The following is a 53,192-nucleotide window of genomic DNA, read 5'->3' on the forward strand; positions in this document are numbered from 1 at the left end:
CTCAGCTTTTTGTGTCTGCGCCCTTATCCGCGCCAGCGGTGGGTGGCGCCCCGCCCCCCGCCCCCCCCCCCCCCCCCCCCCCCCCCGCCCCGCCCCCCCCCCCCGCTTCTCTGTCGGCCTGTGCGCAGCTTAGCGCATGATCATGCGCTGTTTCTCGCGATTTTGCGCATAGCTGGCCTTGTCATAGGGGGCCTGCGCCTCAAGCTGCTCCTTGGTGAAGTTCGTGTAGAGATAGCGCTTGCCGTTCTTGTCGGTCATGAATTTCAGGTTGTCCATGCCGACCGCCACCTCCTTCTCGCCGATGCCAAGGAAGCCGCCGACGTCGATGATGACTGCGTCGACCTTCTTGTCGCCGCCCAGCACGATATCGCCGATCTCGCCGACGTTGACATCGTTGGCGCCGTAAACGGTTGTTCCAACCAGATCCTCGGCCCGGATTTCGCCTATCGGCATTTCAGTCAGTGTCGACTTGTCGATCGACCCGGTCTTGGTCTGGTCTGCCGTCGTTGCGGGCGCTGGGGCATTTTGAGCCGTCTTACTGGCCTGATCAGTGTTGTTGGTCGTCGCAGTGTTATCGGTCGTGGCAGTGTTGCTGGCCGTCACAGTAGGCGTGACGACGGCTGGCGCATTAGCCGCGGCATCGTTCGACGCTGTGGTCGCCGGGGCCGGATCATAGGGCTTGCGGTCGAAATCCGGCTGCGCCGTCAGCTCTTCCTTGGTGGTTTGGGCAACCAGCCAGCGATCGCCGTTCCTCTCGGCCCACTGCGCCTTGTCGAAATCATAGGCGACGTTCTTTTCACCTATGCCGAGGAAGCCGCCGACACCGATGACCAGCGATTGCGCCTTGGCTTCCTTGTTGATGACGATGTCGTTTACGTCGCCGATGTTCTGGGCGTCGTCGCCGGTACCGTTGTAGACGGTCTCGCCGATGATATTGGTGGCAAGATTGCCTTCCGCACGCTTCACGACCGGAGCGGGGTTGTTACCGGCCGGCGCCGCCGGGGCGTTCTGCGCCGTATCGGTGGAGGTCGACGGAGCGGCAGGAGCCGTAGCCGTGGTGTCTGTCGCCGCAGGCGCCGGATCATAGGGCTTGCGGTCGAAATCCGGATGAGCCGTCAGCTCATCCTTCGTCGTTTGCGCTATCAGCCAGCGATCGCCATTTCTTTCGGCCCATTGCATCTTGCTGAAGTCGAAGGCGACGTTCTTGGTCCCAATGCCGAGGAACCCGCCGACGCCGATGACGATGGATTTTACCTGGCCGCGTTCGTCGAAGACGACATCGGTGACCTTGCCGATATTCTCTGCATTGTCGCCGGTGCCGTTATAAACCGACTCGCCGATGATATTGGTGACAAGACTGCCCTCGGCGCGTTGCACCGGAGCGGCTGGAGCGGAATTCTCTACGGCGGGTGCTTGCGCCGGCGCCGGGGTCGTCGCCGATTGCGCAAATGCACCCGTCGCAATCAATGTTGCGACTGCTGTCGTGGTTAAAAGGGTGCGGATCATCTTAGTGTCTCCTCGTCGGTGATTTCGTGCACGCCGTACCCGCATAGCGTCGCTGCGGGCGCAGCGTCTTCTGCATGTTCACAACGTTGTGACCACACTGTTGTTCCGAAAAAAGCCGTGGCGCACCCGGTGCCATGTCGAAGGTTCTCGGATTCGCCACGCTGGTCGAAAGGAACATTTTCTCGGCCGCCCCGTTCCACTCCCGGCTGGGACCCCGTCCCGGCCGGATAGGTGTTGGAAAAATGGAGCGGCCATGCGGTTTGCAGCGGTGCTGAACAAGGACGGCGGCACCCTGCGCACCATCGATCTTGAGGCCTTCGCCGGCCGGATCCGCGGTACGCTTGAGGCTGCTGGTCACTCGATCGATATCGACATCGCCGCCGGCAAGGATATCGTCGCCACGCTGGACGACATAGCTTCCAGGCGCGGCATCGACGTCGTGCTGGCGGGCGGCGGCGACGGCACCATCTCGGCCGCGGCAGCCCGTTTGATGAATGGGGAGAAGGCGCTTGCAATTCTGCCGGCTGGCACAATGAATCTTTTTGCGCGCGGCCTCGGCATTCCGCAGACCCTTGATGCGGCACTGAAATCGTTTGCCGACGGCGAGGTGATGGCAATTGACATTGCAACAGCCAACGGCCGGCCTTTCGTACATCAATTCTCGATCGGCATGCACGCCAGGATGGTGCAACTGCGACAGAAGATGGAATTCGGCTCGCGGCTGGGGAAGATGCGTGCCTCGGTGCGGGCCGCTTGGGCAACGATCAACAACCCGCCGGCCATGAACGTAACGCTGACGGTCGGTGAGGCCGAGATCAGAACGCGGATCACCGGCATCGGCATCACCAACAATCTGTTCGGCGAGGGCCACCTGCCCTATGCCGATAATCCGGCAGGCGGCGTGCTGGGCATCTATGTCACCGTGGCAAGGCGGCGCGGCGAGTTGATCAGGTTCCTCTTTGACGTCGCCCGTGGGAAATGGCGCGGCAACGAGCATGTCGAAATCCATCAGGCAAACCGCGCCGTTTTGAAAATCCATTCGACGAACAGGAAAGTTCAGGCCGTCATGGACGGCGAACTGGTAAAGCTCGATCGCGAGACGACCATCGAAATCCATCCGCGCGCGTTGAATGTTCTCGTCCCGGCGCGCGCTGTCGAGGCAAAGGTTGCCTGACGTGGGATGCGTGATGTGGGGTTGCGTGATGCAAACTGGCGCGAGCGATGGAGAGAACCTAGCCGCTGGGCGTGTTGCCCTGTTCGGTCTTCGGCGTCTCGATCATCCAGCCGTAGATTTCGGCGACGCCCCAGGCGATAAAAGTCAGCAACAGCGCGGCGATCAGGATACGAAGGACATGCCGACCCCGCCGCCCTTGACGGGCTTTGTTTTCAGGAATGGTTTTTGGCATTGTCTGGCTCCATATTTGGCGCCGGCAGGCGTAACTGGCGGGGCGTTGGCTGGTAACGGTCCCCCGCCGCGAAAGTTCCGGCTCTGCAAGGCAGCAGACGGGCCGGTTGGTCTGACCAATCAGCGGAGCCGGCCACCGGGGGCATAGTGGACGACAATAGCCAGAACACGCCGGGCCTGCCGGCCGATATTCGCCGTGTGGTGGGCGCTGCGGACCGCCTTGCCGTGCTGCACGGCCTCGACACGCTGGACGGGGCTGCCGACCCTGATTTCGATCGTATCGGCGGTCTTGCCGCTTCGGCTATGCAAACGTCTGTCGCACTGATCACGCTGGTCGATGCCGAGCGGCAGTGGTTCAAGTCCTGTATCGGCCTCGACGAGACCGAAACCGCAACCGAGACATCGTTCTGCGCCTATACCATCGCAGCCGGCAACGTGCCGATGGTGGTGGCCGACGCGGCGGCGGATCCGCGGTTCAAAGCCAATCCGCTGGTCACCGGCGAGCATCATATCCGCTTTTACGCAGGCGTGCCCATCGTAATCGACGGCGCGCTGATCGGCACGCTGTGCGTGCTCGACCGGAAGCCGCACGCACGTCCCTCCTCTGTCCAGCTCGACCAGCTGTCGGCGCTGGCCGGCCTTGCCGCCAGCCTGTTCACGCTGAAGGATGCAACCCGCAGTGCGGCGATTGCCAAGGCAGCACTGGTTCGAGAGGAAAAGCGGCGCGCTATCGCGCTCGACGCGGCTTCGCTTGCCAGCTGGGCATGGGATATCCGCAGCGATATGATCGACTGCGATGTCCTGCTGTCCGAATTGTTCAACCTGCCGAAGTCGAACAGGCTGAGGGCGCGCGACATCCTGACCGCCATCGACCCGCGCGACGTTCACCAGACCGAAACACGCTTTCGCGACGCGTTGACCGGCAGCGACGATTATTTTGGCGAATACCGTGTCAAAGGCCTCGATCCGCCGCGATGGATCGCAACGCGCGGCCGCGTCATAGAGCGCGACGGCGAGGGCAAGCCAACGCTGATCTTCGGCGTCAACTACGATATTACCGAACGCAAGCTTGGCGACGAACGTCAACGGCTGTTGCTGCGCGAGCTCAATCACCGCGTCAAGAACACTTTGGCAACCGTACAGGCGCTGGCGACGCAGACCGTTCGCCATGCCCGCCAGCCAAGCGAATTCCTCGAAGCCTTCAGCGCCAGGCTGCAGGCACTGGGCGTTGCGCACAGCCTGCTGTCGGACCGCGAGTGGCGCGGCATCGGCATCCGCGAGCTGGTGGAGATCGAGCTAAAGCCGTTCCAAGCCGCCGGACAATCGCGCATGGCGATCTCCGGCGCCGATGTCCTGCTGTCACCCGACCAGGCAGTCGGGCTCGGGCTGATCCTGCATGAACTGGCAAGCAACGCACTGCAATACGGGTCGCTCTCGGTTTCCTCCGGAAAGGTCGATCTCGATTGGAGGGTACAAGGCAGGAAGGGCGCACGGCGTCTGTTGCTGGCCTGGCGTGAAAGCGGCGGCCCGCGGGTTGCGCCGCCCAAACGCCATGGCTTCGGCTCGATCCTGATCCGCCGCAGCCTGGCCAAGGTCATTTCCAGCGAGGTGACCCATGAATTCCGGCCGGAAGGCGTGGTCGCCGAAATATCGATTCCGCTCGAAGATTTGTGACGCCAGCATTTTGCGACCGGCGCCAGAATCGTTTGCCCCGAACTATCCCTCCGAACTATTCCCGTTTGCCGATATCCGGATCATCGGAGCCGCGCTTCACGTTCTCGCGGTAGATAGCGTAGGCAGCGAGTGCTATCGCCGGGCCGAGAATCGCGCCCAGTCCGGCCTTCCCCGGGCCACCTTTGCCCTTGAGCAGCGCCGGCAGCACGGCGAGTACCGCAGTGATGCCGATAGCCTTCATGTCGGCGTTGCGTCGCTTCGCGCGGCGCCTGGCGCGCGAGCCGGCCGACATCCGGTAGACGAGCAGGATGAGACCGGCGATTGCCAGAAAGCCGATCCCGAAGCTCAGGGAAGCTGCCATCGGCCCATAGCGGGCCGCCGTCCAGATATAGGCCGCCCCGACGAGGAAGCCGAGGCCGCACAGCGCCGCGAGCGCTGCGATCGAATAGACAATCGCAGCGACGCGTGCGCGTTGCACCGCCGCAATGGTTTCGCCCGAGGCGAGGCCCGAGATCAGCGATGCAAGCATTCCCATGCGTGCAGAACTAACGGCGCGCGAGAAGAGCGAAGAGGAATCCGACGCCTGCGGCGATCGCCAGCGAAGTCACCGGTTTTTCGCGCATATGCGCTATCATCTGCGCCTCGATGTCCCTGGCGTTGCTGCGCAGGCTGTCGAAGGCTGCCTCGCCCTGGGTTCGCAACTGCTCGACGCTTTCGGCGGCGGCTCGCCGTGCTGCCCCGTAGCCATGTTCGCCAGTTTTGGCCAACAGCTTGGTAAGTTGGTCGATGTCGGCCTTCAATTGTGCGATGTCGGCCTCAATATCGGAATTCGTGCGGGCTTCGTTCGCGGCCTTTCCTGCGGCAGTCGCCATTGCTTCACTCTCCATGCTTTTGCTCGGTCGAAACGCCCGACAGACCCCAAGGTTCCGGCACGAACCTCTTCTAACCCTATCTCCGGCAGCGCGCGTTGCAAATGCCTTGCACGGGCCGAGGCCGACGCATCCGCGCCGGCACATCTTTTTTAAATGACAGCATGCCAAATACCGATCATGACTTCCCCCGTTTCACGTTAGAGACGCATTTAAGGAGATATTGCTGCGTGCGCCCATCGCTTGACGGTTTGCGGATTCTTATCCTGGAAGATGAGTTCCTGATTGCCATGGATATCGAGCAGCTTTGCCGCGACTACGGCGCGCTCGATGTGGTCATCGCCCGTGATCTGACTGAGATCGAACAGCAAGACGTTGCCGCGCAATTCGATGTGGCCATCGTCGACCTCATGCTGAGCGGCGTTTCGACGCTCCAATTTGCTTCGCGGCTGCGTGAAGCGGGCATCCCGTTCGTCTTCGCCTCGGGCTATTCAGATACCGACGAGATCAAGAAATCCTTTCCCGGCGTCAGGCTGGTCACCAAGCCCTATTCGGGAGACGATCTCGTCGAGGCAGTGGTAACGGCCTGCAGGCGCACGCCTCTTCGCTGAGGCGCGGAGCGGTTCGAACACGCCGGCGCTTCACGCAGCCGTCGACCCGGTTACCTGAGCCGAAATTGCGTCCGGGCCATACTCGTCTTCACCGGAGATCTTCAGGATTTCCTGCAGCCGTGTGCGGGCGCGGCTGACGCGGCTCTTGATCGTTCCGACGGCGCAGCCGCAGATCTCGGCTGCTTCCTCGTAGGAGAAGCCCGACGCGCCGATGAGGATAATGGCTTCGCGCTGGTCTTCTGGCAGCAATTCGAGCGCGCCGCGAAAGTCTTCGAGGTCAAGCTGGCCGTGCTGGGCCGGGTGAACGGCAAGCCTGGCCGTCATGACGCCATCGCTGTCCTGCACCTCGCGGCCGCGCTTGCGCATCTGCGAATAGAATTCGTTGCGCAAGATCGTGAACAGCCATGCCTTCAGGTTGGTGCCGGGCTGGAAGCTTTCATGCTTGTCCCAGGCCTTGACCAATGTTTCCTGCACCAGGTCGTCGGCCTTGTCGGCGTTTTGCGTCAGCGACACGGCAAAAGCCCGCAGGCTCGGGATCGAGCCGAGCAAGTCGGTCTTAAAGCCCTGGGAGACGGCCGCCATGCCTCAGTCCTTCTTTTGTACAGGTTCGGCCTTTTCCAACTGGCTGAGCAGTTGGGCGAAGCGATCCGGCACATTGTCGGAGACCAGCTCGTCATAGTATTGTTTGAGTTTACGGCCGATTTCCGAGTTCGGCCCAAGCGGGTCGCGGGAAGCAGCCCGGCGCCCGTTGCCAACGCCACCCATGGTAGCTTTCGTCATGTTCTTCATTTCGCCCTTTTGTCCCAGCCTTAAGCCGCCCTTCAACACATAACGCAATGCAAGCGGCAGCCTCGTCTGGTTGCCCAACCCGCCCTTAAACGCCAGCCTCACATATTAGTTCCGCACGATTGGAACCTTTTTCAAGGAGCCAGCGTTTCAATTGCTGGGCTTGCAAACCGTTTTTAGCTGTAACATGCAATCACGTCATATGAGGGAGACGTCCACTATGAGCCTATCAGCAACCATCGCTCCGCACCTGCCGTTCCTGCGCCGCTTCTCGCGCGCCGTATCCGGATCGCAAGAGAGCGGCGACGCGCTGGTCGCCGCAATGCTCGAGGCCATCATTGCCGATGTCGACATCTTTCCGGACGCATCGAACGACCGCATCGCGCTCTACAAGGTCTTTGCCAAGCTCTTCACCTCGGTGGCCATTCGCGTTCCGCAGGAGCATGCCCAGTCGGCATGGGAACAGCGCGCCGCGGCCAATCTGAATGCAATTGCGCCTCGTCCCCGCCAAGCCTTTCTGCTGGTGGCGGTCGAAGGCTTCAGCGAAGACGAGGCGGCGGAGATTCTCGACGTCGACGAACAGGAATTCTCCGAACTCCTCGCGCAGGCGAGCAACGAGATCTCCCGTCAGGTGGCAACCGACGTGCTGATCATCGAGGATGAGCCGCTGATCGCCATGGATATCGAGGAAATGGTCGAAAGCCTCGGCCACCGCGTCGTCGGAACGGCGCGCACCCACGCCGAGGCGGTGGCGATGTTCGGCAAGGCGCGGCCAAAGATGGTGCTTGCCGATATCCAGCTTGCCGACGGAAGTTCGGGCATAGCGGCCGTGAATGAGATCCTGTCGTCGACCTCGGTACCGGTGATCTTCATCACCGCCTTTCCCGAGCGCCTGCTCACCGGCGAGCGGCCGGAACCGGCTTTCCTGGTTACCAAGCCGTTCAATCCGGACATGGTCAAGGCTCTTATCAGCCAGGCCCTGTTCTTTGACCGGCACGCGAAAGCCGCGGCATGAAACAGCCGGCGGCCGAACTGCGGCCGCCGGGATAGCCATTCCCTTGGATCAGATGGGGCGTGACGCCGGCTCAACTCACTGGCAACCAACTGGGGCAACCAACTGGACCTTTCCACACACCGCGGCAATTCGGGCCCTGAAGATTTTCAGCATCGTCTTTTTCGGAAAATGGTGGAACAAACGGAGGCGAATCACGTTTTCACCGCAGCATTGGAAGGAGATCGATCATGCTTTACTGGGCGCTCGTATTTCTCGTCGTGGCGATCATCGCCGGTGCGCTTGGTTTCGGCGGCATCGCTGGCACCTCGGCCGGCATAGCGCAGATATTGTTCTTCATCTTTCTCGCCTTCCTGATCATATCGCTTATTGCCGGCCTGATCAGACGAGCGTGAATGCCAAGCGGCCATTCAAGCGAACACTGGAAGCCGCACCCCTCAAACGGTTTCCAGCCACCGCCGGGCAGTGTCCTCCAACGGGATGCCGCTCGGCGGACCGCTTTTTAAGGCTTGATACGAAGCTCCTCCTTTTGGAACCCATTTTTCCGCGAACCGTTCAGCCCGACATGGGTTGAGCAAATTGACCGATGCGTTCCAGAGTCGGAAAAATGAAAGACCGCGGCCAGAGTGATGAGATCATCGCTTTGCATCCTGCCGAAAGCGGGATGCAGCTTGGCCGGGCCCTTCTCCATGCACTGCACAATGCCGGGATTTCCGTCCTATACCAGGATCGCGAGATGAAGACGGTGTGGGCGCGCAACATGCGCGCGCCCTGGACTTCCGATGCCTCCGACAACAACGGCATCTTGCCGCCGGCGCAGGCGGAGCGTATCGGCGCCGCCAAGCACGACGTCATCGCATCCGGCAATCCTCAACATCTTGAACTCAGCGTGCCGGCCGATGACGGCGCCCGCTGGTTTCAGGTGTGGATAGACGCCGACCGCAGCGAGACCGGCGCGGTGCAGGGCGTCGTGACCACCATGGTCGAAACAACCGAGCAGAAACGCCGGGAGCAGACGTTGAAGGCGCTGCTGCGCGAAGTCAGTCATCGCTCCAAGAACCTTTTGGCCATCATCCAGAGCATCGCCACCCAGACGGGCCGTTATTCCGGCAGCATTGACGATTTCCTGACGCGCTTCCGGGGCCGATTGCAGTCGCTGGCCTCCTCGCAGGATTTGGTTACGTCATCCAACTGGCGGGGAGCGGCGCTGCGCGAGCTGGTTTCCGGTCAGGTCGGCAGGTACGGCGCGGATCCCTTGCACAGCCTACGCTTCCGCGGCGCAAATCCATATCTCAACCCCAATGCCGCCTTGCACATCGGCTTGGCCATGCATGAGCTCGCCGTCAATTCGGTCAGCTATGGCGCGCTGTCGCGCAGCGACGGTTTCGTCGAGGTGACGGCCGATCTGACGGCAGCTTCCGCTGGCGAGCCTGCGCTGTCGCTGACATGGGCCGAAGTGATCGGAGCCAACGACAATCAGCGCAGTGAGAAGCGTTTTGGCAGCGTCGCGCTCGAACGCGTCGTGCCCACTTCATTGAATGGAACGGCGACACTTGAGATCACCGGGAACCGCCTCGAATACCGCCTTGTCGTTCCTCACGGCAATTTCGAGACGGATTAACGAGCGGCGGTCGCCGCGCGAAGGCTTGCTGCGCATCGCCATCTTTAACCGACTGTTCACCATAAAGTCCGATCCTGTCCGAACGTGCCGATCCACCGGATTGAGTTTGGCACAAAATGAAGGGAATGGGCCTTGACGGCTGCCGACTTGAACAGACTGGAACAGGCCGCTCGCGTCTCGATGGGCGGTTTTCAGGATCCCGACGCGTCCGCAGCGCCCGCGCCTCGTGCTTCGCCCCTCCGCTTCGCCGCCGTCGCGCTTATTGCCGCGATCGTCCTGACCGCCGCGTCCCAACTGATCTGAATCGAACTCGCCTCTGCTTGATCGCTTTGAAACCACTGCCCGAGTGCTCGGCCGTGCCCGTTCGCGGTCACCGACCTGCAGGGCCAGGCCCAACATGCCGTCGCCAGATGCCTTGCCGTCGATCCGGCGAGACCGACTATGACAGGATCGTCTGGAACGTGCGTCCCAGCGGCACGCTCGATGCGTCCTTGGAGATTTCCGGGTTCGTGGTAGCATCGAACGGCGCACGCCCCGAAAAAGACTATCTTAATCAACAATGAAATCGTGCGGGCAAAGGCCGTACTTTCATGCTAAATGGCGGCTGGAGCTTATTAAAGTGAGGACAAAAGTGAGGATGACTCCATGCGGAAGATGATTATTGCCATGGTTGCCGTGGTTGCGGTCAGCGGCTGCACCACCACGGAAGAGAACGTGGGTATCGGCACTGTGGGCGGCGCGCTCATTGGTGGCGCTGTCGGCGGCGGCAAGGGCGCTTTGATCGGCGCCGGCGCTGGTGCGATTGGCGGTCTGCTCGTTCGCCGTCTGCAAAATGGCTACTGCCAATACAGAGATCGTCACGGCCGGATTTACACAGCTCGCTGCAACTAGTTTCGAGCTCCAGGCGAACAGCAAACGCGGAGGCAGGCCACCTGTCTCCGCGTTTGCCCTTTAAAGCGCTGTTGCGACGCGGCCCACGAGACGGCGTTTCAGGCCGGCAGCGGAACCCTGATTTCCACGTTCAAGCCATCTTCGCGAAAATCGCGCCTGATTGTGCCACGCAATTCGCGCGTGACGTTGAGATCGATCAGTCTGGTGCCAAAACCGCTCTTTGCCGGTGTCTCGAGCTTCTTCTGACCGGCCTCGCGCCAGTTGAGAGCCAATGTCCGGGTGCCGCTACGGGCTTCGAGCGACCAGTCGACCTTCAGCGCACCGACTGAATTGCCGGCTTCGCCATGCTTCAGCGCATTCGTCGCGAGTTCGTGAAAGACGAGGCCGAGTGCCTGCGTCGTCTTTTCATCGAGAAGAACCTGCGGTCCCGACAGCAGCCCTTCAGGAAGCTCACTGCCGAACACCTGGCCTAGCTCGATGCGCAGCAGGTCGCCGAGATCGGCTTTCTGCCAGCGTGAGCGCGTCAGCATGTCCTGGGAAGCCGCCATCGCCTGCAGCCGGGCCGAGAAAGAAGCCGAGAATTCCTGGACGTCGGTGGTGTGCGATGCTGTCTGGCGCGCGATTGCCAGCACCCGCGTGATCGAGTTCTTGATGCGATGCTTCATCTCCTGCAGCATCAGGTCTTTTTCCAGCAGGCTCTTTTCGGTCGTTTCGTGAAGCAGCGAGACCGCCTCATAGGCCCGCTCCTGATAGCGGGCCACCAGCGCGATGGCGCCCGCAAGCAGCAGTCCGAACAATCCGAGCATCACCGGGATGGCGCGCGAGGAAGGTTGCGAGAAAGCACTTGTCGGCCTGAACAGGACGACCCACGGCCGGCCGGCGACGGTGATCTTGCGGGTGACCAGCAGCCTGTCGCCGAGGCTCGAAACTGGCGGCGTTTCCGATTGGAACAGCAGGTTGTCGCTGTCCACCGTGCCGTCATAGATCTCGGTGTTGACCGGCAGCAATGGTGCCCGGCTGAGCGCAGCCTGGAACACATCACGGGCGCGGAAGGCCGCATAAAGGAAGCCGGCAGTCGAGGATCTCGTCGCGTTCACGGCGTCCGGCGCGGTTTCGACATTGAGCCGGACGAAGACGAGGAACCCGGTAAAGGTCTGCGCGGCACCCGTATCCTTGCCGAACTGCACGAGCCCGCTGGCGTGCTGCTGGTCGTCGGCCATCGCCTTTTCGATCGCCTCGCGCCGCGCCGGCCCGGTGAACATGTCGTAGCCGATGCTGGATTTGTTGGACGGATCCAGCGGTTCGAACAGCACGATGGGCGTACGCCACGGTAAGTTCGTGTCGGGATAGATCGGATGGCTTGCGCCGTGATCGTGCAGGATGTCGCGCTCGACCGCCGCCTCGTTGCCAGTTTTCGCCAGGCGGACGAAACCGATGCCGCGCAGGCCGGCGAAATTATTGTCGATGTCGAGCGCGTTGAAGAAGGCCTTGAACTCGCCCTGCGAGATACCGCCATTGCGTGCGTCGAACAGCGCCCGGGTCGAACGCAGCAGCGACAGGTCCAGGTCGATGCGGCTTTCGATCCGGTTAAGCGCATCGTCTGCCGTCGCCTCGAATTTAATGCGGGCCGCCTCTTGGGTGGCAAAATAGGCAAAACCCGCCATCGTCAGGCTGATCAGCGCGACGGCGATAAAAGCGACGGTCGGAAAAAGCTTCTTCAATTGCTGATACGTCCCGTGGACGGTTCGGCATCTTTATGGGCAAGTCCTGACGCCAACACAATGGCGAGGCCAAAGCATGGTGACGGCTGGCACATTTTGGCGGCTTGTGATTAGCCGGCTAATTCTCGTTCATGCGGCGATCTTCAGCGCGCCCGGCCCCGGAATGGCGCCGGGTGGGCACTTGCCGAGGATGATCATGCCGAGCACCTCGTCCTGGGTGACGTCGGTTGTGCGCGCCGTTCCGACAACCCGACCGTTCTTCATGACGCAGACACGGTCGGCAAGCTCGAACACGTCGTGAATATCATGGCTGATCAGGAAGATGCCGATGCCGTCGGCCTTGAGCTGCCTGACCAGTTCGCCGACCTGCGCCGTCTCTTGCGGCCCGAGTGCCGCCGTCGGCTCGTCCATGATCAGGATGCGAGCATTGAACAGGATGGCGCGGGCGATCGCCACCGACTGCCGCTGGCCGCCCGATAGCTTTACCACCGGCTCCTTGAAGCGTTGGAAACGCGGATTGAGCCTGCCCATCACCTTGCGCGCCTCGGCCTCCATGGCGACGTCGTCGAGCGTACCCCAGCTGGTCATCAGCTCGCGGCCGAGAAACAGGTTGGCGGCCGCATCGACATTGTCGGCCAGCGCCAGCGTCTGGTAGATCGTCTCGATGCCGTACTTCTTGGCGTCGCGGGGATTGGAGATCGAAGCCTCCTCGCCGTTGACGAAAATCTGGCCCGCATCGCGCTTGTAGGCGCCGGACAGGATTTTTATCAACGTCGACTTGCCGGCACCGTTGTGACCGAGCAAAGCCATCACCTCGCCCGGGAAAAGGTCGACAGAGGCATCGTCGACGGCGCGAATGCCGCCGAAAGCGATGGAGATGTTGCGCATGTCGATCAGCGGCGTGGGAGCGGTTTTGTCTGCCATGCTCGTCCTTCCTCCCTATAGATCCTGCTTGAGCGTCAAGTTGTACGAAAACCGGTTTCCACCTTGCGGGATCATGCTCAGACCCGTTTGCGATAGACGGTATCGAGCCACACCGCGACCACCAGCACGGCTCCGACAACGATGCTCTGCAGCGGCGAATCGATGCCGAGCAGCACCATGCCGGACTGCAGCGACTGCATCAAAAGCGCGCCGAGCATGGCGCCGAGCACTGTGCCGGAGCCGCCGGCGAGCGACGTGCCGCCGATCACCGCCGCCGCGATGACCAGGAGCTCGTCCAGCGTGCCCAGCGCATTGGTCGACGAGTTCTGCCTGGCTGACGAGATCGCTGCGGCGATCGTCGCCAGCACGCCCATGATCATGAACACCTTCATGGTCACCCAGCGCGTGTTGATACCGGCAAGGTTGGCTGCTTCCGGATTGCCGCCGATGGCGAAGACATAGCGGCCGAAACGGGTACGCTTGGCGATGAAGGTCATGATCAGCCCTACGGCTACAGCCATCAGCACGGGTATGGCGATGCCATGGGCGATGAACAGCCCGCCTTCGGGAACGGTTATATTGTTGGCCGCCGCATATCTGTTCACGATGCCGACCGGCCAAGGATAGGAATTGGCAAGCCATATGGCGCCCATGATGACAAGGCAAGTGACGGCCCCGAGGAACGTCTCGGCCCAGATCGGGCGTAACGGGAAGCGGAACCGCTTGCGCTGCACCCGCCCGTTGAGCAGCATGAACACAACCGCCAGGCACGCGACAATTCCGACGATCCAGCTCCATCGCGCACCGATCGAACCCGTCGGTCCGCCGCCCATCAGCTGGAAAGTGGCATCTAGCGGCGCAATCGTCTGCCCACTGGCGACCCACCATGCGGCACCCCGCCAGACCAGAAGGCCGCCCAGCGTCACGATGAAGGCCGGCACCTCGAGATAAGCGATGATGTATCCCTGGAACGCTCCGATCAGAAGGCCAAGCGCCAGGCCGATGGCCAGCGCCAGGATCCAGATCCAGGGGTTGCCTAATTGCAGACCGACCATTCGCACCAGGAAATGCACCTGCGCAAAACCCATGACCACGCCGATCAGGCCTTCGGCGGAGCCGACCGACAGGTCGATATTGCGCATGACGATAACCAGCACCATTCCGGCGGCCATTATGGCCACGGCCGAAGTCTGCACCGACAGGTTCCAGAGATTGCGTGGCGTCAGGAAGGTCCGGCTGTCGAAGTCGAACGGATTGACGCCGAGCCGTACGCTGGAAATGACATGCAGGCCGACCCAGATGACCAGCAGCGCGCCGACCATGCCGAGCATGCGCGTGTCGAGTTCGGTTGCCTTGAGAAATCGGGCAACGATGCCGAGCTCGGATTCCCGTGCCCGGTCTGCCGTGCTGTCGACCGGCGTGTTGGACGTCGTGTCGGTCATGATGTTTCTCCCGCCGGGTTGCCGTCTGCCGCGGATGCCGGAAGCAGCCTAGAAGTTATCCGCCGGAAGCGGAAAAACAACTCTTGTTGAAAAAACGCCGCGGCGAGCGGCCGCGGCGTTCGGACTTCTCGGAAACGTCGGCTCAGTTGCAGACTGCAACAGCGCCAGCCGTCACGCCGGCGCAGACCTCTTCTTTCTTGATCCAGCCGGCGTCGATGACGACGTTGAGGTTGTCCTTGGTGATGGCGACCGGGGTCAGGAACAGCGACTTGACGGTATTGCCGCCGGGCGTGGTGAAATCCTTCACGCCGGCAATGTCGGTCATCTGCTTGCCGTCGGCCAGTTGCGAGGCGATCTCGGCGGCATTCTTGCCGAGCTCGCGCGCATCCTTCCACACCGACACGGTCTGTGTGCCGAGCGCGATGCGGTTCAGCGCGGCGTGGTCGCCGTCCTGGCCCGAAACCGGAACCGATCCGGCCAGCCCTTGCGCCGTCAGCGCGGCGACGACGCCGCCGGCAGTGCCGTCATTAGCGGCGACCACGGCATCGACCTTGTTGTCGTTGGCGGTCAGGAACTGTTCCATGTTCTTCTGAGCGTTGGCCGGCAGCCAGCCGTCCGTATAGGCCTCGCCGACATTCTTGATCTTGCCGCCGTCAATGGCCTCCTTCAGCACCTCCATCGAACCGGCAAACAGGAAATCGGCATTCGGATCGGAACCCGAACCCTTGATGAAGACGTAGTTGCCTTCCGGCTTCACCTTGAAGACTTCGCGGGCCTGCATGCGGCCGACTTCCTTGTTGTCGAAGGTCAGATAGAACACGTCCTTGTTCTCGATCAGCCGGTCATAGCCGACGACCGGGATGCCTTCGTCCAGTGCCTTCTGCACGGCCGGCCCGATGGCCGAGGCGTCCTGCGCCAGGATGATCAGTGCGCTGGCGCCCTGCGAGATCAGGCTCTCGACGTCGGTGAGCTGCTTGCCGGGGTTGGACTGTGCGTCGGCGGAAATATACTTGTCGCCTGCGGCCTCAATGGCCGCCTTCATTGCGGCCTCGTCGGTCTTCCAGCGCTCTTCCTGGAAGTTCGACCAGGAAACGCCGATGACCTTGTCTTTAGCCTGCGCCACCGACGCCAGCGCCAGCGTCATGGCGACACCCGCCAGAATGGCGGTCGTGAATTTCTTCATCATATCCTCCCTGCGCCGCGTACGGCGTGACCAATTGGCTCAAAGACCAGCTTAGAAGCTCTAATTTTTTCGAGCCTCGAAAAAATACTGGCCCGATCTCCGGCTGCTGTCAACATCGATTCTGATGGATTTTGATGACTCTGCGAGTTTTTTCGAGCGTCGGAATAAACGATGACAGCGCCACCTGCATCTGACACTATTTGCCTGCGTCCGACACTATTTGTCGGACATTACCGACGGCTTCCGGTTCATGAGCGGCCGCGGCAACCGGGAGGAAAGCAAAACAATGTCGGTCGGAATCCGCCATGACGATTTGCGCCGGCGCAACCGGGCGATGGTGATCTCGGCGGTGCGCCGGGCCGGCCAGCCATCGCGTACTGAGATCGCAGCTACTACCGGCCTCAGTCATTCGACCATATCGGCGATCTCTTCCGACCTGATACGGGAAGGCATCCTCGCCGAGAGCAAGGCAAGTGAGCCCGTTTCGTTGAAACGCGGTCGTCCGCAGGTCGGCCTCGCCCTCAACCCGGAAGCGGCGGCGGTGCTGACCGTGGTGTTGTCGCTGAATTTCCTGTCGGCCGCCATTATCGACTATACGGGACAGGTGGTCGCCGAGGAACAGCGCCGGCTGGACACGCTGACCATGCCGCGCGACGAGCTGATCCGTGAATGCATGGCCATCGTCCGGCGCCGGCTGCAGGATCCAGACCTTGACGTCCGCAGTGTCGCCCGCATCGCCCTGGCGATTCAGGGCATTACCGACTCCCCTGCACGCGCCATGCTGTGGTCGCCGATCACGCCGCAGACCGACATCGCCTTTGCCGACATGCTGGAGGACGAATTCGGCATCCCGGCAACGGTGGAGAACGACTGCAACATGATGGCGGTGGCTTTGCGCTGGCGCAATCCGGATCGCTATCGCGACGACTTCATCGCCATCCTGCTTTCGCATGGCATCGGCATGGGGCTGGTGCTGAAGGGCGAACTGTTCACCGGGACGCATTCCTCGGGTGGCGAATTTGGCCACATGATCCATCGTCCGGGCGGCGCGCTCTGCCGTTGCGGGCGGCGCGGCTGCATCGAGGCCTATGCCGGCAACTACGCCATCTGGCGCAACGCCAGGCAGATGAGCGAAGAAAGCGAACCGATCGCCGACGTCAGCGACGCCGACATGCGAGCACTGGCGGCCCGGGCGCGCGAGAAAGATGGGCCGGAACGCGAGGCCTACCGCAAGGCCGGCGAAGCGCTGGGTTTCGGTCTCGGCTCGCTGTTCGCGCTGATCGATCCGGCACCGGTCGCGATGGTCGGCGCCAGTGCCGCCGCCTTCGATCTGATCGAGCCGGCCTTGCGGAAGGCAATCGCCCAGACCGCCGGCGGCCAGCATTCGGACTCGATCTCCTTCGATACAGAGCCGAACGAATTGCCGCTGATCCGCGAAGGCTGCGCGATGCGGGCGCTAAGCTTCGTCGACCAGGAGATTTTCGCGCCGGGCGCGCAAATGAGGCCCAGCGTCAGAAAGAACGTAGCCTGACCAGGCGGGTCAATCTTCCCTGATCGCATAGCCGGCACCGCGGATGGTGCGGATGACATCCGGCATCCGGCCGTTGTTGACGGCTTTGCGCAGCCGCCCGACATGCACGTCGACGGTGCGTTCGTCGATGTAGATTGTCTCGCCCCAGACATTATCGAGTAACTGGCTGCGCGAGAAGACACGGCCCGGATGCCGCATCATGAACTCGAGCAGCCGGAATTCGGTCGGCCCGAGCCTGATTTCGCTCTTCTTGCGATAGACCCTGTGCGATTCGCGATCGAGCACGATGTCGCCGACCTTCAGCACGCTGGACAGCACTTCCGGCTTGGCGCGCCGCAGCAGCGCCTTGACCCTGGCCATGAATTCCGGTGTCGAAAACGGTTTGACCAGATAGTCGTCGGCGCCGGTCGAAAGCCCGCGCACCCGGTCGCTCTCCTCGCCGCGCGCGGTCAGCATGATGATCGGCAGCCGCTCGGTTTCGGGGCGCGCCCGCAACCGACGACAGAGCTCGATGCCGGAAACCGCTGGTATCATCCAGTCGAGCACCAAAAGGTCGGGCACATTCTCCTGCAAACGGATCTCGGCTTCGTCGCCGCGTGTCACCACCTCGACCTGGTAGCCTTCGGATTCGAGATTGTAGCGGAGCAGCACACCCAATGGCTCCTCGTCCTCCACCACCATTATGCGTGGTGCGATCATCGGCTGGGCACCCCCATCATGTCACCGGTGCGGACATTGTCGTTTCGTCCTGCTTCGGACGATTGACCGGCAATTGCTCGCCGGTCAGCACATAATACGCATTTTCGGCGATGTTGGTGACATGGTCGCCGATCCGCTCCAGATTCTTGGCGCAGAACAGCAGGTGCGTGCAAGCGGTGATGTTGCGCGGATCTTCCATCATGTAGGTCAACAGCTCGCGGAACACGGACGTGTATTTGACGTCGATGCGCTCGTCGGCGGCACGCAGCTTGGCCAACGCGGCCGCATCGCCTGCAGCATATTCCTCGATGACACCCTGCACCTGGATGAGAACCAGCTGCGCCATCGCGTCGATGGAATGCGACAGGTCCCGCGGCGTGGCGCTGAGGCCGACCGCACTCACGCGCTTGGCGATATTCTTGGCAAGGTCGCCGATGCGTTCGAGGTCGCCCGCCATGCGGATCGCTCCGACCACATGGCGAAGATCGTGGGCCATCGGCTGGCGTTTGGCGATCAGGGTGATGGCGCGGTCGTCCAGTTCGCGTTGACGCGCATCCATGATGGCGTCGTCGGAAACGACGCGTTGCGCCAGCACGTTGTCGGAATTCAACAGGGCCTTGGTCGCCCCGCCGACCATCGAACCGGCGAGGTCGGCCATGTCGCGGATCAGCTTGCTGATCTGCTCGAGATCCTCGTCGAAAGAAGCGACTGTGTGTTCGCCCATGGTCCTGTCCTCATATGCATGATCGGAACGGCTCAGCCGAAGCGGCCAGTGATGTAGTCCTGCGTGCGCTTCTCGCGGGGCGACGTGAAGATCTTCTCGGTCCGGTCGAACTCGACCAGTTCACCCAGATACATGAAGGCGGTCTGGCGCGACACGCGCGCCGCCTGCTGCATGTTGTGGGTGACGATGACGATCGTATAGTCGGCTTGCAATTCGTCGATCAGTTCCTCGATCTTGGCAGTCGACAGCGGGTCGAGGGCCGAAGCCGGTTCGTCGAGCAGAATGACTTCCGGCTTCACGGCCACGGTGCGGGCGATACAGAGCCGCTGCTGCTGGCCGCCGGACAGGCTCAAGCCGCTGGCGTTGAGCTTGTCCTTGACCTCGCTCCACAGCGCGGCGCGCTTCAACGCCTGTTCGACGCGGCCGTCCATCTCGGACTTGCCGAGGTTCTCGTAGAGCCTGACGCCGAAGGCGATGTTCTCGTAGATCGACATCGGGAACGGCGTCGGCTTCTGGAACACCATGCCGATCTTGGTCCTGAGGAGGTTGAGATCCTGCGACCGGTCGAGAATGTTCTTGCCGTCGAGCAGCACCTGGCCCTCGGCCGTCTGTTTTGGGTAGAGCTCATAGATGCGGTTGAACACACGCAGCAGCGTCGATTTCCCGCACCCCGAAGGGCCGATGAAGGCCGTGACACTGCGCTCAGGCAGTGACAGGCTGATGTCCTTCAGCGCCTTGCTCTGGCCGTAGTAGAAGTTGAGATTCTTGACCTCGATCTTCGTCTTCTCGACGACCGTTTCGGCCATCGTCATGTCTGGGGACAACATCTGTGTCATCTGTCCTCTCTGCGTCCGGTAAGGCTGCGGGCGAGGATGCTCAAGCCCAGAACCGTCAGGGTGATTATGAGTGCGCCGGTCCACGCCAGTTGCTGCCATTCCTCGTAAGGGCTGAGAGCGAACTGGAAGATGGTCACCGGCAGGCTGGCCATCGGCGCGTTGATATTGCTGCTCCAGAACTGGTTGTTGAGCGCGGTGAAGAGCAGCGGCGCCGTCTCGCCGGAAATGCGTGCTATCGCCAGCAATATGCCGGTGACGATGCCGGACAATGCGGCGCGGTAGGCGACCGAACGGATCACCACCCAGCGTGGCGCGCCGATCGCGGCACCGGCTTCACGCAACGCGTTCGGCACCAGGTTGAGCATGTCTTCAGTGGTGCGCACGACCACCGGAATGACCAGGATGGCAAGCGCAACGGCGCCGGCAATGGCCGAGAAATGTCCCATTGGCCGCACCATCAGCTCATAGACAAACAAGCCGATGATGATCGACGGCGCCGACAACAGGATGTCGTTGATGAAGCGGACGACGGTGGTGATGCGCGAAAAGCGTCCATACTCGGCCATGTAGGTTCCCGCCAGCACGCCGATCGGCGTGCCGACGACAACGGCGATGATCGTCATCAGCAGGCTGCCCGCGATGGCATTGAGCAGGCCGCCGGCCTCGCCCGGTGGTGGCGTCATCTCGGTGAAGACCGCGAGCGAAAGCCCGGCTGTGCCCTTATAGACCAGTGCGCCGAGAATGAGCGCCAGCCAGGCAAGCCCGATGCCGGCGGCGACGACGCAAAGCGCCATCATCACCGAATTCCTGGCTTTGCGGCGGCTGTGGAGCGATGAGGATGTCGACATCGGTCAGGCTCCCGTACGGGCGTCGATCCGCATCAACATATAGCGGGCGGCGGCAAGGATCAGGAAGGTGATAACGAAGAGGATCAGGCCGAGCGAAACCAGCGAGGAGGTGTAGAGGTCGCCGTCGGCCTCGGTGAATTCATTGGCGATGGTCGCCGAGATCGTCGTGCCCGGCGCGAACAGGGAGGCACTGATGCGGTGGGCGTTGCCGATGACGAAGGTCACCGCCATGGTCTCGCCGAGCGCCCGGCCCAGGCCAAGCATGACGCCGCCCATGATGCCGATGCGGGTATAGGGAATGACCACGCGCCGGGTCACTTCCCAGGTCGTGCAACCGATGCCATAGGCCGATTCCTTCAGCACCGCCGGCACCGTATCGAAGACGTCTTTGGTGATCGAGGTGATGAAGGGCAGCACCATGATGGCAAGGATCAGCGCCGAGGTCAGAAGGCCGATGCCGTAAGGAGGGCCGGCGAAAAGGCTGGATAGTCCCGGCACGCCGTGGAAGACGTTGATGATGAAGGGCTGTATCGCCGTCTGCAGGAACGGCGCGAACACGAACAGGCCCCAGATGCCGTAGATGATCGAAGGAATGCCGGCCAACAGCTCGACCGCTATGCCGATCGGGCGCCTGAGCGGGCGCGGGCAGAGCTCGGTGAGAAAGACTGCAATGCCGATGCCGATCGGAACCGCGATCAGGATGGCGATGGCCGCCGTGACCAGGGTGCCGTAGATCGGCGCCAGTGCGCCAAATTTTTCCGTGACCGGATTCCAGCTTTCAGTCGTCAGGAAAGAAAAACCGAACGACGACAGCGCCTGCCATGAGCCGGCAAACAGCGAGATCGCGACACCGCCGAGGATGACCAGCACAAGAATTGCGGAAGCGCGGGTGAGTCCGCGGAATAGGGCATCTGTGAGCGCGAAGCGCCGCACCGTAGCTTCCCTGGCCCGGGCTGCTGCAGATGATGGCATGGCATCGGAAGCGATGGTCATTGGGTCCTCGCGATTGAAGGCAACAGGGAGGGCGCCATCGACGCCCTCCCTGGAGGAGATTACATAGCCGAGTAGAGCGGCTTGCCGTCGTCGCCGACGACTTCCTTGGCCCACATGGCCTTGACGCTCTCAACCACCTTTTCGGGCATCGGAACGTAGTCCAGCTCGCCGGCCATCTCGTCGCCCTTGTCGTATGCCCAGGCGAAGAATTTGAGCGCTTCGCCGGTGGTCGCGGCATCATCCGGCTTCTTGTAGAGCAGGATCCACGTTGCCGCCGTCATCGGCCAGGACTCGGCGCCCGGCTCGTTGGCGAGGATGACACCATAGCCCGGCTGCGAGCTCCAGTCGGCATTGGCCGCTGCCGCCGAGAACGCCGCCGCGGTGGGCTCGACCTTCTTGCCGTCCTTGTTGATCATATCGGTGTGGGTGAGCTTGTTCTGCTTGGCGTAGGCATATTCGACATAACCGATCGCGCCGCCGGTCTGGGAAACGTTGTTGGCAACGCCCTCATTGCCCTTGGCGCCGATGCCGACCGGCCATTCCACGGCCTTGTCGACGCCGACCTTTTCTTTCCAGTCCGCGCTGACGTCGCCGAGGTAATAGGTGAAGTTGAACGTCGTGCCCGAACCATCGGAACGGTGAACGACCGCGATCGCCTGCGAAGGCAGCTTGACGTCCGGATTAAGCTTCTTGATCGCTTCGTCATCCCAGCTCGTGATCTTGCCGAGGAAGATGTCGGCCAGCGTCGGGCCGTCGAGAACCAACTCGCCCGGCTTGATGCCTTCGAGATTGACGACGGGAACGATGCCGCCCATCACCATCGGGAACTGAGCCAGTCCGGTCGCTTCAAGCTCGTCGCCCTTGAGCGGCGCATCCGAAGCGCCGAAGGTAACGGTCTTGGCTTTGATCTGCTTGATGCCGCCGCCGGAACCGATCGACTGGTAGTTAAGGCCAACGCCGGTGTCTTTCTTGTAGGTGTCGGCCCACTTCGCATAGATCGGGTAGGGGAAGGTGGCGCCGGCGCCGGAGATGTCCGCGGCGAGCGCGGCGGACAGGGTGAGAGTGGTCGTCGCCGCAGCCATTGCAATCGCAACGGCCGCCGAGCGGATGAAATGTCTCATGTGGCCTGCTCCTGTTCGGAATATGGTCTCTCGGCGCCATTCCTCCGGCGCCCGCTGAGGCCAATAGCCCCCGATTATTACAGTCGCATGACAGTTTCATGTCGCTCCGGTAACGGCGCCCAGCCGGGTTAAGAAGGAGCGGCCGCGGGCTTTGTCGGCATGGGCCGCGGTTTGCCGCTGGAATCAGCAGCTTGCGTGAATTCCGGCCGGCATCGTCTGCTCGGCGATCGTAGCCACCGGCTTTAAAAGAAAAAAGCCGGACGGGAGCGCGTTGCATGCAGCCAGAACGTGTCATGGCCGCGCCATCGCCCAAACAGGTCCGTTGGGGTAAATCTGACCCTGTTTCTTGCCGGCGGTCGCTGCTCCCGCCCGTAACTGGAGGAGCGGAACTTCGAATATCCCATTGTCGCCACTGAGCGCAGCTTTGGTATGGTGCGATCGCACCATGGCCTTACGCTGGAAGCGTTGACGAATCGCAAGGTTCTAACTCGCGCTGGACCTCCATCCGCGCCCGACCCGGCGCTCGATCTTCGAGCAACGCCTTCGACTGGAAGTGCGACGACTCTACTTCACGGTATCTACTCCCTTCGCCCTATTCCGCCGGTTGTCGGTTAGGCCGAAGCAGCGTTATAAGCTTGCAGGGGTATTGCTGATGTCTCGACGGATTCTGCCTGTCTTCCTGTGCCTGGCGCTGCCTCTGGGAAGCGGCTGCGCGCGCAGCTATGACGGCACCGTCATCATTCCCAAGCCGCTCGATGTTCGCCGTTTCTGGGACAGGCCTTCGCCGCAGGCGCAAGCCGAACAGTCGCAACTGGAGACCGACGTCTTTCCAGTGGCGCCGCAAACGCCGAAAAGGCCGGCGGTGCGCAGGAGCGCGGCTTCCGTTGCAACGCCTCGGAGGAGGATCACCAACAACCCGCCCATGCTGTCGCCGGAGCCGACGAAGCCGCTAACTTGCAAGAATGTCAGCGAGCCCGGCAAACGGGCCCGCATGGTCTGCGAATAACCAGCCGACGTCCGTCGATGCGTACGGCTCCAGGCCTTGAAGCGGCTATCCGGCCAGCCGTCTCGGAACATCGCCCGCCCTGGTCAGTCCGCCGGGAAAAAGGCCGGCCCGACCACTCTCACCGGCCGCGCGCCGATCGCTTTCTCGATCGACTGATGCTGGGCAATCCCTGGCACCTCGAAAACCGGCGTTTTTGCCCCTGCGAGAGCGGCACCGGCAGTTTCGATCCCGGATTCAGGAATTTCCGCGACGACGCCAAGATCCGGCTTTGCCGTCGGCAACGGAATGATGGCGTTGCTCATGTTGGCCGGTGTCACGGTTCGTGCCCTGAGCTCGGCGACGCGCCGGTAATAGCGCTTGACGTCGCAGGCCTTGAAGTTCGCGTCGTCGCGGTACCGGAACGCGGCAGGTAGCTCCACATAGGGTTTTCCCGACTCGAGCGCGACCATCTCCTCGGTCTCGCGAGTGGCGTCGCTCAGCGTATAGAGGTCGACGCCGGCATCGTCGCAGATGTAGCGACACTGATCGACCGTTTCCTTCAGATCGTCGCCCTTGGCGAACTGCGATTTTGGCGCGGGGAAGAAATATCCGTCCGACAAGCGAACGCAAAACAGCATCCGATTGCCGCCAATTGTTGTGCCTGCGGACTGGGCCTTGGGTGCCGTGCGTTGCTGCGCCGGCTGTTTCTTGGCAGCGGGGGCGGCGCAGCCCAGCGCGACAAACCTGGCCTTCAATCCGGACGTGTCCCTGCTCGAATTCGACAGTCTGGCGATCTGCCGTTGCACCTCCGCCTTGCTGCTGACCAGGTCGGCGCAGGGATTGAAGAAGAAGCCGGCCGTTCTCGCCGTGCATCTGCGTTGTCTCTCAAGCTTTTGAATCGCGGCGAGTTGCCGGCGCAGTTGGGCAAGCTCGGGGCTGGTCCCGCCGCTGCGCCCCGCCGAAAGCAATTGGCTCCTGATGGCACCGCAGCTATCCGCGTAGGAGAAGGATGTGCCGAGCGCAACGGCTATTGCCGACACCAGCATCAGAATCGTGAGGGGCCAGAAGCGTGTCATTGGAACGACCATTATCCTTGTTGCACCGAGAACAGGATTTCTTTGTCGACTATGGATAAGTACTAGCTAAATCAGTCTTTCCTAATTGGAGTAGATCAAATCGCCACCAGAGACTTTAGCTCTAGTGTATTAGATCCACTCGTGTAAATTCAATATTACATTTTTATTTCAAGATTGAGACGAACCGGCAGCAACGCCGGCGGACGCCCGCCACGGCGAAGTTTTGATGCGCGCGGCGGGTTCGGCATCGCGATCAATCCGGCGTTACCGGCCGGCCGTTGCTGAAACCTTAGCCCTGGGATCGGCGTTGAGCGGCCAAAGGAGGAGACCGCAAATGTCGATCCACTTCACTGTCGCGGACCTGACCAGGAATCTGTTCCATTCACTTGGGTTGGACCATGAACGCGCACCGAGGCCACTCGACCACGAGCAGAGGCTTTTGCTGGAGTGCTATCTCGCCGGCCAGATACCGGAATCGGCCTGGAGCGACTATGTCTTCGAGATGCCGGAACTGGCGCGACATGTCGAGGCCAGACGAAGGCGCCACTAAAGCGCATCGCGGTCGACCGGGCCTCATGCGACGCGCTTAGGTTCTTGTCTAATGCATGTCGTTGTCGCAAAACCGCTGCACACTTTTGCGCGACATGCACTAGATCCCGAAAAGTGGAATCCGGTTTTTGGAAAAGATCAAGGCGAAGCCTTCACTCGCGGTGCAGCCTGTTCTTGTTTGGGCGAGTTGAATTGCAGAGTGAACACCTTGCCCGGGATGCCTTCAGCCAGCGCCGGTGAAAAGCTCAACGGCAGGCAATGGTCCACGGCCGCGACCGCCGCGTCGACAAAAGCTTGGCGCGTCTTCTCCTCGCCGGCGACGCGGATGGCGGTCGGCTTGGGCCGGCCGATCAGCGTGCCATCGCGCCTGAAGCTGAAGCTCAGGGTGACGGTGGAATTCCCGGCATTCGCCGGCGGGGTCCAGCACGCCTGGATGGCAGCCCCGACCTCGGGCATGGTGTTGAGCGTCGCTGCTTTCGATTGACCGGCTGCACCCGCCAGCATGGCGCCTGCAATCACCATCATTCCAGCAATGCTTTTCATGGCAGGGCCTCTGTCCTTGAACCGCCCTCGAGGACGGGACGAACTTCGATGGTAGGGCCGACAGCGGCGATGACAAGATGGCGGCGACGCGTTTCATCAGCCATGCAGGCGTCGTGAAACGCCGTCTGGCGCAACTTCGACAGGGGCTGAAATAAGCAAAAGGCCGGCGCGCAGCCGACCTTTGCTTCCCATCCGCGCCAGTACATCCGTGGTCGCGGGCTGGAGGTGGATTCAGTAGAAAGGGTTTAGGTTAACAAAACCTTAAGCTCCCCACATCGTGCAAACAGGGGAGATTAAAAAAATCCCCAGTTCATTACGGGCTCCTGCAGACGTGCGGACGACCGCTATTGGCTTGTGCCTCAGGCGTTGGCCTGCGACCGCACATAGGCGATATAGCCGCGCACGTCGGCGGCCGGCTCGGCATAGGCCTTGCCGAGCTTCTTCTCGATCGCCGCCATATAGTCTTTTGCCCATTGGGGCAGCGCGTAGTCGATGACGGCGAGGAACTCGAGCGTCGCCGCCAAACGGATGTCGGCGATCGACGGGTTCTTGCCGCCGATGAACGGCTTGCCGTTCCTGAAGAAGCTGTGAAACACCTCCAGCGGCTCGGCTATCGCTTCTATAGCGGCCTTCTGGGCTTCCGACTTCTTGTCGGGATGAGCGTCGCTGTGGCCGACCTCGCCGGCATATTGCGGGAAATTCAGTACAGGATATGTGGCGCGCGCCACATAGGGGTAGAGCGTCCCGATCAGGTAGAACATGGCGCTGTCGATCATTGCCCGCTTGGCCGGCGCCTTGGGATATAATTTCTCCAGCCCGTGCTTGTTGGCGAGATACTGCATGATGGCGCAGCTTTCCCACAAGACACCTCTCGGCAGGCCCTTGTCCTCGATCATCGGCGTAAGATGGGCCGGGTTTCGCGCCATGTATTCGGGCGAGCGCGTGAGACCCCATACGTCGGTCTCGGAATGGTCGAGCCCGGCGGCGCGTGCAAACACTCGAACGCTCATATTGTTGACGCTGGGCTTCAGCATGCTGAGCGAGAGCGCGGGCTTTTTCGCCGGTTTCGCCTTGGCCTTCGGCGCCAGCTTCTCGGCGGAGACCTTGGCCGCCGGCTTTGCCACTTTCGCCGCTGACTTGGCGGCGGCTTTGGCCGCCGGCTTCGCTCCTGGCCTGGCTGCCTTGGCGGCGGGCTTTTTCGCACTCTTCGTTGCTGTCTTTGCCATTATGTCCTCCCTTTGTTTGGCGTGTCGTCAGTATGGATTTTTCGGTGCGCGATCCTCCGACAAGGTCGTGCGCGAGCGCTCGACAAGCGCCTGGATCGCATCGGCAAGGTGCACTTCGGCGATGTTGTAGTCGCCGCGCGCGACGCGGATCTTGTGCGCCTGCATCAGCACGTCGGCATGAGTGAAGCCCGCCGGCGGTTCGAAACGGTAGGAGGCGAGTTCGATCAGCAGGCCGAGCGGATCCTCGAAATAGATCGAGTCCATGAAGCCGCGATCCTTGACGCCGCTGTGCTTGATGGCGCGCTCGTCGAGCCGGGCAGCCGCCTGCAGAAAGGTGACGCGCGACACCGCGAAAGCGATATGATGGACGCAGCCCGTGTCGGTCGGCGTGCGCCGCTTGACCGGCGTGCGGCTTTCGTCGGTGAAGACGGTGATCAGCCGGCCGTCGCCCGGATCGAAATAGAGATGGCTTTCGCTTGGCTTGTCGAGGTTGGGCTGCTCGAAGATGAAAGGCATGCCAAGCACGCCCTCCCAGAAATCGATCGAGGTCTGACGCCCGGCGCCGACCAGCGTGATGTGATGGACGCCTTGCGATTGTAGTTTTTGCATCTGACTCCTCCCGGCCACGCCGTCTTGCCGCCGAACGGAAGTTCGGATGCCCGGTCGCGCTTGGATCGGCGCCCGGCATGTGACCGCGCCCGGCCTCGCTCGCCTGCGCTCCGCATTCCGCATCCTGCAGGAGTGCGGCCGGAGCTTTGATGAACGGATGCTAATTCAATCCGAGGCGTTGCGCCAGAAGCGCTGAGTTTCAAGAACTCCACGCAGGCGCCAAGAGCGGCACCGGGATCGCGGACGCCTTCGCCGAGCTCGCTGAAACGATCCGTCGCCGGCAGCTGTAATGGTGCGGCGGCCCGCAGGTCGCTGGGTTTCCCGAGCGGCCGGTTTGGCGACGGCAGGTCAAAGGGGCCTCGTTGACGCATGCCGCGCCTGGTTCGGATTACGGGCATCCGCGGCCCTTAGATGAAAATCACATATTCTTCATCGGCACGTCGGGATCGACATGTCCCCCATCGGCAGTGATCTTCAGCCTTGAGAGGTAGTGCTCCCATCCCCTTCGGTGGCTGTCACGCTCCTTTGCGTTCGGCAGTCCGCTGTGCGTGAAGCGGATCAGTGTCCCCGCATCCCTCGCGATCAGGTCGATCTCGACATGACTGGAGCCGGGCGGCACGGTCTCGTTGTCTTCCCAGCCAAAACTGTAGGCAAGACGGTGGACCGGGATCACCTCGGTGAACTCACCGCGCGCCATATGGCGACCACCGACATTGACGAGGAACAGACCGCCCGGCGTTGCATCCAAATTCGCTTCGGTCCCGATCCATCGCACGATCTGGTCCGGATCCGTCAAAAGCGCGAACACGGTCGCTTGTGGCGCGGCGACCTCAATCTCTGTGTAAACCGATTCCGCCATCGCTCACTCCAGGTCACATCCGCATCGAATACCGTGCTATTTAAGCGAATGTGGGGAGTTGCAAGAAGATGTTCGAGGCGTAAGCATAAGCCGGTGCCGAGTGACCTTCTACCGATGCTTCTCGCAAAGTCGCTTTCATTCCTTCTGGACGACGCCGCGCATATTGGCGACGGTGGGCGACTTCTATTGCAGCTCTCAACGCATTTGATGGAAGACGGCTTGCCGATCATCGCCGGCGCGCTGGCGCAGGATGCTCCCGACCCAATCATTTCACGCCGCATCTGGCTCTGGCGAGCGCCTGGGGGTGAAGTGGTCGAGGGTTTGGGGATAGGCGCCGACCGCCAGAATGCCGATCCCCGGCTCGTGCTGCGGGAGTGGCTTGGCACGACGCGGGCGATCGTGTTCGACGAGCGAGCGGGCGGTGTCGCACCGACTTTGGTGTGGGCGTTCGATCATACTCCGGATGAGGCGCAGTCAGAGCTGCTGCGGCAAATCTCCCGGTTTGCTGCGGCTCCGATGACCGCACTCGCAGAACGGTCCGCGAAACGCGCATTGCTCGAGGCATATTTGGGAAAGCGCAGTGCAGCACATGTGCTCAACGGTCATTCTCGTCGAGTAAAGGGAGAGACGATACGGGCTGCGCTTCTGTGCGCGGACCTTCGAGGTTTCACCGATCTATCCGAGGTTCATGATGCAGACGAGATCGTATTGGTACTTGATGCCTGGTTCGATTGCGTCGCCGGCGCGGTGCACGCATTTGGTGGTGAGGTTCTCAAGTTTATAGGTGATGGCGTCCTCGCGATTTTCCCGATTGGCGAGCGCGATGCAAATGCCGCATGTGACGCTGCGGTACGCGCCGTGAAGGCCACGCGCGCCGGGATAGATCATCTCAACCAAACTCGGCGCCGCAATGGCGGCCCTGAGCTCGGATATGGCATTGGCCTGCATGTCGGCGAGATACTCTGGGGGAATATCGGCACTGCCGGCAGGTTGGACTTCACCGCGATCGGCAAGGCTGTAAATCTTGTCAGCCGCATCGAAGGGCTGTGCAAGCCGTTGGGACGGACGGTGCTCGCGTCGACAGTGTTCGAGGCAGAAACTACCGAGCCGATGATCGCCATGGGCAGTCATCCGCTCGGAGGAATAGCAGGCGCGCAAACACTTTTCGGCTTGCCGGAATAGATCGAATGGTTGAGCGCGCCGTGGATGTGTTGTTCGCAGCACATCTTGGTATCGTGCGAAGCCATGACTGAGAGAAGTTCGAACGGCAAAGAAACTACGATACTGCAACTGGAGTATGGCGCGTTTAGAGCCCAGCCATGCGCGTCGCGCGCAGCTTCGCTGGCGGGTGCTAAGGGCCTTCCCGGCATCCACCCTTCGAGGGAGAGGCGCCTTCGCCGAGCTCGCCAAAACGATCCGCCGCCGGCAGCTGTAGCTCAGGTCGGCTCCAGGCAGTGCCGACCAGCGTGATGGACGCCTTGCGATTGTAGTTTCTGTATCTGGCTCCTCCCCGCGTGGCATCGACTCAGCGCGACGTTCTGCGCGCCGCTAACGCTGTGCCTCAAGACCCACGATGCAATGCTAATGCAATCGGCTCCGCTGCGCCGGAAGCGGCAATGAGCCAAACCCGCCGCGACCCAAGGCGATGGATCGGATTGATGGTTTGCCGAGAGTTTGGAGAGACTTGGTACGCCCAAGGGGAATCGAACCCCTGTTCCCGCCGTGAGAGGGCGGTGTCCTGACCGCTAGACGATGGGCGCGTTCAAGAACCGGCGATATAGGCTGACGGCTGGCAAAAAGCAACTAGGCTTAAGGCTGCCGATCGCGCCGGTGAAATATCCGCTGCAAGCCTAGCGTTTTGGCTCGATAAGGTCCCAGAGATTTCCATAAAGGTCGGCGAAAACCGCGACCGTGCCATAAGCCTCGTGGCGTGGAGCTTCGCGGAACTCGACGCCTTTTTCGAGCATCAGCGCATGGTCGCGGGCAAAATCGTCGGTTTCGAGGAACAAAAAGACCCGCCCGCCGGTCTGGTTGCCGACGGCGTGCCTTTGCGCTTCGCCGGATGCTTCGGCGAGAAGCAGCTGCGCGCCCTGCCCTTTGCGCGGCGTGATCGTGACCCAGCGTTTGCCGCCGCCGAGATCGACATCTTCGGTGAGGACAAAACCCAGCCGGTCGACATACCACGAGATCGCCTCGTCATAATTTGCGACGACAAGCGCGACCGTGGCAATGCTGCGGTGTTCGGCAAAACCGGTCATTTGTTCCTGATCGAAAAACGCCCGACGATGCGGCGCTCAGTGATGTCATAAACGAAGATGGCGCGGCTGCCGTCGGGCAGCTCGGCGTCGATCGACAGGTGATTGCCGGAGAGCGATTGGCTGATCACCCTGGCGCCGACCGGCAGCACGATGTCGCCGTTGACCGTTTCGCCGATCGGCACCTGGATGTCGCTGCTTAGCGGAGGGGCGGCAGGCGGCGCGTTGCGCGCTTTGTAGACAAGTGCTGCGATCACCACCATAAGGGCGAGGAACAGCAGGCCGAGATTGATGGCGACGAAGCGGACGAGCTTCCTCCGCACCTTTTCGACCTCGGGGTCGAGCGGCTTTTCCTCGTCTTCGTCGGCAAGCGGCCGGGCCATGGCAGCAGATTCCGGAACTGTTTTCGATGAGCGCTCATAACGAAGAGGTCAGACAATTAATAGGGGCCGGACCGATCGTCCTGGAGGCGGGCGCTGATGCGGCCGGCCAGCGGCTCGACCAATGGCTGGCGGCCAGGCTCGGCCCCGACATGTCGCGCAGCCGGGTACAGATGCTGATAAAGCAGGGCGCCGTCAGGATCGGCGGCAGGCCAGCCAGCGAAACGAAGCGCAAGATGGCACAAGGTGACAGCGTGTCGGTCGACATGCCGGAGCCGGAACCGGCGGAGCCGCAAGGCGAAGATATTGCGCTGGACGTCCTCTACGAGGACAGCGAGCTGATCGTCATCAACAAGCCGGCCGGGCTGGTCGTGCATCCCGGCGCCGGCAACTGGACCGGCACGCTGGTCAACGCGCTGATCCATCATTGCGGTGATAGCCTGTCGGGCATCGGCGGCGTGAGACGGCCGGGCATCGTCCACCGCCTCGACAAGGAGACCAGCGGCGTCATGGTCGTCGCCAAGACCGATCGCGCCCACAAGGCGTTGTCGGAGGCCTTTGCCGACCACGGCCTGACCGGCGATCTCGAGCGGGCGTATCTGGCGTTGGTCTGGGGCATACCGGCAAGGCCGACCGGGACGGTCGACGCGCCGCTCGGCCGCGCCGCCGACCGGGTACGCCGCGCCGTGGTGCCGCAAGGCCGCGACGATGCCCGCCACGCCGTCACGCATTTCACCGTCGTTGAGCGCTTTGGCGAGCAGCAGCAGGAATTCGCCACGGCGAGCCTGGTCGAATGCCGGCTGGAAACCGGTCGCACTCACCAGATACGCGTCCACATGGCCCATATCGGCCATCCGGTGATTGGCGACCCCGAATACGGCCAGGCTTTCCGCACCAAGGCCAATCGGTTGCCCGAGCCGCTAAGAAGCAAGGTAAAGGCGTTTCCGCGACAAGCTTTGCACGCCCGCCTCCTTGCATTTCGGCATCCGGATACCCATCTAACGATGAGGTTCGAAGCACCGATACCGTGGGACATGGAGGAACTCGTCGACGGCTTCCGCAAGCTCTGAACCAACCACCTGAAAACCTGACCGGCGTTGTTCACTTCAACGTGACACACTGTTTCGTGTTGAACAAATGCCTGTCTTTCTGGTTTTGTTCCTATATATGTCGGTTGGCGCGAATGTGCCTTTGGCATTCGCGCCACATGCCCGCCGCGTTTCGGGGGCATCACTCCAATAGAGAGGGGGCGCTATCATGGCCCAGTCATTACCCAGTATCGTTTCCGGCGAAGGCGGTCTCAGCCGCTACCTGGAAGAAATCCGCCGCTTTCCGATGCTTCAGCCGCAGGAAGAGTACATGCTCGCCAAGCGCTATGCCGAGCATGAGGACACCACGGCTGCGCACAAGCTCGTCACCAGCCACCTTCGGCTCGTCGCCAAGATCGCCATGGGCTATCGCGGCTATGGCCTGCCGATCGGTGAGGTGATCTCGGAAGGCAATGTCGGCCTGATGCAGGCCGTCAAGAAATTCGAACCGGAGCGCGGTTTCCGTCTCGCCACCTATGCGATGTGGTGGATCAAGGCCTCTATCCAGGAATACATCCTGCGCTCGTGGAGCCTGGTCAAGATGGGCACCACCGCCAACCAGAAGCGCCTGTTCTTCAACCTGCGCAAGGTGAAGGGCAAGATCCAGGCGCTCGACGAAGGCGATTTGAAGCCCGACCAGATCACCGAGATTGCCACCCGGCTGAACGTCTCGGAAGCGGAAGTCGTGTCGATGAACCGCCGTCTGTCGGGCGACGCCTCGCTCAATGCGCCCATCCGGGCCAGTGAAGGCGAGTCCGGCGAATGGCAGGACTGGCTGGTCGACGACCACGAAAGCCAGGAAGAGATGCTGATCGAGCAGGACGAGCTGGAAAACCGGCGCGGCATGCTGTCGGGCGCTCTTGCCGTGCTCAACGACCGCGAACGCCGCATCTTCGAGGCGCGCCGCCTCGCCGATGAGCCGTTGACGCTTGAAGAGCTGTCGGCCGAGTTCGATATCAGCCGCGAGCGCGTGCGCCAGATCGAGGTGCGCGCCTTCGAGAAGGTGCAGGACGCGGTCAAGGCCGCAGCCAAGCGCCAGACGCAGGCGCTGCGCACCATCGAGGCGCAGCCGGCGGCGTAAGGCCTTCCAAGGGAACAAATAACGGCGGCGTCAGGTAACTGGCGCCGCCGTTTCTTTTTAGAGGGTTGCCGGTTCCGCGGCGCCTTTTGCGGATGTCCGATCCGCCGTCGTAATTGCTCAGTAGTCTCGCCATGGCGTCCGCAGACGATCTCATCCACAGCGGTATTATCGCAATTTTCCCCAAGCCCTGAAAACCGCAACGCTGCAAGCTGTAGCGGCAATGTTCCGCGCCGACCGGGGCATTTCAAAACCCGGCGCTTGCGACAGGCGGGGGCGACAACGGGCGCCGGGGCCGCGCGGGGCAGTTGAGCCTATTGAAAACGAAAGGCAGTGTGACGATGACCATTTCTCCGTTCCTGGCCGCTCTCGGATCCGAAGGTCCGCCAGCCGACCGAGCGAAAGACATGGCCCTGTATGGATGGCTAATTGGAAGCTGGGAAATGGACTCGGTCCACTACCTCGACGACGGCGCAATCCAAAAATGGGATGGCGAATGCCATTTTGGCTGGGTGCTCGAAGGCCGCGCGATTCAGGACGTTTGGATCAGGCCCAAGCGCCCTGCGCCGTCGACGATGTATGGTACGACCTTGCGCATCTTCGACCCTGGGATCGATGGCTGGCATATCATATGGAACGACCCGCTCAACCAGGATCGCTCGCGCCAGATCGGCCGGGCCGAGGGTAAGGACATTGTCCAGCTCGGCAATGACTCGCGCGGTCTGCAAACTCGATGGCGTTTCACTGAGATCACTGCCACCAGCTTCCATTGGATCGGCGAGGAAAGATCTTCCGAGAGCGATCCTTGGCAAATCACGTATGAACATTTAGCCCGCCGAACAAAACCCTGACGCTGGACTGGCTGGCGTCTGCGCTGCTCCTCATCCGGCTGCCACCACCGTCTTCCCGCATGGACCTCTCGGATTCAAACATCGCAAAAATCGAATCAGGATCAATAACTTGGATGACCATCGCAGAACGATGAGGGCGGCGCCGAGTTTGAATGGCACTGTAATGCCAGCGACCCATCTCCTCACAGGCAATCGAGCGGAAATTTCAGATAGCGCCGCCCGTTGGATTCCGGTTCCGGCAGGCGTCCGCCATTCATATTGACCTGCAGCGCGTGCAGGATCAGCCGCGGCATCGGCAACGTCCTGTCGCGGGCTTGGCGGAGCGCGACGAAGTCGGCTTCCGTCTTGCAGCCGGCAACATGGATGTTGCCGGCTTTCTGCTCCGCGACCGTGCTTTCCCAGCGCGCTTCGCGATCGCCCGGCTGGTAGTCGTGACCGACGAACAGACGTGTCTCGTCCGGCAGCGCCAGGATGTCCTCGATCGAGTGCCAGAGCCGCTCGGCACTGCCGCCGGGAAAGTCTGTCCTGGCGGTCCCGCTGTCCGGTATGAACAGCGTGTCGTGGATGAAGGCGGCGTCGCCGATGACGTAAGTGATCGAGGCCAGTGTGTGGCCCGGCGAGAACAGCACTCTTGCCGGAAGGCGGCCGACCGAAAAAGTTGCGCCGTCGGCGAACAGCCTGTCCCATTGCGAACCGTCGGCGGGGAATTCCGGCCAGTTGTAGATCACCTTCCACAATTTCTGGACGTCGATGACCTTTTCGCCGATTGCCGTCGGCGCTCCGGTTCTCCCCCTCAGATAATGGGCGGCGGAGAAATGATCGGCATGCGGATGCGTGTCGAGGATCCACTCGACCTCCAGCCCGCTTTCCCTGACGAAGTCGAGCAGGGCGTCGGCATTTTTCGTTGCCGTTGTACCGGACCTTTCGTCGAAGTCGAGCACCGGATCGATGATGGCGCATTTGCGGGTCGCCATGTCGGCGACCACATACTGGACGGACCCGCTCGGCTTGTCATAGAAGCCGGTGACCTGCGACCTGGCCGATAATGCGTCCAATCCCAGCCCCCTTGATCCTCACCGTGGCAGGAATGACTTTCTCTGCCACGGCAAATGAAAGGCATGGTTGTCCGTCAACCAGGCGCCGTCAAGCACCCCATGCTCATACGGCCAAGAAAACCGAAAATTCTCCGTGCCGCCTCTGCCTGCTCAGGCGGAAGGCTGCTTGGTTTTCCTGAGATATGGCAGGATTGTCTCGTAGGCGCCGAAACGCTTGATGGCATCTTCATTCGAGACGGCAGCGGTGATGATGACGTCCTCGCCCTGCTTCCAGTTCGCCGGCGTCGCCACCTGGTGCTTGGCGGTCAGCTGCATGGAATCGATGGCGCGCAGGATTTCGTCGAAGTTGCGGCCGGTCGTCATCGGGTAGGTGAGAACCAGCTTGATCTTCTTGTCGGGCCCGATGACGTAGACCGAGCGCACCGTGGCATTGTCCGCCGGCGTGCGGCCTTCCGAGCTCTCGCCGGCACCCGCCGGCAGCATCTCGTAAAGCTTGGCGACCTTGAGATCCTTGTCGCCGATCAGCGGGTAGTTCACCGAATGGCCGGTCGCGGTCTTGATGTCGTTCTGCCACTTTTCATGGCTTTGGACGGGATCGACCGAGATGCCGATGATCTTGACGTTGCGCTTCCTGAACTCGCCTTCGAGCCCGGCCATCGTGCCGAGTTCGGTCGTGCAAACCGGCGTAAAGTTCTTCGGATGGCTGAACAATACTGCCCAGCCGTCGCCGATCCATTCATGGAAGCTGATCGGTCCTTGCGTGGTCTCAGCGGTGAAGTCCGGTGCGATATCGTTGATACGAAGGCTCATGGCGTGTCCCTACCCTGTGAGTGCAGATCGCAGCCGGCGTTGACCGGCGCTGCTTTTGCCTTTCTATCACTCCGGCGTCATCCTTCAAATGCCTGTTGCGCCGGCATCAAGGCCGGCGGCGAAATATTTTCATTGCTTCTCGGCAAATGCCGCAGGAATTTTCGCTGCGCTGGCTCAGGCCTTGTTCACTGCCAGCGTCGTCGCCAGGTCTTCCATGCGCTGGGCCAGCGCGCCGAGCGCCCCGGTCAGCGCGGAATCGTTCTTGTCGGCCTTGGTCAGTGCGTCGTCGCGCGTCTTGCGCAGCGTCAGCACTTCGCTTTCCATGCCCTTGACCCGCTTTTGCAGTTCCGAAAGCTCGTCCATGACCATGATGCCGGCCATCACGGTCAGCCGCTGGTCGCCAATCTCGCCAAAAGAATCCTTCAGATGCGAAACATAGCGGTCGAAGCGCTCGGCAAGATCGATCAGATGCTCTTCCTGGCCCTCGTCGCAGGCCATCCGATACTGCTTGCCGTCAATGGAAACCGTGACTTGTGCCATTAGCCTACCTGTCCAGTACCGCGCGGATGGTTTCCATGGCTGTCACCAGCCTTCGCGACACTTCCTTGTTGGCATCTTCCAGCCGTTCGGCGCGGGCCTCGGAATTGTCGAGTTCCTGCGCCAGCCGCGAGCGGTCGGCGTTCATCCGCTGCACTTCGGCCTCGGCTTCCGAATAGTCCCGCTCGTGCTCGAGCTTGGCCGCGACGGCGTTTTCCAGCCCTTCGATGGCCTTACCCAGCCTGGCAATGACTTCTTTGAGGGTCGTTTCCCCGGTCATGGCTTTCGTCCTGCGCCCTGCCCATCACCGAATCATCCACGTTCAGAACGCGTTATCCCTGAAACATTACGCGTCGTGTGAACCGCACGTCAATAAAGCTGTCGCGACTGTCCCCTGCTAACGCTAATGTAAGTCGCGCATGGCCATCACAAGACCGGCAAAAGCACACCGATTTGTTGACTAAAAGGCCGCGCCTGCTATGTGTCGCGCACCCTTTTCAAGGGCTTTCCCAAGGCCCAAACCCCCATTTTGGAGGAAGCATGACCTCGCGCGAACAACATGACCGGATGGCCAATGCGATCCGTTTTCTCGCCATGGACGCCGTCGAGAAGGCAAATTCCGGCCACCCCGGACTGCCCATGGGCTGCGCCGACATCGCCACGGTGCTGTTCACCCGCTTTCTCAAATACGATCCGAAAAACCCGCATTGGCCGGACCGCGACCGCTTTATCCTGTCGGCCGGCCACGGCTCGATGCTGCTTTACTCGCTGCTCTATCTGACCGGCTACGAAGACATCACCATCGACCAGATCAAGCAGTTCCGCCAATTGGGGTCGAGGACGGCGGGCCACCCGGAATACGGCCATGCCGCCGGCATCGAGACGACGACAGGCCCACTCGGCCAGGGCCTTGCCAATTCGGTCGGCTTCGCGCTCGGCGAGCGCATCATGAATGCCGCTTTCGGCAAAGATCTCGTCGACCACTACACCTATGTGCTGGCCGGCGACGGCTGCCTGATGGAAGGCGTATCCCAGGAAGCCATCGCGCTTGCCGGGCATCTGAAGCTGAACAAGCTGATCGTCTTCTGGGACAACAACAACATCTCGATCGATGGCCCGGTGTCGCTCGCCGATAACACCGATCAGGTCGCCCGCTTCCAGGCGTCCGGCTGGAATGCCAGCCATATCGACGGCCAGGACCCGGAAGCGATCGCCTATGCCATCGAAGCGGCCCGCCACTCCGACAAGCCGACGATGATCGCCTGCAAGACGACCATCGGCTTCGGCGCGCCGACCAAGGCCGGCACCAACAAGGCGCATGGCTCGCCGCTCGGCGCCGAGGAAATCGCTGGCGCCAGAAAATTCTTCGGCTGGGATTATCCGCCCTTCGAGGTTCCGGCCGATATCCTCGACGCATGGCGTACCGCCGGGCGGACCGGCGTCAAGGCGCGCACCGACTGGGAAAGCCGGCTTGCCAAGGCTGATGCCAAATTGCGCGCAGAGTTCGAACGCCGCATCAGTGGCACGCTGCCGGCCAACTTCGACGCCGTCATTGGCGATTACAAGAAGAAGCTCGTCGCCGACAAGCCGAAGGTCGCCACCCGTAAGTCATCGGAAATGGCGCTGGAGGTCATCAACGGCGCCGTGCCCGAAACCATCGGCGGCTCGGCCGATTTGACCGGCTCCAACAACACCAAGACTAGCCAGACCAAGAACATCACCGCCGACGATTACGGCCAGCGCTACGTTCATTACGGCGTTCGCGAGCACGGCATGGCAGCCGCGCTCAACGGGCTGACATTGCATGGCGGCATTATCGCCTACGGCGGCACTTTCATGTGCTTTTCCGATTATGCCCGTCCGGCGATGCGGCTTGCTTCGCTGATGGGCATCCGCTCGATCTTCGTCATGACCCATGATTCCATCGGCCTTGGCGAAGACGGCCCGACCCATCAGCCGGTCGAGCATCTGGCAGCACTTCGCGCCATTCCGAACCACAATGTCTTCCGCCCCGCCGACGCGGTGGAAACCGCGGAATGCTGGCAGTTGGCCATTGAGTCGGAAAAGACGCCTTCGACATTGGCGCTGACCCGGCAGAACCTGCCGACGGTACGCAACGACTTCGTTGCGGAAAACCTCTCCAGCCGCGGCGCCTATGAACTTGCCGCCGCCAGTGGCGAGGCGGCGGTGACGATCTTCGCTTCGGGCTCCGAGGTCGAGATCGCGCTGGCCGCCCGCGAGGCCTTGGAAAAGCACGGCCACGCGACCCGCGTCGTCTCGGTGCCGTGCTTCGAATTGTTCGACAAGCAGAGCGCCGACTATCGCAGCAGGACGATTGGCAATGCGCCGCTCAAGATTGCCATCGAAGCCGGCATCCGTCAGGGCTGGGATCACTTCATCGGCACCGACGGCATCTTTGTCGGCATGACCGGCTTCGGCGCCTCCGGCACCATCGAACAGCTCTACCCGCATTTCGGCATCACAGCCGAGGCAACGGTGAAGGCGGCGGAAGCCCGTCTGCATGGCAAATGAAAGTGAGCCCCGCCCGGCAAAGGCTGGCATAGCGGTTTTGCCGGGCGGTGGAGCACTAATCGATTTAAATCCACGCCTCGGCGGCTGGATTCTTTGCCCGTCCGCCGTTATGAAGCTGCGGACTTGATCTTCGGCCTCCAACTCCCAGGGAGAGAACAATGACCGTCAGAGTTGCCATCAACGGATTCGGCCGCATCGGCCGCAACATCCTGCGCGCCATCCATGAATCCGGCCGCAAGGATATCGACGTCGTCGCGGTCAACGATCTCGGCCCGGTCGAGACCAACGCCCATCTGCTGCGCTTCGACAGCGTGCATGGCCGCTTTCCGCATGAGGTGACGGTTGACGGCGACCAGATCATCGTCGGCAAGGAAAAATTCAAGGTCACCGCGATCAAGGATCCGACGCAACTGCCCTGGAAGGAGCTTGGCATCGACATCGCGCTCGAATGCACCGGCATCTTCACCGCCCGCGACAAGGCCGTCGCCCATCTGACCGCCGGTGCCAAGCGCGTTCTCGTCTCCGCTCCGGCAGAGGGCGCCGATCTCACCGTCGTCTATGGCATCAATCACGACAAGCTGACCAAGGACCACATCGTCATCTCGAACGCCTCCTGCACCACCAACTGCCTGGCGCCGCTGGCGGCCGTGCTGAATGAGGCGGTCGGCATCGAGAAGGGCATGATGACGACGATCCATTCCTACACCGGCGACCAGCCGACGCTGGACACCATGCACAAGGACCTCTACCGCGCCCGCGCCGCCGCGCTGTCGCAGATTCCGACCTCGACCGGTGCTGCCAAGGCCATCGGCCTGGTACTGCCCGAACTCAAGGGCAAGCTCGACGGCATCTCCATCCGGGTGCCGACCCCGAACGTCTCGCTCGTCGATTTCAAGTTCATCGCCAAGCGGCCGACCACCGTCCAGGAGATCAATGACGCGGTGATCGCCGCCTCGAACGGCAAGCTGAAGGGCATCCTCGCCGTTACCCGTCACCCCAATGTTTCGATCGACTTCAACCATGATCCGCATTCCTCGATCGTGGCGCTCGACCAGACCAAGGTCATGGACGGCAACTTCGTTTCGGTGCTGTCGTGGTACGACAATGAGTGGGGCTTTTCCAACCGCATGGGCGATACCGCCGTCGCCTTCGGCAAGACCATCGCCTGATCGCAGAGCCAGCTTCTCGACCTGGAGACGCCCGGCTCAGTCCGGGCGTTTTTCATTGCAGCACGAACCGCCGAGGCACGCTCCGCTGCTCGGGGGTGCCAAAACTTTCGACGATCGGCAGCGTGGGGCAAAAAGCCACGCTGCTGCCTTGCAGCGGCCATGTCTTCGCCCCACTCTCCCGTGATGCCGGAGCATATCGACTAGGGGCGACCAACGAATGGAGCATGGTATCTATCTTGTGACGCTCGTTGGCGCAGCACTTGTCGTTGCCGCCGCGTTTTCAAGCCTGATCGCCTTCCGTTTCGGCGCCCCTCTCCTGCTGCTGTTTCTCTGCATCGGCCTCGCCACCGGAACCGACGGTCTCGGCATCCATTTCGACAATGCCCGAGTTGCTTATTTTGCCGGCTCGTTGGCGCTGGCGGTCATCCTTTTCGATTCCGGCTTCGGCACGCCGCTCAACGCCTTGCGGCAGGCGGCCGGGCCGGCGCTGTCGCTGGCCACATTCGGCGTCCTTTTGACCACCGGGCTCTTCGGCGCCGCCGCCTATTATCTGCTCGACCTGACCTGGCTGGAATCCTTCCTGCTCGGTGCCGCCGTCGCCTCGACCGACGCCGCGGCGGTGTTCTTCCTGCTGCGCGCCGGCGAGATCAATTTGCGCGAGCGCGTGCGGTCCACGCTCGAGGTGGAATCCGGCACAAATGACCCGATCGCCATCTTCCTGACCATCACGCTGGTCGAGGTCATCGCCGCCAATACCCACCCCGAGGCCAAGGTGCTGGTCACCGATCTTGCCGTCGGCTTCCTTGTCAATATGGGGCTCGGCGCGGTCATCGGCATTCTCGGCGGCATGGCCATCGTGCGCCTTGTCGATCGCCTCAATCTCGATCACGGCCTGCTGCCGATCTTCGTGCTGACGCTGTCGCTTATGGTGTTCGCTGCCGCCGGTGCCGTCGGCGGCTCCGGCTTCCTGGCGGTCTATCTCGCAGGCCTGATTGCCGGCAATTCCGATATCCGGGCCGTCACCATCCTCAAGCGCTTCCAGGACGGCATGTCGTGGCTGGCGCAGATCATCATGTTCCTGATCCTCGGCCTGTTCGCGACGCCTTCGCAATTTCCGGCGATCCTGGTGCCGGCAGTGCTGCTCGGCCTGTTCCTGGTATTTGTGGCACGGCCAATCGCCGTCTGGCTCTGCCTGGTGCCGTTCCGTCTGCCACGCCCGGAAGTCGCCTTCGTCTCGTGGGTTGGCCTGCGTGGTGCCGTGTCGATCCTGCTTGCCATCACGCCGCTGCTCGGCGGTCTTGAGAACGGCCGCCTCATCTTCAACACTGCCTTCATCATCGTGCTGGTCTCGCTGATCATCCAGGGATGGACCGTCGGGCCGCTGGCGCGCCGTCTCGGCCTTATCGTGCCGGCCCGCCTGGGACCGCTCGACAAGGTCGAATTGGAACTGCCGGGCTCCGCCCATCATGAGCTTCTCGCCTACCGCGTGGCACCTGGCAGCCCGGTGGCGCGCGGCGAACGCATTCCGCGCTGGGCGCGGCCGTCGCTGGTGCTGCGCGACGGACGCTCGATGCGCTTCCAGGATATGGGCCGGCTCGCGGCCGGCGACCATGTCTACATCTTCGTGCCGGACCGCTATCCGCGCCTGCTCGACAAGCTGTTCGCCAGCCGTGCCGTGGTCGATCCCGAGGACGCGGATTTCTTCGGGGCCTTCGCCGTCGATCCGTCACGCCCCGCCGAGGAACTGGAGACCGCCTACGCGCCGGGCCTGACCGAAGCGGAACGCAAGCTCAGCATTGGCGACCTGGTCACTACGCGGCTCGGCGGCCACGCCGAATACGCCGACCGCGTGCTACTCGGTCCGATCGAGCTGATCGTCCGCGACGTCGACGACAAGGGCAGGATCACCGGCCTTGGCCTGTCCTTTGAGCCGACCGCGCCGGTGGCGCGCGTTCCGGTGTTCCTCAGCGCCGGCGAAATCCGCGACCGCATCGCCGCCTTCATCCGCAACCGGCGCAAGCCGGCCGAGGCGCAGGCGGTCGAGGCGGCGGCCGAGATGGGACCGGTTCCGCAGCCCGTAGTGGAAAAGACAACTGGCGAAGGCTGACCGCTGTCCACCCGAGCCGCGGAACCCTGCCGCGAGGCTGAAGAATGGCTCGGCAACTGGTGTGGCGGGTCCATGTGGTCCGACATCGCCGGAAATGATCCCGATCGGCCGGTTGCGAGGGCGTCCGGCCGATCAGTCGCCAATTCTCCGGCGCGCCATAGGGGCGCGCTTAATTGTTGCGGGCCGCTACGAACTGCGCGGCTTGTTTCAGAAGCGCAGCTTGCTCGCCAAAAGGTTCGAGCAACGCATGAGCCTGGTCAACGAGGCCATGGAGCTGGCCCCGCGCCCAGTCCGGTCCGTGCAGCGCGACCAGCGTCGCCTTGCCGGCCGCGGCATCCTTGCCGGTCGCCTTGCCCATCTGATGCGCGTCGGCGGTCAGGTCGAGCAGATCGTCGGCAAGCTGAAAGGCAAGCCCGATCGCCGAGCCGAACTCGGCCAGCCTTTCGCGGTCGCCCGACGGCGCGCCGGCAAGGATAGCGCCCGCTTCGCAGGCAAAGCGGATCAGCGCACCGGTTTTCATCGCCTGAAGCCGGATGATGCCGGCCTCGTCCGGCCGGCTTTGTTCGGCTTCGAGATCGAGCATCTGGCCGCCGACCATGCTTCCCGCCCCGGCGGCGCGGGCCAGTGCCAGCACCAGCGTTGCCCTGCGCTCGGCCGGCAGCATTGTCGCCTCGTCGGCAAGGATGTCGAAGGCAAGTGTCAGCAAGGCGTCGCCCGCAAGAATGGCGGTCGCCTCATCGAAAGCCCTGTGCACGGTCGGCTGGCCGCGGCGCAAATCGTCGTCGTCCATGGCCGGCAGATCGTCATGGATGAGCGAATAGCAGTGCACGCATTCGAGCGCCGCCGCGACGCGCAGCGCCGCCTCGCCGTCGGCTGAAAACAGTGCAGCACTTTCCATGACCAGGAAGGGACGCAGTCGTTTGCCGCCGTTCAGCACGCCATGTCGCATTGCCGCCATCAGGCGTTCGGGCCGCGCGACCTCGCCCGAAAGCGTCCGTCCGTCGAGCAACCGCCTCAGCAGCGCCTCGAGCGGAACTGCCCGGGCAATAAGTGCAGCTTCGAACGCCATTTGGTCGTCTTTCGTCATGGTCGGGAGCGGTAGCCGACACTCAGACGTTGCGCAAGAAGCCAAGCGCCATTATGCCGGGGGCAGGGAGTAGCGCGGACTGGGTGGCTTGGCGGAACCGATCGTCGATCACGAAACCGAAGGGTTGGACATGGCGAGACCGAGACGCGGCAGCCGCATCGGTCTTCAACGCTGGGTCCGGCGCGGCATCGCCGTCGCGGTCGTGCTGGCGCTGGTGCCGGTGGTGCTGACCTTCCTGTACCTGCCGACATTCGTGCATCCGGTGTCGACATTGATGCTGAAGGACCTGGCGACGTTTTCTGGCTACGATCGGCGCTGGGTTTCCATCGACGATGTCGCGCCGGTGCTGGCATATTCGGTCATCATGTCGGAGGACGGGCAATTCTGTTTCCATCGCGGCGTCGATCTGGGCGAGTTGCGCGGCGTCGTCGACGATGCGCTCGCCGGCGAGATGACACGTGGCGCCTCGACCATCACCATGCAGACGGTAAAGAATCTTTATCTATGGTCGCGGCCGTTGGGCTCGGTCCGTAAGGTCGTGGAACTGCCGCTGGCCGTCTATTTCGATGCGGTGCTGTCGAAACGGCGGATCATGGAGATCTACCTCAACATCGCCGAATGGGGACCGGGCATCTACGGCATCGAGGCCGCCGCCCAGCATCATTTCGGCGTCTCGGCAAAACAGCTGTCGCGGCGGCAGGCAGCGCTGCTTGCCGTCACCTTGCCGAATCCGATCGTGCGCAATCCGGCGAAGCCCGGGCCGGGACTGAGACGGCTTGCCGCGTTGATCGAACGGCGCGCCGGCCGCGCCGGCGCCTATGTCGGTTGCCTGCGATAGTGTCAAAAAAAAACACGGCGACGCTGGCCAAAACGCTGTCGGGCGTGTATAGGCACCCGACTTTCTCAGATTCCGGCCCCTGATGTGGCCCTTTCACGAGGGCCGCCGGGGCGTTTTGACCATGTAGTGGAGCATATCCATGGCCGTTCCGAAACGAAAAACCTCTCCGTCGAAGCGCGGCATGCGCCGTTCTGCCGACGCACTGAAGGCCCCGACCTATGTCGAGGACAAGAACTCCGGCGAGATGCGCCGTCCGCACCATATCGACCTGAAGACCGGCATGTATCGCGGTCGCCAGGTTCTGGAGCCGAAGGAAAGCTGATAGAGCTTTCGACGGTTTATTGGGTTGCGAAACGACCGGCCATTGGCCGGTCTTTTTGCGTTTGCGACAACTGATCTATCAGCCGGGCCTGACATTGTTGTTTCACGCCGTCTTTGTCCGTGTTTATCGGCCGCACGAAAATTCTTGACGGCGAACGCCGGGCGCACTCTACAAAGATCAGTCCAACCGGAGCCGCCACATGTTCGGTGCCATCCCGCTGCTGATCGTGCCTTTCATCCTCTACAATCTTGGGCTTCTGGGAATATTCGGCAGCGGCGACGATCCGTGGGCCACCGAAATGTTTTCGGTCCGGATGATGTCGGGTGGCGTGTTCTCGATGACCCTCGGCGACCTCATCGTGCTGATCGCACTGATCTTCTTGTTCGTCGAAGTGGTGAAGTCGACGCGCACGACAAATGCCTCGATCATGGACCATCTTTTGTCGACCTTCGTCTTTGTGGCCTATCTGGTCGAGTTCCTGCTGGTGAAGGGCGCCGCCCATTCCGTTTTCTTCACACTGATGGTCATAGCGCTGATCGACGTGCTGGCCGGCTTTTCGGTGTCGATGCGGTCGGCCACCCGCGACATCAATATGAGTTAAGGATCCCGACTCAGCCCGGGTCAGCGGTGAAGCCAGCCGCCTCGACGCCGGCGATGGCTGCCGTTTCATCATTGTCGGACGTGTCGCCGGAAATACCGATGGCGCCGATGATCGTGCCGGCGTTGTCGCGGATCAGCACGCCGCCGACGACCGGCAGGACGCGCCCGCCCGACACGTCGGAGACGCCGGCGATCAGATGCGGGCGCTCCTTGGCGAAAGCTTCCACCCGGCGCGAGCCCATGCCGATAGCGAGCGCGCCATAGGCCTTGCCGGCCGACATTTGCGGACGCAGGAAAGAGGCGCCGTCCTGACGCTGGAACGCGACCAGATGGGCGCCGGCGTCGAGCACCGAGACGCCAAGCGGCCTGAGCTTGAGCTCGGCACCCTTGGCAAAGGCGGCGGCGATGATTTCAAGGGCTTTGTCGAGCGTCAGTGCGGTCATGGCCGTCTCCTAAACGCGCCAGTTATCAACCGGCAGAACAGACTCCGAGTGAACTGTTTCGCGTGCGAAAGGAAGCATGCATTCTGGGAGCGCCGGCCTATTTCTTCTTGGCGCGAGGCTTCTTCACCGGGGCCGGAGGCGCATTGGCCAGGTCTTCCGCTTCCTTGGCGAGGCGCAGCGCCCGCAGCTTGTTGGTCTTGGCTTGGCGAGCGTCGCTCTCGGCGACATATTCCGCCATCGCCTTCTGGCGAACCGTGGCTGCCTCTTCCTGTTTCTTGAAACGCAAATCGGCCCGCGCACGGGCAGTGTCCTTAGAGTTCTCGACCAAGAGCGTTATCCAATCCGTAAATTATCTTCAGTCCCTTGATAGCAGAGCCAGCCCGCAATTGGGAAAATAAGTTGGTCATGGCGCCGGATCGCAGCCGACTCGCTCCGCCTTGCGGGCGACTACCGCATCGTATCCGGCCTGCAAAGTCGCGCGGACGGTGGGTCCAGATGGGGCGGGAGACGCACCCAGATGCTCGTGGCGCAACTCGTTCATGAACTTATCCCACATCGGCGGGCCGCCTTTTTCCAGAAGCTCGGCACGGATAGAGAGCTCTTCGCTGACCGGCAGCCAGACGCGGCCCCAGGCGCCGAGATGCGCCAGGATCGGCACCAGCGTAATCGCCATTTCGGTCAGGCTGTAGATCGCCTTTTGCTTGTGGGAGGGATCGTCCGCCTTGGTCAGCATGCCGAGCTCCATCAGCCGCTTCAGCCGGTCGGCGAGGATGTTGGAGGCGATGCCCTCCATCGAGCCGTTGAGCAGTTCGCGAAAGTGGCGTCTGCCGCCGAAGATGATGTCGCGAAGGATGATCAGGCTCCACCGGTCACCGAACACTTCGAGCGACAGGTTGATGGGGCATCCGGACCGACGATCGATGTTCATGCGAATCTCCAAAAACCGGTTGCACTATCGTATCGGTTTTAATATCGTGCAACTGATTGCAACTTGCAATCGGATTTGCAGCCCAAGGAGGAAAGTCATGAGAAACGCCGAACACCCCGAAATCGTATCCCAGACGTTCGGCGATCCGGCCCATCCGGCGGTGTTGTTGATCATGGGCGCGATGGCTTCCATGCTTTGGTGGCCCGAAGCGTTTTGCCGGAAGCTGGCCGGCGAGGGTCGCTTCGTGATCCGCTATGACAATCGCGATACCGGCCGTTCGACCAAATACGCGCCGGGCGAGCCGCCTTATACATTCGACGACATGGTGGACGATGCCGTCCGCGTCCTTGACGACCAGGGAATCCGAAAGGCGCACGTGGTCGGCATGTCGATGGGCGGTATGATCGCGCAGCTCGTTGCGTTGAAATACCCGCCGCGTGTCAATTCGCTGACGGTGATCAGCAGCTCGCCCCTGGGCATCGATACGTCGCATTTGCCCGGAACCACCGAGGCCTATAGGAAACATTCGGCCGAAGGCGCCAAGGTCGACTGGTCTGACCGTGGCCAAGCGGTCGATTTCATGGTCAAAAACGCGCGTGCGCTCGCCGGCACCGCGCATCCGTTCGATGAGGCGCGGACGAGAGCGTTCGTGGAACAGGACTACGACCGGTCCGGCGGCTTTCTCAGCGCGACCAATCACTTCATGCTCAAGGGCGGCGAAGATCGGAGCGGCGAGGACTGGACGGGGCGGCTGCACGAGATGAAGATTCCGCTCCTCGTTATCCACGGCACCGACGATCCGATCTTTCCAGCCGAGCATGGCGCCGCTCTTGCCGACGCGGTCGCCGGTGCAAGACTGGTCCGGATCGAGGGCGGCGGCCACGAGCTGCATCCCGACGATTGGGCCGCGATCATCGATGCGATCGTCGCCCACAGCCGGGCCACGTAGCAGCGGGCCGAACCTTGACACCGGATGCCCGCGAGACGAAGCACCAAAGATAGGAGCAAAAATGTCCCTGACGATGCATCTTCATCCGCTGGCCTCCTTCTGCTGGAAACCGCTGATCGCGCTCTATGAGAACGGCACGCCATTCACATCGGTCGTCGTCGATCTCGGCAACGAACAGTCGCGCGCGGCGTTCCTGAAATTGTGGCCGGCCGGCAAGATGCCGGTGCTGCGCGATGAGGCGCTGGACCGGACCGTGCCGGAATCGACGATCGTCATCGAATATCTCAACGCGTATTATCCCGGACCGGTCGAGCTGATCCCCGGCGATCTCAATCTCGCCCGTCAGACCCGGCTTGCCGACCGCTTCTATGACTTCTACGTCCAGGAACCGATGCAGAAGATCGTTGGCGACCGGCTGCGGCCGGAGGGCAAGACCGATCCGTTCGGCGTCGAGCAGGCCCGCGCCCAGCTGCGCAGCTCCTACGCCATCATTGAACAGGACATGCAGTCGAGGACATGGGCGGTGGGTGCGAGCTTCACCATGGCCGACTGCGCTGCCGCCCCCGCGCTGTTCTACGCCAACAAGGTCGAGCCGTTCGGAGACGAATATCCTGCGGTCAGGCGCTATCACGACCGGTTGCTGCAACGCCCCTCGGTTGCCCGTGTGATCGAGGAAGCGCAGCCGTATTTCAAGCTCTTCCCCTACAACAATGGCTAGAGTGGTTCATCGTTTCACGGAAACGCCGAACCGCTCTATCTCTTTGTTTTTGCGCAATTCCGTACGGAAAACCGTTTCACACTTTTCCTGGAATTGCTCTAGGCCCGATGCTGCATAGTTGCTCGACGCGCTGACGATGCCCCTCAGCTTCCGGGTGAACCGAGCTGCTCCGCATCCCAGAACTGGTCAAGCCAGATGTTGAGCTTCAGGAAGCCGGCATTGCTGACCGTATAGACGCGCCTGGTGCCTTCCGGCTTGGCGTTGACCAACCCCGCATCAAGCAGCACCTTCAGGTGCTGCGAAACGGCCGGGCGGGACACCGGCAAGCCGGATGCCAATTCGTTGACGGTCTTCGGTCCGCGCCGGAGCTCTTCCAAGAGATGGCGCCGGTTGGGATCGGCAATCGCCATGAAGGCGTCGGAAAGCATCATGCCTTATTTGTGGGGCAAAGCGCCTCGAATCTCAACTGTCGGCTTCAGCTTTTCTGCGCGGGTCGAGCCGCAACGCTTCCGGCGTCACCGAGCGATCGGCGGGCTGGGTCTTGAAGGCATCGCGGCCTTCGATCGGCACCGGCGCGCGACGGCTGATGCGCAGCAGCGTATAGCCAGCCAGGCTGAGATGCGCGAGCGCAGTGGCCAGGAACAGCCCCTCAGGGCGCATCCAGCCCATCAGGCCGGCGGCCACCAGCGGACCGATCATCGTGCCGAAGCCATAAAGCAGCAGCAGGCCGCCCGACACTTTGACGAAGTCCTCCGATCGCGCATGGTCATTGGCATGCGCCACCGCGATCGAATAGAGCGTGTAGGCGAAGGCGCCGTAGGCGGCGGTGCAGACGATGACGAAGACGCCGGAGCGCGGTTCGAACAGGAAGATGGCGATGGCAAACAGCGCAGCACCGAAGGCCGCGCCCGCCAGCACGAAACGACGGTCCGTCGTGTCGGAGAGCCGCCCGGCCGGAAGCTGCATGGCGGCACCAGCGATGACCACGAGGCTCATCATCAGCGCGATCTCGGCTGTCGAGATGCCGATGCGCGCTCCATAGACGGCACCAAGTGTACCCCAGGCGCCGTTGGCGATGCCGATCAGCACGCAAGCGATCGCCGACACCGGCGAATTGACGTAGAGCCCCTTGACGTCAAGCGACACGTCCTGCAGCGGCTTGGGGTGAGACGCCGTCGAGACCGCCGTCGGGATCAGCGACAGGCAGAACAGAATGCCGGTGATCATGAACAGCGACGCCGATCTCACATCGCCGCCGGCAACGATCATCTGACCGCCCATGATCGAGGCATAGGTGACCATCATGTAGAGGCCGAAGACGGTGCCGCGGTTTTCGTTGGTGGCCTTCTCGTTGAGCCAGCTTTCGATGACCATGAAGGCGCCGGCCATGGTGAAGCCGGTGAAGGCGCGCAGCAGGATCCAGGTATATTCGTCGATGATCAGGCCGGTGAGCAGTGCGACGATCGCTCCCGATGCGGCAAAGGCGCCGAAAGCCCTGACATGACCGGCGCGGCGCACGATGCGTGGCGCAAAGAAGCAGCCGGTGACGAAGCCGCCGGCCCAAGCCGTGCCCATCAGGCCGAGCGATGCCGTCGAGAAGCCCTCCACCTGGCCGCGCAGCGGCAACAGCAGACCGTGCAGTCCGGATGCCGCCAACAGGAACGCGGTGCCGCGCAGCAGCGAGAGGATCGGTCTGTAGCTTGCGAACATTTTTCAATCCGGCTGGGGTTTAGGGCACAAGTCTGCAGACAGCGGCATTCGGGCTTTTCGGCGGCGTGCCCGAGCTTTTGGCATTACCCGCAGTAACTACCCGCGGCGAAACAGCGCCTCTGCCGCCGACTTGGTCGAGCCCTTGGTCTTGAGCTCGGCTTCCAGCCGGGCGATCTCGTCGCGCAGGATGCCGATCCGTTCGGACAATTCGTCGACGGAAAGCAGCGACAGATCCTGCCCGATCTCGTGCGGGCGCGCTTTCTTCTTGGGTTCGTCGTCGAAGATCGCCATCGTCGCTCCTCCGTGATTGCCCATTTGCCTGATTTGCCAATGAGCATACATAGGGCAAGGGTATGGATGCAAATGGCGGGCAAGAGCTGGCACGAGAAACCGGCGGAGCACGACGGGAAAATTCATGGCGAACGCACAGAAAATTCCGGCGAAGATGATGGCGATCGCCATATCGGAACCGGGCGGGCCGCGGGTGCTGAAACCGGAAACCCGCGACGTACCGGTTCCCGGTCCCGGCGAGATCCTGATCCGGGTGCGGGCCGCCGGCGTCAACCGGCCGGACGTGCAACAGCGCAAGGGCGCCTATCCGCCACCGCCGGGAGCGTCGGATCTGCCGGGCCTGGAAGCAGCAGGCGAAGTCGCTGCCCTTGGTGACGAGATATCGCGCTGGCGCGTCGGCGACCGGGTCTGTGCGCTGACGGCGGGCGGCGGCTATGCCGAATATGTCAGAGTGCACGCCGGCAGCGTGCTGCCGCTGCCCGCCGGCTTTACCTACACCGAAGCGGCGGCGCTGCCGGAAAACTACTTCACTGTTTGGCACAATGTCTTCGAGCGCGGCGGCCTGAAGAGCGGCGAGACCCTGCTCGTGCATGGCGGCTCGTCGGGTATCGGCACCACGGCGATCCAGCTTGCTGCCGCTTTCGGCGCCTATGTCGTCACCACCGCCGGCAACAAGGAGAAATGCGACGCCTGCCTCAAGCTCGGCGCCGACCGGGCGATCAACTACCGCGAGGAAGACTTCGTGGCCGCAGTCAAGGAGGCAACCGGCGGCAAGGGTGCCAATGTCATCCTCGACATGGTCGGCGGCGACTATGTGGCGCGAAACTATGAGGCTGCAGCCATGGAAGGCCGCATCGTCCAGATCGCGACGCAGGGCGGGGCGGTGGCGAGCGCCGATTTCTTCAAGATCATGGCCAAGCGGCTCGTGCACACAGGATCGCTGCTCAGGCCACGCACCGTGGAGTTCAAGGCGGCAGTTGCGGCTGCGCTGGAGGCGCAGGTTTGGCCGCTGCTCGGCACACGCAAGGTTGCGCCGGTGATGGATACGATCTTCCCGCTCAAGGAAGCGTGGCGGGCGCATGAGCGGATGGAGGAGGGTGAGCACATCGGCAAGATTGTGCTCGATGTCGCCTGACGGCCCGCAAACAGGCTGAACGAAAGTTTAACGGTGCAATGCAACAAACGCATTGCGGCCATGCAAAAGCGTCTGTTCAATTTTTCATCGCCGATGCCTATTTACGCGGCATCAAAACGATGGAGGACTATCATGAACCCGATCCGCGCTTTCCGTAACTGGCGCATGTACAACGAAACCGTGCGCGAACTGAACCGGCTGAATGCTCGTCAGCTCAACGACCTCGGCATCAACCGCGGCGACATCGAGAGAATCGCCCGCAAAGGGCTTTGATCTCGAGCACGATCCCGCCCGAAGACCGGGCGCTGCTTTTCGGCAACGCCGAGCCGCGGTTCGGGATCAAGCTTTAGAAGCCAGAGCCGCAGCAGACGGATTTCCGTCGCCGGTTCCGAGCCCGCCCGACCTTGGTCTGGCGGGCTTTGTCTTTTTGAAGCTTTTCGACTGCATGGCGTCATCTGCCGACCCTTCGCGGTCTGCTGGTCGCGCTGCCGTGCCGTCCTTGACGCGCGCCTGCCAAAAACATTGCGAAACGGCGAGCGAGCGGTTATATAGACCGCGATTTTCCCATTTTGGTGGCTCTAAACCACCGCCCGCGCGGGAACGCGGGCGAACGAGAAGGATTTTTGTAATGGCCAATACGCTGCTGATGCCAAAGGCGACCGCCGTCTGGCTGGTTGACAACACAGCGCTTTCCTTCGAGCAGATCGCGCAGTTCTGCGGACTGCATCCGCTTGAGGTCAAGGCGATCGCCGACGGCGAGTCGGCGCAAGGCATCAAGGGCATGGACCCGATCATGACCGGCCAGCTCACTCGCGACGAGATCGCGCGCGCCGAGAAGGACCCGAACCACCGGCTGAAGCTCTCCGATCCCAAGGTGCGGGTGCCGGAATCCAAACGCAAGGGTCCGCGCTACACGCCGCTGTCGAAGCGCCAGGACCGGCCCAACGCCATCCTCTGGCTGGTGCGCAACCATCCCGAGCTCAAGGATGCGCAGATTGCCCGCCTTGTCGGCACAACGAAGTCGACGATCGACCAGATCCGCGACAGAAAGCACTGGAACTCCGCCAATCTCCAGCCGATGGATCCGGTGACGCTCGGCCTGACGTCGCAGATCGACCTCGATATGGAAATCAACCGCGCCTCGCGCGGCCGCGAGCAGGCGCAGCCGGTCGGCGATACGCTGCTGCCGGCCGCCTTGACCGAACGGCTGGTGCCGGCGCCCGAAAAGCCGAAGGACGAGGACCGCGAACTTGACGCCAACGCCGTCTTCGCCAAGCTTTCGGCGCTGAAGTCGAAGGACAAGGACGCCGACGAAGAGGAATAGGTCTGGCATCCAAAACAAAAAGCCCGCTTTCAAGCGGGCTTTTTTGTGATCTTCCGTGTCAGCTTCGCGCCGCCCGGTCCGGCGCCATGCCGTAATCCTCGCTGCGCTCCACCGCGCGATAGAAATCGGCGAGCTGCTTGCCGCGCTCCGGCTTGAAGGTGCGGCCGGCGATGACCACCGAGGCGATGCGGTCGATGCGGAAGGCGCGGAAATCGCCGCGCATCTCACACCAGGCGACCAAGGTCCACACCTTGCCCCAGAACCACAGGCCGAGCGGGCGGATGTCGCGCGCGGTGCTGCGGCCGGCCTCATCCGAATAGTCGATGGTCAGCACCTGACGTTTCTCGATGGACCGCTCGATCAGGTCGATGGCTTCGCGGGCGGCATCGCTTACCACCCACATCGGCGTGTGGATCTCGGTACGGGCGATGCGGTCCTTTTCGGCGTCGGGCAACACGGCGCCTATCTTGACCAGCGCCTCGTCGGCGGCTCGCGCCATGGCCGCGCCACCAAAGGCGCGCACCATGCGGGCGCCGGCGACCAGCGCGACGATCTCGTCACGCGTGAACATCAGCGGCGGAAGGTCGAAACCCTCCCTCATCATGTAGCCGACACCGGCCTCGCCGTCGATCGGCACGCCGGTCGACTGCAGGTCTGCGATGTCGCGATAGATCGTCCGCTCGGAAACCTCGAGCCACGTGCCCAGCTTCTGGGCGGTGACCAGACGACCACCACGCAGAT

61 protein-coding genes and 1 tRNA gene (1 of these 62 running past the window's edge) are annotated in these 53,192 nt (G+C 62.2%); 26 read left to right on the forward strand and 36 right to left on the reverse strand.

Annotation, left to right across the window (positions count from 1 at the left end):
• Positions 1-129: 129 nt before the first annotated feature.
• Positions 130-1,506: a PRC-barrel domain-containing protein gene (locus NKJ73_RS29020; RefSeq protein ID WP_352451156.1), complete on the reverse strand. Its 1,377-nt coding sequence runs from the start codon at positions 1,504-1,506 to the stop codon at positions 130-132.
• Between the two features lie 253 nt (positions 1,507-1,759).
• Between NKJ73_RS29020 and NKJ73_RS29025 the strand changes: the two genes are divergently transcribed.
• Positions 1,760-2,680, forward strand: a complete 921-nt coding sequence (locus NKJ73_RS29025; RefSeq protein WP_023678550.1) for a diacylglycerol/lipid kinase family protein — start codon at positions 1,760-1,762, stop codon at positions 2,678-2,680.
• A 58-nt stretch (positions 2,681-2,738) separates the two neighbouring features.
• On the opposite strand, the gene NKJ73_RS29030 is transcribed toward NKJ73_RS29025, so the two are convergent.
• Positions 2,739-2,912 carry a hypothetical protein gene (locus NKJ73_RS29030; protein WP_023678549.1) on the reverse strand — a complete coding sequence of 58 codons (174 nt, stop codon included), beginning with the start codon at positions 2,910-2,912 and terminating at the stop codon, positions 2,739-2,741.
• A gap of 146 nt (positions 2,913-3,058) precedes the next feature.
• Between NKJ73_RS29030 and NKJ73_RS29035 the strand changes: the two genes are divergently transcribed.
• Positions 3,059-4,585 carry a sensor histidine kinase gene (locus tag NKJ73_RS29035; RefSeq protein ID WP_352571968.1) on the forward strand — a complete coding sequence of 509 codons (1,527 nt, stop codon included), beginning with the start codon at positions 3,059-3,061 and terminating at the stop codon, positions 4,583-4,585.
• Between the two features lie 55 nt (positions 4,586-4,640).
• Here NKJ73_RS29035 and NKJ73_RS29040 read toward each other — a convergent pair whose 3' ends face one another.
• Positions 4,641-5,120: a hypothetical protein gene (locus tag NKJ73_RS29040; RefSeq protein ID WP_352457967.1), complete on the reverse strand. Its 480-nt coding sequence runs from the start codon at positions 5,118-5,120 to the stop codon at positions 4,641-4,643.
• Positions 5,121-5,130: 10 nt separating this feature from the next.
• Positions 5,131-5,457 (reverse strand): ElaB/YgaM/YqjD family protein, encoded by a 327-nt coding sequence (locus tag NKJ73_RS29045; protein WP_023678546.1) that lies wholly within the window; start codon positions 5,455-5,457, stop codon positions 5,131-5,133.
• 161 nt (positions 5,458-5,618) lie between these two features.
• Between NKJ73_RS29045 and NKJ73_RS29050 the strand changes: the two genes are divergently transcribed.
• A complete protein-coding gene (locus NKJ73_RS29050; protein WP_352571969.1) occupies positions 5,619-6,065 on the forward strand; it encodes a response regulator in 447 nt (148 codons plus the stop codon).
• 30 nt (positions 6,066-6,095) lie between these two features.
• On the opposite strand, the gene NKJ73_RS29055 is transcribed toward NKJ73_RS29050, so the two are convergent.
• Both NKJ73_RS29055 and NKJ73_RS29060 read right to left on the reverse strand, forming a co-directional pair.
• Positions 6,096-6,647 (reverse strand): sigma-70 family RNA polymerase sigma factor, encoded by a 552-nt coding sequence (locus NKJ73_RS29055; protein WP_023678544.1) that lies wholly within the window; start codon positions 6,645-6,647, stop codon positions 6,096-6,098.
• Between the two features lie 3 nt (positions 6,648-6,650).
• Complete coding sequence (locus NKJ73_RS29060; RefSeq protein ID WP_023678543.1) at positions 6,651-6,854, reverse strand: NepR family anti-sigma factor; 204 nt, start codon at positions 6,852-6,854, stop codon at positions 6,651-6,653.
• A gap of 217 nt (positions 6,855-7,071) precedes the next feature.
• Here NKJ73_RS29060 and NKJ73_RS29065 point away from each other — a divergent pair, with 217 nt between their 5' ends.
• The 5 genes from NKJ73_RS29065 to NKJ73_RS29085 all read left to right on the forward strand — a co-directional run bounded on the left by NKJ73_RS29065 (position 7,072) and on the right by NKJ73_RS29085 (position 10,375).
• On the forward strand, positions 7,072-7,866 hold the full coding sequence (locus NKJ73_RS29065) for a response regulator (protein WP_023678542.1): 795 nt from the start codon (positions 7,072-7,074) through the stop codon (positions 7,864-7,866).
• 227 nt (positions 7,867-8,093) lie between these two features.
• Positions 8,094-8,258, forward strand: coding sequence for a DUF1328 domain-containing protein (locus NKJ73_RS29070; RefSeq protein ID WP_023678541.1), 165 nt, complete (start codon positions 8,094-8,096; stop codon positions 8,256-8,258).
• A gap of 191 nt (positions 8,259-8,449) precedes the next feature.
• On the forward strand, positions 8,450-9,484 hold the full coding sequence (locus tag NKJ73_RS29075; RefSeq protein ID WP_023678540.1) for a sensor histidine kinase: 1,035 nt from the start codon (positions 8,450-8,452) through the stop codon (positions 9,482-9,484).
• A gap of 132 nt (positions 9,485-9,616) precedes the next feature.
• On the forward strand, positions 9,617-9,787 hold the full coding sequence (locus NKJ73_RS29080; protein WP_352571970.1) for a hypothetical protein: 171 nt from the start codon (positions 9,617-9,619) through the stop codon (positions 9,785-9,787).
• 342 nt (positions 9,788-10,129) lie between these two features.
• Positions 10,130-10,375 (forward strand): YMGG-like glycine zipper-containing protein, encoded by a 246-nt coding sequence (locus NKJ73_RS29085; RefSeq protein WP_006328050.1) that lies wholly within the window; start codon positions 10,130-10,132, stop codon positions 10,373-10,375.
• A 98-nt stretch (positions 10,376-10,473) separates the two neighbouring features.
• On the opposite strand, the gene NKJ73_RS29090 is transcribed toward NKJ73_RS29085, so the two are convergent.
• The 4 genes from NKJ73_RS29090 to xylF all read right to left on the reverse strand — a co-directional run bounded on the left by NKJ73_RS29090 (position 10,474) and on the right by xylF (position 15,645).
• Positions 10,474-12,096: a CHASE domain-containing protein gene (locus tag NKJ73_RS29090; RefSeq protein ID WP_352571971.1), complete on the reverse strand. Its 1,623-nt coding sequence runs from the start codon at positions 12,094-12,096 to the stop codon at positions 10,474-10,476.
• 129 nt (positions 12,097-12,225) lie between these two features.
• A complete protein-coding gene (locus NKJ73_RS29095) occupies positions 12,226-13,020 on the reverse strand; it encodes an ATP-binding cassette domain-containing protein (protein WP_352571972.1) in 795 nt (264 codons plus the stop codon).
• Positions 13,021-13,097: 77 nt separating this feature from the next.
• Positions 13,098-14,462: a sugar ABC transporter permease gene (locus tag NKJ73_RS29100; RefSeq protein WP_352571973.1), complete on the reverse strand. Its 1,365-nt coding sequence runs from the start codon at positions 14,460-14,462 to the stop codon at positions 13,098-13,100.
• Between the two features lie 142 nt (positions 14,463-14,604).
• Positions 14,605-15,645 (reverse strand): D-xylose ABC transporter substrate-binding protein, encoded by a 1,041-nt coding sequence (gene xylF / locus NKJ73_RS29105; protein ID WP_352571974.1) that lies wholly within the window; start codon positions 15,643-15,645, stop codon positions 14,605-14,607.
• 286 nt (positions 15,646-15,931) lie between these two features.
• Here xylF and NKJ73_RS29110 point away from each other — a divergent pair, with 286 nt between their 5' ends.
• Positions 15,932-17,176 carry an ROK family protein gene (locus tag NKJ73_RS29110; RefSeq protein WP_023678536.1) on the forward strand — a complete coding sequence of 415 codons (1,245 nt, stop codon included), beginning with the start codon at positions 15,932-15,934 and terminating at the stop codon, positions 17,174-17,176.
• 9 nt (positions 17,177-17,185) lie between these two features.
• Here the strand turns inward: NKJ73_RS29110 and phoB are convergent, their stop codons facing one another.
• The 6 genes from phoB to pstS are packed head-to-tail and all read right to left on the reverse strand — an operon-like array spanning position 17,186 to position 22,397.
• The gene (gene phoB / locus NKJ73_RS29115) at positions 17,186-17,875 is read right to left on the reverse strand and encodes a phosphate regulon transcriptional regulator PhoB (protein WP_352571975.1); all 690 of its coding nucleotides are present in this window, start codon (positions 17,873-17,875) and stop codon (positions 17,186-17,188) included.
• A gap of 16 nt (positions 17,876-17,891) precedes the next feature.
• The gene (gene phoU, locus NKJ73_RS29120) at positions 17,892-18,599 is read right to left on the reverse strand and encodes a phosphate signaling complex protein PhoU (protein WP_023678534.1); all 708 of its coding nucleotides are present in this window, start codon (positions 18,597-18,599) and stop codon (positions 17,892-17,894) included.
• A 32-nt stretch (positions 18,600-18,631) separates the two neighbouring features.
• Positions 18,632-19,435, reverse strand: a complete 804-nt coding sequence (gene pstB / locus NKJ73_RS29125; protein ID WP_031212148.1) for a phosphate ABC transporter ATP-binding protein PstB — start codon at positions 19,433-19,435, stop codon at positions 18,632-18,634.
• Positions 19,432-20,283, reverse strand: coding sequence for a phosphate ABC transporter permease PstA (pstA, locus tag NKJ73_RS29130; RefSeq protein WP_023678532.1), 852 nt, complete (start codon positions 20,281-20,283; stop codon positions 19,432-19,434). Before pstA ends, pstB begins: the two co-directional genes overlap by 4 nt.
• Before the next feature lie 3 nt (positions 20,284-20,286).
• Positions 20,287-21,276, reverse strand: a complete 990-nt coding sequence (pstC, locus tag NKJ73_RS29135; RefSeq protein ID WP_023678531.1) for a phosphate ABC transporter permease subunit PstC — start codon at positions 21,274-21,276, stop codon at positions 20,287-20,289.
• Between the two features lie 59 nt (positions 21,277-21,335).
• Complete coding sequence (gene pstS / locus NKJ73_RS29140; RefSeq protein WP_031212147.1) at positions 21,336-22,397, reverse strand: phosphate ABC transporter substrate-binding protein PstS; 1,062 nt, start codon at positions 22,395-22,397, stop codon at positions 21,336-21,338.
• A gap of 652 nt (positions 22,398-23,049) precedes the next feature.
• On the opposite strand from pstS, the gene NKJ73_RS29145 reads away from it, so the two are divergent.
• Positions 23,050-23,403: a hypothetical protein gene (locus NKJ73_RS29145; protein ID WP_023678529.1), complete on the forward strand. Its 354-nt coding sequence runs from the start codon at positions 23,050-23,052 to the stop codon at positions 23,401-23,403.
• An 83-nt stretch (positions 23,404-23,486) separates the two neighbouring features.
• On the opposite strand, the gene NKJ73_RS29150 is transcribed toward NKJ73_RS29145, so the two are convergent.
• A complete protein-coding gene (locus tag NKJ73_RS29150; protein ID WP_023678528.1) occupies positions 23,487-24,458 on the reverse strand; it encodes a DUF2865 domain-containing protein in 972 nt (323 codons plus the stop codon).
• A 334-nt stretch (positions 24,459-24,792) separates the two neighbouring features.
• On the opposite strand from NKJ73_RS29150, the gene NKJ73_RS29155 reads away from it, so the two are divergent.
• Positions 24,793-25,008, forward strand: a complete 216-nt coding sequence (locus NKJ73_RS29155; protein ID WP_023678527.1) for a hypothetical protein — start codon at positions 24,793-24,795, stop codon at positions 25,006-25,008.
• A 137-nt stretch (positions 25,009-25,145) separates the two neighbouring features.
• Here the strand turns inward: NKJ73_RS29155 and tolA are convergent, their stop codons facing one another.
• The 4 genes from tolA to NKJ73_RS29175 form a co-directional block, all read right to left on the reverse strand.
• A complete protein-coding gene (gene tolA / locus NKJ73_RS29160) occupies positions 25,146-25,550 on the reverse strand; it encodes a cell envelope integrity protein TolA (protein ID WP_023678526.1) in 405 nt (134 codons plus the stop codon).
• Positions 25,551-25,909: 359 nt separating this feature from the next.
• Entirely contained in the window at positions 25,910-26,776 is an 867-nt protein-coding gene (locus tag NKJ73_RS29165; protein ID WP_023678524.1) for a glutathione S-transferase family protein, read from the reverse strand.
• A 27-nt stretch (positions 26,777-26,803) separates the two neighbouring features.
• On the reverse strand, positions 26,804-27,385 hold the full coding sequence (locus NKJ73_RS29170) for a VOC family protein (RefSeq protein WP_023678523.1): 582 nt from the start codon (positions 27,383-27,385) through the stop codon (positions 26,804-26,806).
• A 418-nt stretch (positions 27,386-27,803) separates the two neighbouring features.
• Entirely contained in the window at positions 27,804-28,244 is a 441-nt protein-coding gene (locus NKJ73_RS29175; protein WP_008873905.1) for an SRPBCC family protein, read from the reverse strand.
• Between the two features lie 114 nt (positions 28,245-28,358).
• Between NKJ73_RS29175 and NKJ73_RS29180 the strand changes: the two genes are divergently transcribed.
• Positions 28,359-29,426, forward strand: a complete 1,068-nt coding sequence (locus tag NKJ73_RS29180) for an adenylate/guanylate cyclase domain-containing protein (protein ID WP_352571976.1) — start codon at positions 28,359-28,361, stop codon at positions 29,424-29,426.
• A 503-nt stretch (positions 29,427-29,929) separates the two neighbouring features.
• Here NKJ73_RS29180 and NKJ73_RS29185 read toward each other — a convergent pair.
• The 3 genes from NKJ73_RS29185 to NKJ73_RS29195 all read right to left on the reverse strand — a co-directional run bounded on the left by NKJ73_RS29185 (position 29,930) and on the right by NKJ73_RS29195 (position 30,882).
• Positions 29,930-30,004, reverse strand: a tRNA-Glu gene (locus tag NKJ73_RS29185).
• Between the two features lie 90 nt (positions 30,005-30,094).
• Positions 30,095-30,502, reverse strand: coding sequence for a VOC family protein (locus NKJ73_RS29190; protein WP_352571977.1), 408 nt, complete (start codon positions 30,500-30,502; stop codon positions 30,095-30,097).
• The gene (locus NKJ73_RS29195) at positions 30,499-30,882 is read right to left on the reverse strand and encodes a hypothetical protein (RefSeq protein WP_023678516.1); all 384 of its coding nucleotides are present in this window, start codon (positions 30,880-30,882) and stop codon (positions 30,499-30,501) included. The genes NKJ73_RS29190 and NKJ73_RS29195 overlap by 4 nt, the downstream gene beginning before the upstream one ends.
• Positions 30,883-30,908: 26 nt before the next feature.
• On the opposite strand from NKJ73_RS29195, the gene NKJ73_RS29200 reads away from it, so the two are divergent.
• The 3 genes from NKJ73_RS29200 to NKJ73_RS29210 all read left to right on the forward strand — a co-directional run bounded on the left by NKJ73_RS29200 (position 30,909) and on the right by NKJ73_RS29210 (position 33,896).
• A complete protein-coding gene (locus NKJ73_RS29200) occupies positions 30,909-31,949 on the forward strand; it encodes an RluA family pseudouridine synthase (protein WP_352571978.1) in 1,041 nt (346 codons plus the stop codon).
• 187 nt (positions 31,950-32,136) lie between these two features.
• Positions 32,137-33,048, forward strand: a complete 912-nt coding sequence (rpoH, locus tag NKJ73_RS29205; protein WP_023678514.1) for an RNA polymerase sigma factor RpoH — start codon at positions 32,137-32,139, stop codon at positions 33,046-33,048.
• A gap of 338 nt (positions 33,049-33,386) precedes the next feature.
• Positions 33,387-33,896, forward strand: coding sequence for a hypothetical protein (locus NKJ73_RS29210; RefSeq protein ID WP_352571979.1), 510 nt, complete (start codon positions 33,387-33,389; stop codon positions 33,894-33,896).
• Positions 33,897-34,078: 182 nt separating this feature from the next.
• Here NKJ73_RS29210 and NKJ73_RS29215 read toward each other — a convergent pair whose 3' ends face one another.
• From NKJ73_RS29215 to NKJ73_RS29230, 4 genes are all read right to left on the reverse strand, one after another.
• On the reverse strand, positions 34,079-34,951 hold the full coding sequence (locus NKJ73_RS29215; protein WP_352571980.1) for an MBL fold metallo-hydrolase: 873 nt from the start codon (positions 34,949-34,951) through the stop codon (positions 34,079-34,081).
• 150 nt (positions 34,952-35,101) lie between these two features.
• Positions 35,102-35,761 carry a peroxiredoxin gene (locus tag NKJ73_RS29220; RefSeq protein WP_023678511.1) on the reverse strand — a complete coding sequence of 220 codons (660 nt, stop codon included), beginning with the start codon at positions 35,759-35,761 and terminating at the stop codon, positions 35,102-35,104.
• 174 nt (positions 35,762-35,935) lie between these two features.
• Positions 35,936-36,301: a cell division protein ZapA gene (locus NKJ73_RS29225; protein WP_023678510.1), complete on the reverse strand. Its 366-nt coding sequence runs from the start codon at positions 36,299-36,301 to the stop codon at positions 35,936-35,938.
• Between the two features lie 4 nt (positions 36,302-36,305).
• Positions 36,306-36,578, reverse strand: coding sequence for a DUF4164 domain-containing protein (locus tag NKJ73_RS29230; RefSeq protein WP_006200774.1), 273 nt, complete (start codon positions 36,576-36,578; stop codon positions 36,306-36,308).
• 260 nt (positions 36,579-36,838) lie between these two features.
• Here NKJ73_RS29230 and tkt point away from each other — a divergent pair, with 260 nt between their 5' ends.
• From tkt to NKJ73_RS29245, 3 genes are all read left to right on the forward strand, one after another.
• Positions 36,839-38,830 (forward strand): transketolase, encoded by a 1,992-nt coding sequence (tkt, locus tag NKJ73_RS29235; protein WP_352571981.1) that lies wholly within the window; start codon positions 36,839-36,841, stop codon positions 38,828-38,830.
• 158 nt (positions 38,831-38,988) lie between these two features.
• The gene (gene gap, locus NKJ73_RS29240) at positions 38,989-39,999 is read left to right on the forward strand and encodes a type I glyceraldehyde-3-phosphate dehydrogenase (protein ID WP_023678507.1); all 1,011 of its coding nucleotides are present in this window, start codon (positions 38,989-38,991) and stop codon (positions 39,997-39,999) included.
• Between the two features lie 217 nt (positions 40,000-40,216).
• Complete coding sequence (locus tag NKJ73_RS29245; protein WP_352571982.1) at positions 40,217-42,106, forward strand: potassium/proton antiporter; 1,890 nt, start codon at positions 40,217-40,219, stop codon at positions 42,104-42,106.
• Positions 42,107-42,275: 169 nt separating this feature from the next.
• Here the strand turns inward: NKJ73_RS29245 and NKJ73_RS29250 are convergent, their stop codons facing one another.
• Positions 42,276-43,193, reverse strand: a complete 918-nt coding sequence (locus NKJ73_RS29250) for a polyprenyl synthetase family protein (RefSeq protein ID WP_352457948.1) — start codon at positions 43,191-43,193, stop codon at positions 42,276-42,278.
• A 79-nt stretch (positions 43,194-43,272) separates the two neighbouring features.
• Here NKJ73_RS29250 and NKJ73_RS29255 point away from each other — a divergent pair, with 79 nt between their 5' ends.
• From NKJ73_RS29255 to NKJ73_RS29265, 3 genes are all read left to right on the forward strand, one after another.
• Positions 43,273-44,031, forward strand: coding sequence for a biosynthetic peptidoglycan transglycosylase (locus NKJ73_RS29255; RefSeq protein ID WP_031212144.1), 759 nt, complete (start codon positions 43,273-43,275; stop codon positions 44,029-44,031).
• Positions 44,032-44,170: 139 nt separating this feature from the next.
• Positions 44,171-44,353: a 50S ribosomal protein L32 gene (gene rpmF, locus NKJ73_RS29260; protein WP_006203806.1), complete on the forward strand. Its 183-nt coding sequence runs from the start codon at positions 44,171-44,173 to the stop codon at positions 44,351-44,353.
• 199 nt (positions 44,354-44,552) lie between these two features.
• Positions 44,553-44,954 (forward strand): hypothetical protein, encoded by a 402-nt coding sequence (locus NKJ73_RS29265; RefSeq protein ID WP_023678503.1) that lies wholly within the window; start codon positions 44,553-44,555, stop codon positions 44,952-44,954.
• 10 nt (positions 44,955-44,964) lie between these two features.
• On the opposite strand, the gene NKJ73_RS29270 is transcribed toward NKJ73_RS29265, so the two are convergent.
• The 3 genes from NKJ73_RS29270 to NKJ73_RS29280 all read right to left on the reverse strand — a co-directional run bounded on the left by NKJ73_RS29270 (position 44,965) and on the right by NKJ73_RS29280 (position 46,324).
• Entirely contained in the window at positions 44,965-45,396 is a 432-nt protein-coding gene (locus NKJ73_RS29270) for a GlcG/HbpS family heme-binding protein (RefSeq protein ID WP_023678502.1), read from the reverse strand.
• Between the two features lie 97 nt (positions 45,397-45,493).
• Positions 45,494-45,724: a hypothetical protein gene (locus tag NKJ73_RS29275; RefSeq protein ID WP_023678501.1), complete on the reverse strand. Its 231-nt coding sequence runs from the start codon at positions 45,722-45,724 to the stop codon at positions 45,494-45,496.
• 75 nt (positions 45,725-45,799) lie between these two features.
• Positions 45,800-46,324, reverse strand: coding sequence for a winged helix-turn-helix transcriptional regulator (locus tag NKJ73_RS29280; protein WP_352451127.1), 525 nt, complete (start codon positions 46,322-46,324; stop codon positions 45,800-45,802).
• 97 nt (positions 46,325-46,421) lie between these two features.
• Here NKJ73_RS29280 and NKJ73_RS29285 point away from each other — a divergent pair, with 97 nt between their 5' ends.
• Both NKJ73_RS29285 and NKJ73_RS29290 read left to right on the forward strand, forming a co-directional pair.
• Entirely contained in the window at positions 46,422-47,273 is an 852-nt protein-coding gene (locus tag NKJ73_RS29285; protein WP_352571983.1) for an alpha/beta fold hydrolase, read from the forward strand.
• 61 nt (positions 47,274-47,334) lie between these two features.
• On the forward strand, positions 47,335-47,991 hold the full coding sequence (locus NKJ73_RS29290) for a glutathione S-transferase family protein (protein WP_352571984.1): 657 nt from the start codon (positions 47,335-47,337) through the stop codon (positions 47,989-47,991).
• A 143-nt stretch (positions 47,992-48,134) separates the two neighbouring features.
• On the opposite strand, the gene NKJ73_RS29295 is transcribed toward NKJ73_RS29290, so the two are convergent.
• From NKJ73_RS29295 to NKJ73_RS29305, 3 genes are all read right to left on the reverse strand, one after another.
• Positions 48,135-48,422: an ArsR/SmtB family transcription factor gene (locus NKJ73_RS29295; protein WP_023678497.1), complete on the reverse strand. Its 288-nt coding sequence runs from the start codon at positions 48,420-48,422 to the stop codon at positions 48,135-48,137.
• 31 nt (positions 48,423-48,453) lie between these two features.
• Positions 48,454-49,701 carry an MFS transporter gene (locus NKJ73_RS29300; protein ID WP_023678496.1) on the reverse strand — a complete coding sequence of 416 codons (1,248 nt, stop codon included), beginning with the start codon at positions 49,699-49,701 and terminating at the stop codon, positions 48,454-48,456.
• A gap of 96 nt (positions 49,702-49,797) precedes the next feature.
• Positions 49,798-49,992: a DUF1192 domain-containing protein gene (locus tag NKJ73_RS29305; RefSeq protein ID WP_023678495.1), complete on the reverse strand. Its 195-nt coding sequence runs from the start codon at positions 49,990-49,992 to the stop codon at positions 49,798-49,800.
• A 124-nt stretch (positions 49,993-50,116) separates the two neighbouring features.
• Between NKJ73_RS29305 and NKJ73_RS29310 the strand changes: the two genes are divergently transcribed.
• The 3 genes from NKJ73_RS29310 to NKJ73_RS29320 all read left to right on the forward strand — a co-directional run bounded on the left by NKJ73_RS29310 (position 50,117) and on the right by NKJ73_RS29320 (position 52,451).
• A complete protein-coding gene (locus tag NKJ73_RS29310; protein ID WP_352571985.1) occupies positions 50,117-51,127 on the forward strand; it encodes an NAD(P)H-quinone oxidoreductase in 1,011 nt (336 codons plus the stop codon).
• 132 nt (positions 51,128-51,259) lie between these two features.
• A complete protein-coding gene (locus tag NKJ73_RS29315; RefSeq protein ID WP_023678493.1) occupies positions 51,260-51,400 on the forward strand; it encodes a DUF1127 domain-containing protein in 141 nt (46 codons plus the stop codon).
• 355 nt (positions 51,401-51,755) lie between these two features.
• Positions 51,756-52,451: a DUF1013 domain-containing protein gene (locus tag NKJ73_RS29320; protein WP_292655650.1), complete on the forward strand. Its 696-nt coding sequence runs from the start codon at positions 51,756-51,758 to the stop codon at positions 52,449-52,451.
• Positions 52,452-52,509: 58 nt separating this feature from the next.
• Here NKJ73_RS29320 and NKJ73_RS29325 read toward each other — a convergent pair whose 3' ends face one another.
• Positions 52,510-53,192: the 3' portion of a helix-turn-helix transcriptional regulator gene (locus NKJ73_RS29325; RefSeq protein ID WP_023678491.1), read on the reverse strand. Its footprint extends 37 nt past the window's final position; the window shows 683 of its 720 coding nt (coding positions 38-720); the start codon falls outside the window, past its right edge; the stop codon is at positions 52,510-52,512.

Origin of the sequence: Mesorhizobium sp. M0074 (assembly GCF_040322975.1) — a bacterium.
In the GTDB taxonomy this organism is placed as follows: Bacteria; Pseudomonadota; Alphaproteobacteria; order Rhizobiales; family Rhizobiaceae; genus Mesorhizobium.

Bases quoted from the DNA above. Each gene is read 5' to 3' on its own strand.
- NKJ73_RS29150 (WP_023678528.1), bottom strand. From the start codon at position 24,458: ATGACACGCTTCTGGCCCCTCACGATTCTGATGCTGGTGTCGGCAATA.
- phoB (WP_352571975.1), bottom strand. From the start codon at position 17,875: ATGATCGCACCACGCATAATGGTGGTGGAGGACGAGGAGCCATTGGGT.
- NKJ73_RS29315 (WP_023678493.1), top strand. From the start codon at position 51,260: ATGAACCCGATCCGCGCTTTCCGTAACTGGCGCATGTACAACGAAACC.
- NKJ73_RS29290 (WP_352571984.1), top strand. From the start codon at position 47,335: ATGTCCCTGACGATGCATCTTCATCCGCTGGCCTCCTTCTGCTGGAAA.
- NKJ73_RS29100 (WP_352571973.1), bottom strand. From the start codon at position 14,462: ATGACCGACACGACGTCCAACACGCCGGTCGACAGCACGGCAGACCGG.
- NKJ73_RS29170 (WP_023678523.1), bottom strand. From the start codon at position 27,385: ATGCAAAAACTACAATCGCAAGGCGTCCATCACATCACGCTGGTCGGC.
- phoU (WP_023678534.1), bottom strand. From the start codon at position 18,599: ATGGGCGAACACACAGTCGCTTCTTTCGACGAGGATCTCGAGCAGATC.
- NKJ73_RS29230 (WP_006200774.1), bottom strand. From the start codon at position 36,578: ATGACCGGGGAAACGACCCTCAAAGAAGTCATTGCCAGGCTGGGTAAG.
- pstS (WP_031212147.1), bottom strand. From the start codon at position 22,397: ATGAGACATTTCATCCGCTCGGCGGCCGTTGCGATTGCAATGGCTGCG.
- NKJ73_RS29175 (WP_008873905.1), bottom strand. From the start codon at position 28,244: ATGGCGGAATCGGTTTACACAGAGATTGAGGTCGCCGCGCCACAAGCG.
- NKJ73_RS29320 (WP_292655650.1), top strand. From the start codon at position 51,756: ATGGCCAATACGCTGCTGATGCCAAAGGCGACCGCCGTCTGGCTGGTT.
- NKJ73_RS29095 (WP_352571972.1), bottom strand. From the start codon at position 13,020: ATGGCAGACAAAACCGCTCCCACGCCGCTGATCGACATGCGCAACATC.
- NKJ73_RS29190 (WP_352571977.1), bottom strand. From the start codon at position 30,502: ATGACCGGTTTTGCCGAACACCGCAGCATTGCCACGGTCGCGCTTGTC.
- NKJ73_RS29265 (WP_023678503.1), top strand. From the start codon at position 44,553: ATGTTCGGTGCCATCCCGCTGCTGATCGTGCCTTTCATCCTCTACAAT.
- tkt (WP_352571981.1), top strand. From the start codon at position 36,839: ATGACCTCGCGCGAACAACATGACCGGATGGCCAATGCGATCCGTTTT.
- NKJ73_RS29025 (WP_023678550.1), top strand. From the start codon at position 1,760: ATGCGGTTTGCAGCGGTGCTGAACAAGGACGGCGGCACCCTGCGCACC.
- NKJ73_RS29055 (WP_023678544.1), bottom strand. From the start codon at position 6,647: ATGGCGGCCGTCTCCCAGGGCTTTAAGACCGACTTGCTCGGCTCGATC.
- NKJ73_RS29085 (WP_006328050.1), top strand. From the start codon at position 10,130: ATGCGGAAGATGATTATTGCCATGGTTGCCGTGGTTGCGGTCAGCGGC.
- NKJ73_RS29310 (WP_352571985.1), top strand. From the start codon at position 50,117: ATGGCGAACGCACAGAAAATTCCGGCGAAGATGATGGCGATCGCCATA.
- NKJ73_RS29295 (WP_023678497.1), bottom strand. From the start codon at position 48,422: ATGATGCTTTCCGACGCCTTCATGGCGATTGCCGATCCCAACCGGCGC.
- NKJ73_RS29155 (WP_023678527.1), top strand. From the start codon at position 24,793: ATGTCGATCCACTTCACTGTCGCGGACCTGACCAGGAATCTGTTCCAT.
- NKJ73_RS29245 (WP_352571982.1), top strand. From the start codon at position 40,217: ATGGAGCATGGTATCTATCTTGTGACGCTCGTTGGCGCAGCACTTGTC.
- NKJ73_RS29200 (WP_352571978.1), top strand. From the start codon at position 30,909: ATGAGCGCTCATAACGAAGAGGTCAGACAATTAATAGGGGCCGGACCG.
- NKJ73_RS29270 (WP_023678502.1), bottom strand. From the start codon at position 45,396: ATGACCGCACTGACGCTCGACAAAGCCCTTGAAATCATCGCCGCCGCC.
- gap (WP_023678507.1), top strand. From the start codon at position 38,989: ATGACCGTCAGAGTTGCCATCAACGGATTCGGCCGCATCGGCCGCAAC.
- NKJ73_RS29180 (WP_352571976.1), top strand. From the start codon at position 28,359: ATGCTTCTCGCAAAGTCGCTTTCATTCCTTCTGGACGACGCCGCGCAT.
- NKJ73_RS29050 (WP_352571969.1), top strand. From the start codon at position 5,619: ATGCCAAATACCGATCATGACTTCCCCCGTTTCACGTTAGAGACGCAT.
- NKJ73_RS29110 (WP_023678536.1), top strand. From the start codon at position 15,932: ATGTCGGTCGGAATCCGCCATGACGATTTGCGCCGGCGCAACCGGGCG.
- pstC (WP_023678531.1), bottom strand. From the start codon at position 21,276: ATGACCATCGCTTCCGATGCCATGCCATCATCTGCAGCAGCCCGGGCC.
- NKJ73_RS29210 (WP_352571979.1), top strand. From the start codon at position 33,387: ATGACCATTTCTCCGTTCCTGGCCGCTCTCGGATCCGAAGGTCCGCCA.
- NKJ73_RS29045 (WP_023678546.1), bottom strand. From the start codon at position 5,457: ATGGCGACTGCCGCAGGAAAGGCCGCGAACGAAGCCCGCACGAATTCC.
- NKJ73_RS29070 (WP_023678541.1), top strand. From the start codon at position 8,094: ATGCTTTACTGGGCGCTCGTATTTCTCGTCGTGGCGATCATCGCCGGT.
- xylF (WP_352571974.1), bottom strand. From the start codon at position 15,645: ATGAAGAAATTCACGACCGCCATTCTGGCGGGTGTCGCCATGACGCTG.
- NKJ73_RS29145 (WP_023678529.1), top strand. From the start codon at position 23,050: ATGTCTCGACGGATTCTGCCTGTCTTCCTGTGCCTGGCGCTGCCTCTG.
- NKJ73_RS29250 (WP_352457948.1), bottom strand. From the start codon at position 43,193: ATGACGAAAGACGACCAAATGGCGTTCGAAGCTGCACTTATTGCCCGG.
- NKJ73_RS29300 (WP_023678496.1), bottom strand. From the start codon at position 49,701: ATGTTCGCAAGCTACAGACCGATCCTCTCGCTGCTGCGCGGCACCGCG.
- NKJ73_RS29065 (WP_023678542.1), top strand. From the start codon at position 7,072: ATGAGCCTATCAGCAACCATCGCTCCGCACCTGCCGTTCCTGCGCCGC.
- NKJ73_RS29030 (WP_023678549.1), bottom strand. From the start codon at position 2,912: ATGCCAAAAACCATTCCTGAAAACAAAGCCCGTCAAGGGCGGCGGGGT.
- NKJ73_RS29305 (WP_023678495.1), bottom strand. From the start codon at position 49,992: ATGGCGATCTTCGACGACGAACCCAAGAAGAAAGCGCGCCCGCACGAG.
- NKJ73_RS29225 (WP_023678510.1), bottom strand. From the start codon at position 36,301: ATGGCACAAGTCACGGTTTCCATTGACGGCAAGCAGTATCGGATGGCC.
- NKJ73_RS29285 (WP_352571983.1), top strand. From the start codon at position 46,422: ATGAGAAACGCCGAACACCCCGAAATCGTATCCCAGACGTTCGGCGAT.
- NKJ73_RS29280 (WP_352451127.1), bottom strand. From the start codon at position 46,324: ATGAACATCGATCGTCGGTCCGGATGCCCCATCAACCTGTCGCTCGAA.
- NKJ73_RS29075 (WP_023678540.1), top strand. From the start codon at position 8,450: ATGCGTTCCAGAGTCGGAAAAATGAAAGACCGCGGCCAGAGTGATGAG.
- NKJ73_RS29040 (WP_352457967.1), bottom strand. From the start codon at position 5,120: ATGGGAATGCTTGCATCGCTGATCTCGGGCCTCGCCTCGGGCGAAACC.
- pstA (WP_023678532.1), bottom strand. From the start codon at position 20,283: ATGTCGACATCCTCATCGCTCCACAGCCGCCGCAAAGCCAGGAATTCG.
- rpoH (WP_023678514.1), top strand. From the start codon at position 32,137: ATGGCCCAGTCATTACCCAGTATCGTTTCCGGCGAAGGCGGTCTCAGC.
- NKJ73_RS29165 (WP_023678524.1), bottom strand. From the start codon at position 26,776: ATGGCAAAGACAGCAACGAAGAGTGCGAAAAAGCCCGCCGCCAAGGCA.
- NKJ73_RS29020 (WP_352451156.1), bottom strand. From the start codon at position 1,506: ATGATCCGCACCCTTTTAACCACGACAGCAGTCGCAACATTGATTGCG.
- pstB (WP_031212148.1), bottom strand. From the start codon at position 19,435: ATGACACAGATGTTGTCCCCAGACATGACGATGGCCGAAACGGTCGTC.
- rpmF (WP_006203806.1), top strand. From the start codon at position 44,171: ATGGCCGTTCCGAAACGAAAAACCTCTCCGTCGAAGCGCGGCATGCGC.
- NKJ73_RS29060 (WP_023678543.1), bottom strand. From the start codon at position 6,854: ATGAAGAACATGACGAAAGCTACCATGGGTGGCGTTGGCAACGGGCGC.
- NKJ73_RS29195 (WP_023678516.1), bottom strand. From the start codon at position 30,882: ATGGCCCGGCCGCTTGCCGACGAAGACGAGGAAAAGCCGCTCGACCCC.
- NKJ73_RS29220 (WP_023678511.1), bottom strand. From the start codon at position 35,761: ATGAGCCTTCGTATCAACGATATCGCACCGGACTTCACCGCTGAGACC.
- tolA (WP_023678526.1), bottom strand. From the start codon at position 25,550: ATGAAAAGCATTGCTGGAATGATGGTGATTGCAGGCGCCATGCTGGCG.